Origin of the sequence: Collinsella aerofaciens, from assembly GCF_902501475.1 — a bacterium.
GTDB classification, from domain to species: domain Bacteria; phylum Actinomycetota; class Coriobacteriia; order Coriobacteriales; family Coriobacteriaceae; genus Collinsella; species Collinsella aerofaciens_AL.
Genome location: NZ_CABWIF010000009.1, coordinates 1 through 41,803 on the forward strand (window position 1 = coordinate 1; position 41,803 = coordinate 41,803).

General features: G+C 58.8%; 33 protein-coding genes and 1 rRNA gene. 5 read left to right on the top strand and 29 right to left on the bottom strand.

Annotation, left to right across the window (positions count from 1 at the left end; translation table 11 throughout):
- The first annotated feature begins 2 nt into the window (after positions 1-2).
- On the top strand, positions 3-89 hold the full coding sequence (locus GDJ93_RS02500) for an IS3 family transposase (RefSeq protein ID WP_226812388.1): 87 nt from the start codon (positions 3-5) through the stop codon (positions 87-89).
- 116 nt (positions 90-205) lie between these two features.
- Here the strand turns inward: GDJ93_RS02500 and GDJ93_RS02505 are convergent, their stop codons facing one another.
- From GDJ93_RS02505 to uvrA, 25 genes are all read right to left on the bottom strand, one after another.
- Positions 206-1,234 carry an ABC transporter ATP-binding protein gene (locus GDJ93_RS02505; protein ID WP_006236139.1) on the bottom strand — a complete coding sequence of 343 codons (1,029 nt, stop codon included), beginning with the start codon at positions 1,232-1,234 and terminating at the stop codon, positions 206-208.
- Entirely contained in the window at positions 1,235-2,326 is a 1,092-nt protein-coding gene (locus GDJ93_RS02510; protein WP_117564867.1) for an ABC transporter ATP-binding protein, read from the bottom strand.
- A gap of 2 nt (positions 2,327-2,328) precedes the next feature.
- The gene (locus tag GDJ93_RS02515) at positions 2,329-3,264 is read right to left on the bottom strand and encodes an ABC transporter permease (RefSeq protein ID WP_152067641.1); all 936 of its coding nucleotides are present in this window, start codon (positions 3,262-3,264) and stop codon (positions 2,329-2,331) included.
- A gap of 14 nt (positions 3,265-3,278) precedes the next feature.
- On the bottom strand, positions 3,279-4,316 hold the full coding sequence (locus tag GDJ93_RS02520; RefSeq protein WP_152067642.1) for an ABC transporter permease: 1,038 nt from the start codon (positions 4,314-4,316) through the stop codon (positions 3,279-3,281).
- A 156-nt stretch (positions 4,317-4,472) separates the two neighbouring features.
- A complete protein-coding gene (locus GDJ93_RS02525) occupies positions 4,473-6,149 on the bottom strand; it encodes a peptide ABC transporter substrate-binding protein (RefSeq protein WP_225093366.1) in 1,677 nt (558 codons plus the stop codon).
- Between the two features lie 295 nt (positions 6,150-6,444).
- Positions 6,445-6,699: a preprotein translocase subunit SecG gene (gene secG / locus GDJ93_RS02530; protein ID WP_006236144.1), complete on the bottom strand. Its 255-nt coding sequence runs from the start codon at positions 6,697-6,699 to the stop codon at positions 6,445-6,447.
- Positions 6,700-6,862: 163 nt separating this feature from the next.
- Positions 6,863-8,416: a 2,3-bisphosphoglycerate-independent phosphoglycerate mutase gene (gene gpmI, locus GDJ93_RS02535; protein ID WP_152067644.1), complete on the bottom strand. Its 1,554-nt coding sequence runs from the start codon at positions 8,414-8,416 to the stop codon at positions 6,863-6,865.
- A gap of 5 nt (positions 8,417-8,421) precedes the next feature.
- Complete coding sequence (tpiA, locus tag GDJ93_RS02540; protein ID WP_022094882.1) at positions 8,422-9,189, bottom strand: triose-phosphate isomerase; 768 nt, start codon at positions 9,187-9,189, stop codon at positions 8,422-8,424.
- A complete protein-coding gene (locus GDJ93_RS02545) occupies positions 9,182-10,372 on the bottom strand; it encodes a phosphoglycerate kinase (protein WP_006236149.1) in 1,191 nt (396 codons plus the stop codon). Before GDJ93_RS02545 ends, tpiA begins: the two co-directional genes overlap by 8 nt.
- Before the next feature lie 140 nt (positions 10,373-10,512).
- Positions 10,513-11,538 (bottom strand): type I glyceraldehyde-3-phosphate dehydrogenase, encoded by a 1,026-nt coding sequence (gene gap / locus GDJ93_RS02550; RefSeq protein ID WP_152067645.1) that lies wholly within the window; start codon positions 11,536-11,538, stop codon positions 10,513-10,515.
- A gap of 193 nt (positions 11,539-11,731) precedes the next feature.
- Positions 11,732-12,661, bottom strand: coding sequence for a DNA-binding protein WhiA (gene whiA / locus GDJ93_RS02555; protein ID WP_152067646.1), 930 nt, complete (start codon positions 12,659-12,661; stop codon positions 11,732-11,734).
- 6 nt (positions 12,662-12,667) lie between these two features.
- Positions 12,668-13,588: an RNase adapter RapZ gene (gene rapZ, locus GDJ93_RS02560; protein WP_022094878.1), complete on the bottom strand. Its 921-nt coding sequence runs from the start codon at positions 13,586-13,588 to the stop codon at positions 12,668-12,670.
- Positions 13,589-13,686: 98 nt separating this feature from the next.
- Positions 13,687-14,373, bottom strand: coding sequence for an N-acetylmannosamine-6-phosphate 2-epimerase (locus GDJ93_RS02565; RefSeq protein WP_022094877.1), 687 nt, complete (start codon positions 14,371-14,373; stop codon positions 13,687-13,689).
- Between the two features lie 140 nt (positions 14,374-14,513).
- Entirely contained in the window at positions 14,514-15,479 is a 966-nt protein-coding gene (locus GDJ93_RS02570; protein WP_152067647.1) for an ROK family protein, read from the bottom strand.
- Between the two features lie 172 nt (positions 15,480-15,651).
- Positions 15,652-16,572 (bottom strand): dihydrodipicolinate synthase family protein, encoded by a 921-nt coding sequence (locus tag GDJ93_RS02575; protein ID WP_117746686.1) that lies wholly within the window; start codon positions 16,570-16,572, stop codon positions 15,652-15,654.
- Positions 16,573-16,640: 68 nt separating this feature from the next.
- The gene (locus GDJ93_RS02580) at positions 16,641-17,492 is read right to left on the bottom strand and encodes an acetylxylan esterase (protein ID WP_152067648.1); all 852 of its coding nucleotides are present in this window, start codon (positions 17,490-17,492) and stop codon (positions 16,641-16,643) included.
- On the bottom strand, positions 17,485-18,462 hold the full coding sequence (locus tag GDJ93_RS02585) for an acetylxylan esterase (RefSeq protein ID WP_138339845.1): 978 nt from the start codon (positions 18,460-18,462) through the stop codon (positions 17,485-17,487). Before GDJ93_RS02585 ends, GDJ93_RS02580 begins: the two co-directional genes overlap by 8 nt.
- Positions 18,463-18,542: 80 nt before the next feature.
- Positions 18,543-19,370, bottom strand: a complete 828-nt coding sequence (locus tag GDJ93_RS02590; protein WP_152067649.1) for an ABC transporter ATP-binding protein — start codon at positions 19,368-19,370, stop codon at positions 18,543-18,545.
- Complete coding sequence (locus GDJ93_RS02595) at positions 19,371-21,386, bottom strand: dipeptide/oligopeptide/nickel ABC transporter permease/ATP-binding protein (RefSeq protein ID WP_152067650.1); 2,016 nt, start codon at positions 21,384-21,386, stop codon at positions 19,371-19,373.
- A gap of 3 nt (positions 21,387-21,389) precedes the next feature.
- Complete coding sequence (locus tag GDJ93_RS02600; RefSeq protein ID WP_035138896.1) at positions 21,390-22,346, bottom strand: ABC transporter permease; 957 nt, start codon at positions 22,344-22,346, stop codon at positions 21,390-21,392.
- A gap of 157 nt (positions 22,347-22,503) precedes the next feature.
- Complete coding sequence (locus tag GDJ93_RS02605) at positions 22,504-24,117, bottom strand: ABC transporter substrate-binding protein (protein WP_117647497.1); 1,614 nt, start codon at positions 24,115-24,117, stop codon at positions 22,504-22,506.
- 364 nt (positions 24,118-24,481) lie between these two features.
- Positions 24,482-26,422 (bottom strand): excinuclease ABC subunit UvrC, encoded by a 1,941-nt coding sequence (gene uvrC / locus GDJ93_RS02610; protein WP_306421708.1) that lies wholly within the window; start codon positions 26,420-26,422, stop codon positions 24,482-24,484.
- 6 nt (positions 26,423-26,428) lie between these two features.
- Complete coding sequence (gene murJ / locus GDJ93_RS02615) at positions 26,429-28,009, bottom strand: murein biosynthesis integral membrane protein MurJ (RefSeq protein WP_152067652.1); 1,581 nt, start codon at positions 28,007-28,009, stop codon at positions 26,429-26,431.
- Between the two features lie 105 nt (positions 28,010-28,114).
- On the bottom strand, positions 28,115-28,615 hold the full coding sequence (ybaK, locus tag GDJ93_RS02620) for a Cys-tRNA(Pro) deacylase (protein WP_152067653.1): 501 nt from the start codon (positions 28,613-28,615) through the stop codon (positions 28,115-28,117).
- 135 nt (positions 28,616-28,750) lie between these two features.
- On the bottom strand, positions 28,751-31,627 hold the full coding sequence (uvrA, locus tag GDJ93_RS02625; protein WP_152067654.1) for an excinuclease ABC subunit UvrA: 2,877 nt from the start codon (positions 31,625-31,627) through the stop codon (positions 28,751-28,753).
- A 193-nt stretch (positions 31,628-31,820) separates the two neighbouring features.
- On the opposite strand from uvrA, the gene GDJ93_RS02630 reads away from it, so the two are divergent.
- The 4 genes from GDJ93_RS02630 to GDJ93_RS02645 all read left to right on the top strand — a co-directional run bounded on the left by GDJ93_RS02630 (position 31,821) and on the right by GDJ93_RS02645 (position 37,943).
- Positions 31,821-33,974 carry an LTA synthase family protein gene (locus tag GDJ93_RS02630; RefSeq protein WP_152067655.1) on the top strand — a complete coding sequence of 718 codons (2,154 nt, stop codon included), beginning with the start codon at positions 31,821-31,823 and terminating at the stop codon, positions 33,972-33,974.
- A gap of 145 nt (positions 33,975-34,119) precedes the next feature.
- A complete protein-coding gene (locus GDJ93_RS02635; RefSeq protein ID WP_152067656.1) occupies positions 34,120-34,950 on the top strand; it encodes an Mrp/NBP35 family ATP-binding protein in 831 nt (276 codons plus the stop codon).
- Entirely contained in the window at positions 34,951-36,222 is a 1,272-nt protein-coding gene (locus GDJ93_RS02640) for an NAD(P)/FAD-dependent oxidoreductase (RefSeq protein WP_152067657.1), read from the top strand.
- Positions 36,223-36,302: 80 nt separating this feature from the next.
- Positions 36,303-37,943 carry an NAD(P)/FAD-dependent oxidoreductase gene (locus GDJ93_RS02645; protein ID WP_152067658.1) on the top strand — a complete coding sequence of 547 codons (1,641 nt, stop codon included), beginning with the start codon at positions 36,303-36,305 and terminating at the stop codon, positions 37,941-37,943.
- 65 nt (positions 37,944-38,008) lie between these two features.
- On the opposite strand, the gene uvrB is transcribed toward GDJ93_RS02645, so the two are convergent.
- From uvrB to rrf, 4 genes are all read right to left on the bottom strand, one after another.
- Positions 38,009-40,249, bottom strand: a complete 2,241-nt coding sequence (uvrB, locus tag GDJ93_RS02650) for an excinuclease ABC subunit UvrB (protein WP_152067659.1) — start codon at positions 40,247-40,249, stop codon at positions 38,009-38,011.
- Between the two features lie 51 nt (positions 40,250-40,300).
- Positions 40,301-40,882 carry a lytic transglycosylase domain-containing protein gene (locus GDJ93_RS02655; protein ID WP_152067660.1) on the bottom strand — a complete coding sequence of 194 codons (582 nt, stop codon included), beginning with the start codon at positions 40,880-40,882 and terminating at the stop codon, positions 40,301-40,303.
- Positions 40,875-41,516, bottom strand: a complete 642-nt coding sequence (gene coaE, locus GDJ93_RS02660; RefSeq protein WP_152067661.1) for a dephospho-CoA kinase — start codon at positions 41,514-41,516, stop codon at positions 40,875-40,877. Before coaE ends, GDJ93_RS02655 begins: the two co-directional genes overlap by 8 nt.
- 191 nt (positions 41,517-41,707) lie before the next feature.
- Positions 41,708-41,803: ribosomal RNA gene (rrf, locus tag GDJ93_RS02665) — 5S ribosomal RNA — on the bottom strand; the annotation flags it as partial.

The following is a 41,803-nucleotide window of genomic DNA, read 5'->3' on the forward strand; positions in this document are numbered from 1 at the left end:
TCGTGGTCCATTGGAACACGAGGAGGCGCCAGGTTAAACTGAAGGGACTGACCCCGGAGGAGTTCCGGAGACAGTCCCTTGCGGCGTAGTTCTTATTTAAGCCGTCCAAGTTTTGGGGTGCAGTTCAGTGCGCAGCGGGGGTTTCTTGCATGTCGAGGACGTTCTGAAAAATAACTTCAGGGCGGGCCCGAACGATAACAACCGACTACAGGTCGATGTGCGATTCCTTGATCGGGAACGGCTCCGCGAAGTGGCAGGCGCAGCAGTGACCCGGTGCGACTTCCTTAAACTCGGGAAGCTTCTCAGAGCAGATACCCTGCGCAATCGGGCAGCGGGTGTGGAAACGGCAACCGGTCGGCGGATCCAACGGTGACGGCGGATCGCCGGCGAGGATGATGCGCTTGCGCGTCTTCTGGATATCAGGATCGGGAACCGGCACGGCAGACAGCAGCGACTGCGTGTACGGATGGTGAGGCTCGCTATAGAGCGTCTTCCAGTCCGAAACCTCGACCATCTTACCCAGATACATAACGGCAACGCGATCGGAAATGTGCTGCACGACAGACAGGTCGTGAGCGATAAACAGATACGCGGTACCGAACTTGTCCTGGAGTTCCTTGAGCAGGTTCAGAACCTGGGCCTGAATGGACACATCCAAAGCGGAAACCGGCTCGTCGCAGATGATCAGCTTGGGCTTCAAAGCGAACGCGCGGGCGATGCCGACACGCTGACGCTGACCGCCGGAGAACTCATGAGGATAACGGTTGATGTGCTCGGGGTTCAGTCCGACAACGTCGAGAAGCTCGCGGACGCGCTCAATGCGCTCCTCCTTGGTGCCCACGCCGTGAATGGTCATGGGCTCGGAGACGATCTCACCGATGGTCATACGAGGGTTGAGCGAAGCATAAGGATCTTGGAAGATAAACTGCATCTCGCGACGCATGTCCTTGATCTCATGCTTGCTCATCTCGGCAACATCTTTACCCTGGAAGAACACCTTACCAGCCGTCGGCTTGGTCAAGCGCATGATGGTGCGGCCCGTCGTGGACTTACCGCAACCAGACTCGCCAACCAGACCGAAGGTCTCGCCAGGATAAATCTCAAAAGAGATGTCATTTACAGCAGAGACGACACGCTTGGAAAAACGCTTGGCGAACATGCCGGACTCTGCGGGGAACTCCTTAGAGAGGTGCTCGACCTTCAGCAGTGGAGTGCGCTCGTTATTGTCTGCCATTTACGCCTCGCCTCCCTTCTTGGAATCCTTGCGCGTACGGGACGTCTCAGGAGCGTTCTTGAGGAACTCGGGGTCACCGGAGTAGTGGCACGCAGAGTAGTGACCAGACTCGGTGACAACGCGCTCGGGGCGCTGCTTGCGGCACTTATCGGTCGCATAGGGGCAACGAGGCGAGAACACGCAGCCCTCGGGCAGGTTCATGAGCGAAGGCGGGTTGCCATGAATCGGCGTAAGCGGCTTCTTCTCATCGATGGCCTGCTCCGGGATGGAGCGGATAAGGCCCCAGGTGTAGGGGTGGCGGCTCTCGTAGAAGATTTCCTCAGCAGTACCGAACTCGACGGGACGGCCGGCGTACATAACCATGATCTTGTCGGCCATATCAGCAACGACGCCCAGGTCATGGGTGATCATGATGATGGCGTTGCCGTTCTTCTCCTGCATTTCCTGCATAAGCTCAATAATCTGAGCCTGGATGGTAACGTCCAAGGCAGTCGTGGGCTCGTCGGCAATCAGAATATCGGGATCGCAGGCAAGAGCCATAGCGATCATGACGCGCTGACGCATACCGCCAGAGAACTGGTGGGGATACTCATTGACGCGCTTCTCGGGCTCGGGAATGCCAACGAGGTCCAAAAGCTCGGTGGCGCGCTTGAGTGCCTCCTGCTTGGAGTAGCCACGGTGCAGACGAAGGCCCTCGCCCACCTGCTTGCCGATCTTATAGACCGGGTTCAAGGAGGTCATAGGATCCTGGAAGATCATCGCGATATCGTTACCGCGAATGTGCTGCATCTCTTCCTCGGTCATCTCGAGGATAGAACGACCGCGATAGCGAACGTCGCCGCCCTCGATCTTTCCCGGAGGCATCGAGATAAGACCCATGATGGTCATGGCGGTCACGGACTTACCGGAGCCGGACTCACCGACGACGCCCAGGGTCTCGCCGCGATCGAGCGTGTAGGAGACACCGTCGACAGCGCGAACGACGCCGTCCTCGGTATGGAAATACATCTTAAGGTCATCGACCTCGAGCAGATGCTGGCCCTCGGGAACCGGCTGGTCCTTCAGGTCCACATAGTTCTTGTTCTTCTTCATCCTTATGCGTCCTTCATCTTGACGTCGAGGGCGTCGCGCAGACCGTCACCCAGCAGGGTGAAGGCGAGCACCGTCGAAAGAATTGCCAGACCGGGCATGATCATCATCCAGGGAGCAGTCAGAAGATACTGCTGACCGTCCTGAATCATGGAGCCCCACGAAGGCGTAGGCGGAATAACGCCCATGCCGAGGAAGGACAGAGCGGACTCGGTCAGAATGGCGCCACCAATGTTCATGGTCGCGTAGACCACGATGGAGGCGACAGAGTTCGGGAAGATGTGACGCACAACGATACGAGCATCAGATGCACCCATCGCGCGCGCAGCGTCAACATAGTCGTTTTCCTTGACCGTCAAGATTGCAGAGCGGAAGACGCGCGCAATCGAAGGCCAGCCGAGAATGCCGATGGCAAAAAAGACGTTCTGAAGACCACGGCCGATAACGGCGATCATGGCGACAACGAAAAGCACGTACGGGAACGCCAGGAAAATATCCGCACAGCGCATGATGATCGTATCCCAGATGCCGCCGTAGAAACCGGCCAGAGCACCCATGACCAGACCAATCACCGTGGAGATCGCAGTGGCCATAATGCCGACGGACAGCGAAACACGTGCACCGTAGATAACGCGAACGAGAATGTCACGACCAAGGGCGTCGGTGCCAAACGGGTGCTCTGCACACGGAGCCATCAGCGACGTCTGGGCCATGGTGGTCGAGTCGGAAGCCGTCGGCGAACCGAGCCAGGGCTTAGCCCACAGATCTGCGGTCAGGGCAACCACAACGACGATGATGATCCAGCAGACACCGATAACGGCGAGCTTGTTCTTACGAAGACGCTTAAAAGCGTCGCCCCACAGCGTGCGGGACTTGGCGGGAGCAGATGCGGCCTTGGTGGCGGTAGCCTGCTCCTGAGACTGAGAATCAGTTTCCTGCATGAGACGTACCTCCCTTAGGCCTTATCCGACGGACCGCCAAGGCGGATGCGCGGGTCGAGGAATGCATAGCTAATGTCGACGAGCAGGTTGATCACCATGATGACGACGACGATGAGCGTAACGCCGCCCATAACGATGGGCCAGTCACGCATGCTAATGGCGCGATAGACCTCATAGCCGATACCGGGCCAGTTAAAGACCGTCTCGGTCAGGATGGCGCCCGAAAGCATGCCGCCAAAGTCGACACCAATATAGGTAACGACGGGGATAAGTGCATTCTTAAGCGCATGCTTGATGATGATCGCGCGATTGGAGAGACCCTTGGCTTTTGCCGTACGGATGTAATCCTGGTTCATGACGTCAAGCAGCTGCGAGCGCATAATGCGGGCAGCATAAGCGGTCGAAACCGAAGCCAGCGTAATGGTCGGAAGCACATAGTGCATCCAATCCTGATACTGAGAGCTGGCACCGCCGGCACCCGAGATCGGCATGGAGAATGCACCGCCCGTGGCGTCCTTGAGGATGACGCCAAAGAACAGCTGCAGCAACATACCGAGCCAGAAGGCCGGGACCGCAACGAGGATCGACGTGGTGAGCGTTACCAAAATATCCCAGAAGGAATAACGCTTTACCGCCGAAATGATACCCGCACCGATACCCATGATTGCCTCGAGCACGATGGCGCACGCGGCAAGTTTGACCGTATACGGATACTTCTGGGCAAAGATTTCCGTAACCGGCAGCTTGCGCTGATACGAATTGCCCAGATCGCCATGAAGCAGGCCGTTCATGTAATACAAGTAACGGTCCACGAGCGACGTTTGAACGGGGTCGCCGTTCTCGTCAAGGATCGCGTTGCCGTCCTCGTCCGTCTGGACCAGGTGATAGCGGACGCGAAGCTGAAGCTCCACCTCGGGGGACAGAGCCTTGTCTCCACCGATCAGCTTGATCGGATCTCCCGGCACGATATTCTGGAGGGCGAACAGAATCAGCGTAACGCCCAAAAACACCGGGATGAACTGAAGCACACGTTTAACGATGTACTTACCCATACCACTCCCCTATCTAGGGATTAACCTAAATGGGATGCCGATCGCCAGACCGGCATCCCAAAATTACCATCAGCCAGTTTACCCCAGGTTAGGGAGAACTGTATGTTTCCCATGAGGTCTACGTAAATACTTGACCCTCACGGAAGCTGCAAACTCTTAGGCGAGCTCAGCGGTACCCAGATCGGCGTGCTTCTGCGGATCGACATAGAGGTGCTTGATGCGATCGGAGCCGGCGATGGTGTGCGTGTAGAACATAATCGGGATGACCGGGCAGTCGGCAGCGACCATTGCGTCGGCCTCCTGCATCTTAGCGACGCGTTCCTCGTCGTCAACAATAGTACGAGCCTCGTCGACCTTGGCGTCGAACTCGGGGTTGTTGTAACCGGAGCGGTTGTCGCCACCGAGGGAGTCGGAGTGGAACAGCGGATACAGGAAGTTGTCCATGATCGGGTAGTCGGCAATCCAACCCAGACGACCGAACTGATAGTTAAAGTTCTGATACTGCTCGAGCAGGGCAGACCACTCAGGGGTATCGGAGACAGCGGTAACGCCAACCTTGGCGAGGTCGCCGATGATGGACTCCATGATCTCCTTGTGACCGCCGTCCTGGTTGTAGGACAGGGTCACGCTAATGCCACGATCCCCGTTAGCGCCAGCGGGAGCAACCTTGTCGAGGTACTCGTTAGCCTTGTCGACATCGTAGGCGCAGAACTCCCATGCGCCCTCCTTGTAGCCATCGATGCCCGGAGGAACAATGCCGTCGGCAGGAGTACGGGTACCCTTGAAGATGGTCTTGCAGATGGCCTCACGATTAATGGCCAGGGAGATGCCCCTACGCAGGTCGGCGTTGTTGAACGGCTCGGCCGTGGTGTTGCAGGTCAGATAGTACGTGGAAGGCTCGGCGCCGAGCAGCATGCGCTCGCCGTCACCCATGGTGTAGCCGTCCTTGGACACGCCGCGATCCTTCTTGGCGGCATCGATCTGAGCGACGGGAACGTCGCAGACATCGAGGTTACCGGCCTGGAACTCCTTGTAAGCGGTCTCCATGTCCTTGATGACCTGGAAGTGGATGCCATCGATCTTGGCCTTGTCGCCATAGTAATCGTCGAACTTCTTGACGTTGATCTCCTGGCCATCCTCCCACTTGCCGTCCATCATGAACGGGCCGTTACCGACCGGGGCAAGATAGAAGCTCTTGACATCGGACTCGGCGCACTCGGGAACCGGGGCCAGAGCCGGATGAGAGGCGACGAAGGGGAAGTCAGCGTAAGCGGAAGACAGCTTGACGACGAGGGTCTCATCGTCGGGGCACGTAACACCGCTGAGCTCAGTAGCGTTACCGGCAAGCAGGTCGTCATAACCCTCGACCATGGAAAGGTGATAGGAGACCTCGGAAGGGCCGTACTCGGTAGCGATGGCCGACTTGGTGTTGACCAGACGCTCCCAACCGAGCTTGAAGGACTTGGAGGTAACGTCGTCACCGTTGTGGAACTTGGCCTTCTTGATCTTGAAGGTAAACTCGGTGGCGTCGTCGTTGGACTCAAAGGACTCGCAAGCCAGCGGAACGATCTCGCCCTTCTCGGCGTCGTAAGAGGTCAGAGCGTCAAAGAGCTGATACTCGACCTGAGTGCCCTGGTCCTCCTGGACGTTGTAGGGGTCGATGCAGACCGGGTTGTTGATGTAGAAGTTCAGCGTCGAACCGGACTCAGAACCGGAAGCGTCGCCACCCTTCTTGCCGCATGCGGCAAGAAAAGCCATGGAGCTCGCAGCAAGGGTACCGCCAACGAAGGCGCGACGACCCATAACGGGCTGGTGGAACATAGAATCAGCCATGCCATCCTCCTTATGAGATAGGACAAAGAAATGTTCAGTCGGACACATGTCGAGACAATCCGATCCGAACCATCAAAACGCCGCCCGTCGCTATGGCTGGTTATGCACAACGGACCAACGTTTCGCAATACAGTAGCGCATTTTATGCACGATTTGGGGCTAATTCCGGTCAACGGTCAAGAATTTCTTTAGTTGGGCGAAGTATGTGGGGATATTTTGACTCTGTTACAAATTTGTAAACAAAAAGGGTCCCGCACTTGCGGAACCCTTTTCAATTATTTTATGCGGCTCGTGTTTAGTAGCCCACGATGCCTTGCGGGAAGAAGAACATGCACAACACGACGCACACGGCAAACACGACAGCCATGATGACGGTCAGGCGATCGAGGTTCTGCTCCATAACGCCTGTGGCAGAGCTGGAGTTATACAGCGAGCTAGCGATCATATCCGAAACGCCGGTGCCCTTACCGGAATGCATCAGGACGAGAATCGTCAGCGCCACGGCAGAGACAGCCCAAACGACAAACAGAAGAATCTGGAACGGACCCATAGATAAGCTCCTTAATAGAACAATTCAAACTCCAGTACTGTACCACAATCCCCCGCTCTCCCCTACCTGCCACTCGGGGACGGGGCAGATATGGCAGAAATACCAAAAAAGGGTTGCCCGAATATGGACAACCCCTTTTCAAAGAAACGCTTGGCGTTTTCTCTTAGGCCTCGGTGGCGAGCACGCGACCCGTCATCTCGGCGGAAGGCTCAATACCAGCCATGGTGAGCATGGTCGGAGCGATATCGGAAAGACGACCGTCCTCGATACCGGTGAGCTGTGCCTTCTCATCAACGATGATGAAGGGCACACGGTTGGTGGTGTGAGCCGTAAACGGATGCTTGGAACCGTCAGAAGCAACGTCAAACATGTGATCGGCGTTGCCGTGGTCGGCGGTAATCAGCGCAAAGCCGCCCTTGGCGAGAATCGCCGGGACAACCTTGGACAGGGCATCGTCAACAGCCTCGACGGCCTTAACGGCGGCGTCGAAGACACCGGTGTGACCAACCATGTCGCAGTTTGCGAAGTTCACGATGTAGAAATCAGCGCGATCCTCGTTGATGGCGGCGACAAGCTTCTCGGTAACCTCGGGAGCGCTCATCTCAGGCTGCAGATCGTAGGTAGCGACCTTGGGGGAAGCGACGAGCACGCGCTCCTCGCCCTCCTTGGGCTCCTCGATGCCGCCGTTGAGGAAGAACGTCACGTGGGCGTACTTCTCGGTCTCGGCGGTGTGCAGCTGCTTCAGGCCGTTGGCGGCGATAACGTCGGCCAGGACGTTCTCGGGGAACGTCTTGGGGAAGGCGACCTCGACGTCAAACGTCGGATCGTACTCGGTCATCGTCACAAAGTGCGAAAGCTTGATCTGCTCGCGCTCAAAGCCGTCGAACTCCTTGTCCGTGAACACGCGGGTCATCTGACGAGCGCGGTCGGGACGGAAGTTGAAGAAGATAGCCGCGTCGCCCTCGTGGATGCCCTCGTTGTGGGCAGCGAAGGGCTCGACGAACTCGTCGCCGCGCGGATCCTTCTCGTAGTAGGCCTTGATACCGGCAACGGGGTCGGTATCAGCATCGGACGCGTTGACCATGACGTCGTAGGCGCGCCGGATGCGCTCCCAACGATTATCGCGGTCCATGGCCCAATAACGGCCCGAGACGGTGGCAACGCGAGCGTCGCAACCGGTCTCCTCGGAGATCTTAGCCAGGAAGGCGCAGAACTCACTCATGTAACCGGCACCGGACTGCGGGTCAACGTCGCGGCCATCCATGAAGGCGTGGACGCGAACGGTCTTGACACCGTGCTCGGCAGCCATCTTGACCAGAGCCTCGACGTGGTTCATGTGAGAATGAACACCGCCAGGGCTCATAAGGCCCATGAGGTGAAGGGTCTTGCCCTCAGCCTTGACATCGTCCATAGCCTTGACGAAGACCTCGTTCTTGGCAATGGAGCCGTCCTTGATGGCATTGTTGATGCGCGAAAGCTCCTGGAACACGATGCGGCCGGCACCGATGTTGAGGTGGCCTACCTCGGAGTTGCCCATCTGACCGTCGGGAAGGCCCACGTCCTCGCCCGAAGCGCCGAGCGTGGTGTGAGGATACTTCTCGTACAGGCTATCAAGGAAGGGCGTCTTGGCAGCGGCGACGGCGTTCTCGCCATCGGCCGGAGCCAGGCCGCAGCCGTCCATGATGATCAGAAGTGCAGGAAGATGACGCTGTGCCATATGTCCTACTCGCCTGCCTTGACGACCATAGAGGCGAAGTCGGCAGCCTTGAGCGAAGCGCCGCCCACGAGGGCGCCGTCAACGTCGGGCTTGGCGACGAGCTCAGCGATGTTGCCGGGCTTGGCAGAGCCACCATAGAGAACGCGGATGCCGTTAGCGAGCTCCTCGCCGAACATCTCCTTGAGGGTCTCACGGATAGCGCCACAGACCTCCTGAGCGTCCTCGGCGGTAGCGGTCTTGCCGGTGCCAATGGCCCAGATGGGCTCGTAGGCGACGACGACCTGCTTGGGGCAGGTGATCTCAAGACCAGCAAGGCCAGCCTTGACCTGGTTCACGACGTGCTCGACATAGGTGCCAGCCTCGCGGACCTCGAGGGACTCGCCGCAGCAGAAGACGGGAACAAGACCGGCGGCAACGAGAGCCTTGGCCTTCTTGTTCTGGTCCTCGTCGGTCTCGTGGAAGTAGTCACGACGCTCGGAGTGGCCGATGATGCAGTAGGTGCAGCCAGCGGACTTGAGCATGTCGCAAGAGGACTCACCGGTGAAGGCACCCTTGGCCTCCCAGTACACGTTCTGTGCACCGAGGGCGATGGGGGCAGCCTGAATGCGGTCATGAACCGTGGTGATGTCGATGGTCGGAGGGCAGACGAGCACCTCGACGCCAGCCGGAACCTCGGGCAGAGCCTGAGCCAGCTCGTCGGCGAGCTTGGCGGCCTCGGCGACGTCGTTGTTCATCTTCCAGTTACCAGCGATAAGAAGGGTGCGATTAGGCATCGAGAAGCGCCTCCACTCCGGGCAGGGCCTTACCCTCGACGAGCTCCATGGAAGCGCCACCACCGGTGGAGATCCAGCTCATCTTGTCGGCCAGGTTAAACTTGTTGACAGCTGCGACAGAGTCGCCACCGCCGATGATCGAGGTGCAGTCGGCCTCGGCGACAGCCTCGGCGATAGCCTGGGTACCGTGAGCGAAGTTGTCAAACTCGAAGACACCCATGGGGCCGTTCCAGAACACGGTCTTAGCGCCCTTGACGGCCTCGGCGTAGAGCTCCTCGGTCTTGGGGCCGATGTCCATGCCCTCACGGTCGTCGGGGATAGCGTCGGAAGCGACAACCTCGGGGACAGCGTCCTCGCCAAAGTGATCGGCAACGCGGTTGTCGATGGGGAGCAGGATCTTGACGCCCTTCTCCTCGGCCTTCTTGAGCATCTCGCCGGCGCGCTCGACCCAGTCCTCTTCCTTGAGGGACTGACCGACGGACAGGCCCTGAGCCAAGAAGAAGGTGTAGGCCATACCGCCACCGATGATCAGGGTGTCAGCGGAGTCGATGAGGTGATCGAGAACGCCGATCTTGGAGGAAACCTTGGAACCGCCGACGATAGCGACGAAGGGGCGCTCGGGCTCGGCGAAGATGCCGGTCAGCGTGTCGACCTCCTTCTCGAGCAGGAAGCCGGCGACGGCAGGCAGGTAAGCGGCGGGGCCCACGACGGAACCCTGGGCGCGGTGAGCAGTGCCGAAGGCATCGAGAACGAAGACGTCACCATAGGAAGCGAGCTTCTTGGCGATCTCGGGATCGTTCTTCTTCTCACGCTTGTCGAAACGGACGTTCTCGAGAACGAGGACCTTGCCCGGCTCGACAGCGGCGACAGCCTCGGCAGCCTTCTCGCCATACGTGTCGGCAACAAAAGCAACGTCAAGGCCAGAGAGCTCAGCGAGCTTCTTGGCGACAGGCTCGAGGGAAAGCTCGGGCTGGAAGCCAGTGCCCTCAGGACGGCCGAGGTGGCTCATGAGGATGACGCGAGCGTTGTGCTCAACGAGGTAGTTGATGGTGGGCAGGGCAGCCTTGATACGGGTGGTGTCGCCAACGACGCCATCCTTGATAGGCACGTTGAAGTCAACGCGGACGAGAACGCGCTTGCCGTCGACATCGATGTCGCGGACGGTCTTCTTGGTAAAGGCCATGTTTGCTTCTACCTTTCGTACGTGTCTGCCTCCCATTACGGCAGACGATTTCTTATAAAAAGGGCGCGACCCTAGGGTGTAAGCCCTATGAGGCCGCGCCCTTCTTTAGACGCTCAACGAGCTATTCGCTAAAAGCTAAATTAAGCAACGAACTTCTCGAAGTACTTGATGGTGCGGACCATCTGAGAGGTGTAGGAGTTCTCGTTGTCGTACCAAGAGGTGACCTGAACGAGGGTCTGGCCGTTGCCGAGGTCGGAGGCCATGGTCTGCGTGGCGTCGAAGATGGAGCCGTGAGTCTCGCCGACGATGTCGCGGGAGACGATCTGGTCCTCGTTGTAGGCGAAGGTATCGGGGATGGTCTCGGCGTAGGCCTTCATGGCAGCGTTGACCTCGTCGACGGTGACCTTCTTATCAACGACGGCGTAGAGGTTGGTCAGCGAGCCGGTCGGCGTCGGGACGCGCTGGGCGGCACCGATGAGCTTGCCATTGAGCTCGGGGAGAACCAGGCCGATGGCCTTGGCAGCGCCCGTGGTGTTCGGGACGATGTTCTCGGAGCAGGCGCGGGAGCGACGGAAGTTGCCCTTGCGCTGCGGGCCGTCGAGCGGCATCTGGTCGCCGGTGAAGGCGTGGATGGTGGTCATGATGCCGGACACGATGGGAGCGAAGTCGTTCAGACCCTTGGCCATCGGGGCGAGGCAGTTGGTGGTGCAGGAAGCAGCGGAGATGATGTTGTCCTCAGCGGTCAGCGTCTCATGGTTGACGTTGTACACGATGGTGGGCAGATCGCTGCCGGCCGGAGCGGAGATGACGACCTTCTTGGCGCCAGCGTTGATGTGGGCCTGAGCCTTAGCCTTGCTGGTGTAGAAGCCGGTGCACTCGAGAACGACGTCGACGTCGAGGTCGCCCCAAGGCAGGTTGTTGGCGTCGGCCTCCTTGTAGATCTTGATCTCCTTGCCGTCAACGGTGATGGAATCCTCGCCAGCAACGACCTCGTGATCGCGAGCGTAGTTGCCCTGCGTGGAGTCGTACTTCAGCAGGTAAGCGAGCATATCGGGAGAGGTGAGGTCGTTGATAGCGACGATCTCGGAGCCCTCATGACCGAACATCTGACGGAAAGCCAGACGACCGATGCGACCGAAGCCGTTAATAGCAACCTTTACTGCCATTGTGTCTCCTTTCGTAAGGCCCCCGCGAGCTACAGCGCCCGCCGTTGAGGCCCACAAACTAACCACTCGCCTAATATACCTTTTTTTTGACTTGAATTTCACGAGAATGCTCGAAATTGAAAATCAAATTTACGTTAAAACGTTTTAAAGAATAAAATAGCAGCTAAATCCGTATATAAGTCGATACTTCAAACTACTTGTTTGCTTCAATGAGCTTTTCAAGCCTCAAAACGCGATGGTACAGGGCAGACTTCGACAAGGGAGGGTCAGCCATCTCGCCCAGATCGCGCAGCGACAGATCGGGATAGCGCTCGCGCAGGTCGCAAAAGACTGCCAGGGCGTCCGGAAGCGTGTCGCGCAAACCCCGCTGTTCGAGCTCATCGATCAACGCAAGCTGATGCTGGGCGGCACCCGCACTTCTGGTCTGATTGGCCAGTTCGGCATTCACGCGACGGTTTACGTCGTTCTTAACCAATTTGACCGCGCGCGCCTCCTCAATCTCGGCAACGCTGCGCTTGGCACCAATCAGCTTTAGGAGCTGCTCGATCTCCTCGGCGCTCTTAATGTAGACAGCAAAGGATCCGCGCCGCGCGTTAACGCGCGCATGGACCCCAATCTGCTCCAATAGATCGCAAAGTCCCTTGGCATATTGCTCGCCCTGCACCGCGATCTCCAAATGAAAGTCGCCGCGGGGATCGGCCACGAAACCGCCGGCGATGAGCGCGCCGCGGATGTAGGCAAGCCTGCAGCAGGGACGGGCAACGATGTGCCGGGGAACACCAGCGACGAGCCCTCCCCTGCGGTCGAGAATGCCCAGCAGCACCAGAGCCTTGTCCAGGTCGGGCTGATCGGGCAGGGTAATGAGATAGTTACGGACCTTATGCAAGACCGATTTACGAACGGTGAATTCCGTTTTGAGCTTAAGGATGCGATGCGTCAGCGTGATCATCGTGCGCGCGACGGCACCCGTCTCGGTCGCGACCGTCAAACGATACCGCCCGGAGCCGGCCAGCGAAAGTGTGCCGCTCACACGCGTCAGGGCGGCAAGCGTCGACAAATCGCAGTATTCACATTCGGGTTCGCAGCGCGCGAGCTCGTCACGCACCTCGGCGGTAAACGACATGCAGACCTATGCTTTCGTGTTGGCGCGCGACAGGTCGCGATGGGAAATGCTCACGTGATATTGGGCGCCTTCCAAATAACGTGCCGTGGCCTCGGCGATGGCAACGCTGCGGTGTTGACCGCCCGTGCAGCCGATGGCAATAGAAAGCTGTGGCTTGCCCTCCGCGATATAGCCGGGCATGACCGTATCGAGCAGTTGCGTCCAGGCCTTCCAGAACTCCTGGGTCTTGGGATGGTCCAGAACAAAGTCGGAGACTTTCTTATCGAGACCGGTCATGGTGCGCATCTCAGGATCGTAGAACGGATTGGGCAGGAAGCGAACGTCGATCATAATGTCCGCCTCGACGGGCATGCCGTGCTTAAAGCCAAACGAGAACACGTGAACGTCCATGAGCTGCTGGTCGGACAGCTCGGAGAACGCCATGCGCAATTTGTTGCGCAGGGCAGAGGTGCGCAGACGGCTCGTGTCGATGATCATATCGGCTCGATCGCGCACACCCTGCAGCTGCAGGCGCTCGCGCTGAATCGCATCGGCCGTAGTCTCCCCCGGCTTGGCAATGGGGTGGCGGCGGCGGTTTTCGCTATAACGACGGATCAGCACCTCGTCAGAGGCCTCGAGAAACACGATGTCACAGCTCATCTCGCGCTCCTCGAGCGCGGCAACGGCATCGAGCAGCTCATCGAACAAGCCCTGGCTGCGCAGGTCGCAGGTGACGGCAAGATGCCTGCCCACGCCCGTATTGATGCCGACGAGTTCGGCAAGCTGGGCGATCAGACGCGGAGGCAAGTTGTCGATGCAAAAATAGCCCATGTCCTCGAACACATGCATGGCCTGCGTTCGGCCCGATCCGGACATTCCGGTGATGATGACGATATCGGGGATGCGCTCCGAGCGCTCCGCCGCATCCATGGCATCTCCCTTTTGCATGTGTGCCTCCTAAAACAAGCGCGGGACCCGGCCAGCGGATCCCGCGCGATCAATTGCCTTTATTGAGTATACCGCCCCAAGCGGATACGAGGCCTGTCTTACGCCTCAAGCGCAGCCTTGAACCAACTTGTAATACTCGTGGGGTGCGTAATGGCAGTGCCGACGACAACTGCCCAGGCGCCCGCATCAATCGCGGCGCGGGCCTCCTCGGGCGTGTGCACGCGGCCCTCGCAGATGATGGGAAGGCCGGGAAACTCCTCGGTCGCCTGACGCAGGAGCGGCAGATCGGGACCGTCGGCCATGGTGCAGTCGATGGCGGCAACACCGTGAGAAAGCGTAGTGGATACCAGGTCAAAGCCCATATCAACCGCACGGCGAATATCCTCGATGGTGGCACAGTCGGCCATCAGGAGCACGCCCTCCTCGTGCAGCGGACGGAAGGTGTCCTCGACGGTCTTGCCATCGGGACGTGGGCGATCAGTGGCATCAATTGCCACGATATCGGCACCGGCGGCAACGCAGGCGCGAGCGTGGCGCAGCGTCGGCGTGATGTAGACGCCCTCGTGCCCATCCTTCCACAAGCCGATGACGGGGACCTCGCAGCGGCCCTTAATGGCGGCGATGTCGGCAAGGCCCTGGCAGCGAATGGCGGCGGCGCCGCCGAGCTCGCAAGCGCGAGACATTTGAGCCATGGTCTCGGGCGTACGAAGCGGCTCGCCCATATACGCCTGAACGCTCACGACGAGCTTGCCCTTCAGGGATTGAATCAAAGGATCAACGGTCATGTTCGACTCAACCTTTCTCAAAACAGCCTTCTGAGACACCGCACCTTGACGTTCAAACCGTCGCTCGCGTACCGAAGTACGCTTCGCTCCTCTTTCACGTCAATCTGCGGCACCTCAGAAGGCGCACTTGGTAGTTATGTTTACTTCAACGACGCAAGAAGGTGTTCGGCGGCACCGATAAGCGGCGCGTCGCCCTCCAGAGAACCGATGAGGATCGGCGTGTCCTGAAGCGGATCGAGCGCCTGGCTGGAATAGCCCTCGTGCACCGAATCCTTCCACGTCTGCGAACGCCAATCGGGACCTTGGTGAATTACGCCGCCCGAAAGCACGATGACCTCGGGATCCAGGATGTTAGCGAGCGAGCCCAAGCTGGCACCCAGCGCAAAGCCGGCGTCATGGATGACCTCGGTCGCCTTTGCGTCGCCAGCACGGCACAGGTCGTTCACGTCGCGACCGACCGAAGGACGGCTGGGGTCGACGCGACCGAAGCGCTCGTCGTACATACGGCCAATCGAGGTGCCCGAGGCTACCGACTCAAGATGGCCAGAACGCCCGCAGGCGCAGGGAATGCCGGCGGCAGCCGAACACTCGATGTGGCCCATATGGCCGGCAGCACCATGGAAGCCCTGCATCACGCGGCCGTTCTCGACATATGCGCCGCCGATGCCCGTACCGATGCCCAGACACAAGACGGAGAACTTGCCCTTGCCGACGCCCCAGTGGGCCTCGCCCAGAGCATGAGCCTGCACGTCGCCCACCACGGCAACGGGGAGACCAAGGTCCTCGCGCAGGCGCGGCCCCAACTGAACGCCGGACCAGCCGGGCATGATCTCGTTGGCATACGCGATGGCGCCCGTCTTGGGATCGACGACGCCTGCGGCACCGATACCGACACCGAGAACCTCGACATCGGGATTCGCCTCAAGAGCGGCCTTGATGGACGCCTCGATACGCTGGAAGACGGCCTCGCCGCCCTCCTGGGCCTCAGTAGGAACCTCGGCCTCAAATACGGAATGGGGCACGCTGCCGTCAGCCGGGTACTCCATAATGGCGGTCGCGATCTTAGTTCCGCCGATGTCGACAGAGCAGACGTACTTGTTCTCCATGTCGTTCTCCTTAGGAGATAAAAACAACTACAGGAAATGCGCCGTCAGGCTAGCCGCCACAGCGCGGTAAAGGTTTTCCAGGTGCCCGAGGTTGGGGTGAAAGTGGTCGGGCGTTGACCTAATGGGTCACGCCCGACCACTTGAGCCCCAAGATCGGGTGCCTGGGGAAGCTTTACAGGAGACCGTTGTCCTGGAGGACCTTCTTAATCGCCTCGACGTTCTCGCCGGTCATGGCCTTCACCGGGCGCGGCATGGTCGGGCTGTCGAAGATGCCCATGAGGTTCATAGCGGTCTTGAAGGCGCCGACACCACCGGCATAGCCCTGGACGCCCGAGGTGACATCCCAAATGTGGGAGATCTCGTTGAGGCGATCCTGCTCGGCCTTGACGGTAGCCCAGTCGCCGGCCTGAGCGGCCTTCCACTGACGCACGTAGCCCTCGGGCTCAACGTTGGCGAGACCCGGGACGGAACCGTCGGCGCCACCGAGGTAGGCACCGTCAACGACAACCTCGTGACCGGTGAGGATGCTCATCGGATGGCCGTTCTTCTCGTTCTCCTGAACGAGGTAGCGGAACGAGATGTCATCACCCGAGGAATCCTTGACGCCGGCCAGGACGCCCTCGGCGCCGAGCTTGGCAAGGAGCTTCCAGGGGAGCTTGGTGTGGACGCACACGGGGATGTCATAGGCAAAGATGGGCAGGTCGAGCTCCTCGTGCAGGATGCGGAAGTGCTCCTCAACCTCGGTCATGCCCTGCAGGGCATAGAACGGGCAGGTGGCGACAAGCGCATCGGCGCCCAGCTCCTGAGCGACCTTGCCGTGCTCGATCATGCGCTCGGTCTCGGTGTCGATGATGCCGACCAGAACGGGAACACGGTGGTCGACGATACGAACGGCCTCAGCGATAATCTGGCGACGGCGCTCGTCGGTGGAGAAGACGACCTCGCCCGAGGATCCCAAGAAGAACAGGCCATCGACGCCGGCATCGATCATGCGGTTGATGCTGCGCTCAAAGGAGACAACATCGAGCTGGTGGTCTTCGGTATCGGGAACAACGACGGGAGGGATAACGCCGGTGAATTTCTGAGTTGCCACAAGAATCTCCTTAGTTGTCTGGCGGGCAGCCCTATGCCGCCCACTCTTGTTGGCAGTGTCCAGGCCGTCTAGGCCAAAGAACACGGGTAGAACGTTTGGTTAAAGAAGTCGACGACTTCGTTTTCGAACGCATTGATGCGCTCGTGAGCGTATTTTGCATAGATGATATGCCTCCGGTCACACTCAAGACCGTTGAATACGGCAAACTGATCCTTGGGATCGCTCACGGTATCCATAAGCGATGTGCCCATGAGCACCGATCCGCGCACCCGAGACGACAGCGCCTCGAGGCCGCCAGGAAGCGGATTGGCAACCGCCGTGCAGGCGAGGCCCCGCTCGTCCAGAGCAGAAACCGCCAGCGCGACTCCGCCGCCAAGACCCTCGCCCCATGCAAAGATGCGGTCGGGGTCCATGCCATCAAGATTGCGCGCCACCTTCGCCAGCGCGCAACCCCAACGGACGCGCTCGACAAAAGTGGGCGAAGAAATCCCCCGCTGCAGGTCGTCCGCACCAGCAACATCGTCATCCAGCGCGAGGACGGCATACCCCATGGCGGCAAATCTCGTCATGTGATGCCAGCCGCGCACAGGCCGATCGATGTCGTGGAACATCAGACACAACGGCACGCGCTCAGATACTCGGGCACGACCGACAGGCTCGATCAAACGAGCGTGAATCGCATCGTCACCGAGCTCAAAGGAGACCTCCGAGTAACGGGCGCAGGGGTTAACAAAGTCAATCGCCGTAATGGCCAGGCCTTGAATCTCAAGATTCGAAGCGCATGTCTCTAAATCAGAAACATCTGCTTGGACATCACCGCGCCAGTCCCGATATTCTGCAAGCCTTGACGAAACCGTTCCAGGAATTCCCACGAGCCCGGGGACAATCAGCTCGTCAACATTGCTCTCGCACTTAGACATGAGCCTCCCCTCCCTTGCAGAAAAACGGAATGATCAGATCATCAAAATCCTGAATCTCCTCGTGGCCAAAGCCTTCAAAGAACTCATGACGCTTTTCGCAGGTCAGGTTGTTATAGACCGCAAACTGCGTCGCTGGCGGACAGACGATATCGGCTGTGCCGGTGCCAAACAGCACGGGGCATTTGACCATAGGGGCAAAGTTCTTGGAATCGAAGTACGCCAGCTTGGCATAGGCTTCGTCAATACGAGTCGAGTCCTCGTCAAACCAGCGAGACCAATAGCGCAGGCCCTCGTAGGCAATGTCGTCGGCATCCAAATCCCAGACCAGGCGGAAATCTGACAGGAAGGGATAGAGGATGGCGGCGCGATTGATAAGCTCGCTGTTAAGCGCACAGGTCGCAATGCCCAAACCGCCGCCCTGCGACGCGCCGTTCACAAACACACGCGCAAGATCGATGCCCTCGAGCTCGCGAACGATGCGGCACAGGATTCGAATATCTTGGTGTAAGCGGACATAGTAGAGGTTGGCAGGGTCGCCGTCGATACCGGCGACGATATGCCCGGCAACCGTTGTGCCCTCAAATCCACCAATGTCCTCGGAGGGACCTCCTTGGCCGGGGCAGTCGAGGGCGATGAGTGCCATGCCCATGCCCGCAAACGACGCCTGCTCAAACCAGCTGCGGCTTGCACCCGGATACCCATGGAACTGAAGTACCAATGGCACGGGCTCGTCCGAGACGGGTTTAAGGTACTTGGCATGCAGGCGCGCGCCACACATGCCGGTATACCAGAGGTCGAAAAGCTGGCAAGTCGCGGCATCGGCGACCGATGCCGTCTCGATCGCATAGTCAAGCCCGACGGCGTCGGCCTCGGCCATGCGATCCTTCCAAAAGAGATCGAAATCTGATGGACGGGGCATGGCGCCTCGATATTCACCAAATTGATGTTGTAGCTCCTGAGCACTTGGCATGGCTCGTGAACCCAACCTTTCGAAATCGCAACGGAGGTGCGCCCGGCAAGGGAACCGGGCGCACGGGAGGGAAAGCGAGGCTACTCGCCGAGCTTGGGATGCAGCAGCGACGGCGCAGCGCCGAGCAGCATCTTGGTGTAGGGGTCCTGGGGGTGCTGGAAGACCTGCTTGGCCTCGCCCTGCTCGACGATCCTGCCGCCATTCATAACGATGATGTCGTCAGAGATATAGCGGACCGTCTGGATGTCATGGCTGATGAACACCATGGCCAGGCCGAGTTCCTTCTTAAGGTCGGTCAGCAGGTTCAGGATCTGCGCGCGGACCGAAACGTCCAGAGCCGAGGTGGGCTCGTCGGCGATGATGGCATCGGGGTTCAGCGACAGGGCACGGGCAATTGCGACGCGCTGGCGCTGGCCGCCCGAAAGCTGGCCGGGAAGAACCTCGGCAGCGGAGCTGGGCAGACCGGTGAGCTCCAAGAGTTCCTTGACGCGCTTCTCCTGCTCGGCCTCGGTACCCAGGTTGTGGACGCGCATGGGGTCGAGCAGCTGCTCGCGAACGACCATGCGGGGGTTGAGCGCCGTGGCCGGGTTCTGGAACACGACCGAGATGACGCGACCCATGTGGCGACGGTCCTCGGCGGTACGTTTGGTAACGTCCTTGCCCTTAAAGTAGACCTTGCCGCTCGTGGGGGCCTGCAGGCCGCACATGACGTTGGCGGTGGTGGACTTACCGCAACCGGACTCGCCGACGATGCCGATCGTCTGACCGGGCATGAGCTTAATCGTTACACCCTGGACGGCGTGAACCAGGTTGGGGTGCAGAATCGAGCCGGTACGGGTCCTAAAGGTGACGTGGACGTCATCAAGGAAGATGATCGGATCGACGCCGTTGACTGCGGTCTCGCTCATCTACATCACCTCCGCGTGAGGGGTCAAACCATTTGCCTTGAGCACCTCGTCGGGGAGCTCGGAATAGAAGTGCTCGGTGCCGGGCACGCGCTTGAAGACCGGACGGGTGTCCAGGCCAATACGCGGATGGCTCGAGCGGGGCGCGAAGCGATCGCCCTTGGGGAAATCGCGCGGACTCGGAACGGCGCCGGGCACCTGGTGCAGGCGGCCCGAACCGCTCTCGATGGACAGAACGGAACCCAGAAGACCGCGGGTGTACTCGTGGATCGGGTTAGTGAGCAGCTCCTTGGTGGGCGCCTGCTCGATAACCTGGCCAGCGTACATAACCGTGATGTTGTGGGCGACCTCGGCGACCAGCGCCAGGTCGTGCGAAACGAAGATCATGGCAAAGCCGAGCTTGGCCTGAAGATCGTTGAGCAGCTTGATAACCTGCTTCTGAACGGTAACGTCCAGAGCGGTCGTGGGCTCGTCGCAGATGACCAGCTTGGGGTCGCGGGTAAGGGCCATAGCGATCAGGACACGCTGACGCTGGCCGCCGGAAAGCTCGTGCGGATAGCTCTCGAGCGTGCGCTTGGGATCGAGGCCGACGAGCTCCAGGAGCTCCTCGGCGCTGCGGGTTCCGCCGCGCTTGGTGAGCTGCTTCATCTGGGCAGAGATGAGCATGGAGGGGTTGAGCGAGGACAGGGCGTCCTGATAGACCATAGCGATATCGGTACCGCGCAGGCCGAACCACTCCTTCTTGCTCATCTTGAGCAGGTCACGGCCCTCCCAAAGAACCTCGCCGGAAAGATGCTCGTCATCGTCGGTCAGGCCCATGATGGCCAGCGTGGTGATGGACTTACCGCAACCGGACTCGCCCACCAGGCCCATAGTCTGACCAGGACGAACGTCAAAGTTGACATGGTCGACGACGTTGATATCACCGTGATGCTCAAACTGGATGCAGAAGTCACGGACCGAGAGAATCGGCTCAACGGACTCGTCGGGCACGTGGCGATCGTCACGCTTGAGCTCGACATCGCGCAGGGCGCCAAGGCGAGCGGAGAGGGACTGGGCCTGCTCCTTGTAGGCGCGAACGGGGTCGGAGAACAGCAGGTCGGCCTCGCGACGCTTGGAGGAATCGGTAGGATCCAGGGCAGCGGAGGGAGCAGCGGCCATGGCGTCGGTAATGCCCTCGGAGAGGATGTTGAGCGCCAGGCAGGTGATCATGATGGCCAGGCCCGGGAACAGCGCCTGCCACCAACGGCCGGCGAGCACGCCGCCGCGGGCGTCGGCGAGGATGTTGCCCCAGGTAGCGGTGGGCTCCTGGATACCAGCGCCGATGAAAGTCAGCGAGGCCTCGAAGATGATGGCGTCGGCGACCAGGGTAACGGTGAAGACCATGATCGGGGCGATGCAGTTACGCAGAACATGCTTGATCAAAATCCACGGAGCCTTGGCGCCGGAAACGATGACCGCGCGGACATAGTCCTCGCCGTACTCGGACACGATGTTGGCGCGTACGATACGGGCAATCTGCGGAGTGTACATAAAGCCGATGGCGAAGATGATCGACGGCACGGAGTTGCCCAGGATGGAGACGAAGACGGCCGCGAGGGCGATGCCCGGGATGGACATGATGATGTCCAAGATACGCATGATCGTCTCGGAGACGGCCTTGCGCGAAACCGCTGCAAGGGCACCCACGACCGAGCCGCAGACCAGAGCCATGGCAGTGGCGCCAAAGCCGATAATCAGCGAGTAACGACCACCGTAGAGCATACGCGACAGAATGTCGCGACCCTTATCGTCGGTACCGAAGATAAATCCGTTGCCGGGAGCCTGGCGAGCCGTAAAGATCTCGACCGGGCTATAGGGGGCAAGAAGGGGCGCCAGAATCGCAGTCAGGGCGACCAGCACCAGCACGACGGCGGCAATCTTAGAAGACAGCGTCATCTTCTTCCAGCCACCGAGCTTGAGCCCCTTGGAGGCAGCCTTCTCGAGCTGCTCGGTTTGCTTCTCTCGAATCTTTACCATAATCTACACCGTCCTGATGCGCGGGTTGATGAGCAGGTAGAGCATGTCAACCACGATGTTGATGATGATGAAGGCGAGAGCAACGACGATGACGACGCCCTGAACCAGGTTCGCCTCGTTGCCCTGAACGCCCTGCAGAATCGCGGTGCCCATGCCGGGGAGGTTGAAGATAACCTCGATGACGACGGCGCCGCCCATGAGGTAACCGATCTTAAGACCGAGGGTGGTGACCGGGGTGATCAGCGCATTGCGAAGAACGTTGATGCCGACGACGACCTTCTCGGGAACGCCGGCGCCGCGAGCCATACGGACATAATCCTTGTCGAGCTCCTCGACCATGGCGGTACGCACGATACGAGTCATCTGGCCCGTCAGCGGAAATGCCAAGGCGATAGCGGGCATGATCATACGTCCCAGATAGCCAACCGGATTCGTGGTGAAGTGAGGCAGAGCACCCGATGCCGGGAGCACCTTAAGGTAGGAAGAGAACAGCAGGATCAACAGAACGGCAAGCCAGAACGACGGGGTTGCCAAGCCGGCGATGGAAAAGACGCGGATCACTTGGTCCGGCCATTTGTCGCGATACAGTGCCGCGATGACGCCGAGCAAAAACGAAACGACCGCACCGATGGCAAGACCGATAAAGGTCAGCTGCATCGTGACGGGCAGGGCCGTGGAGATGCGCTTGGCAACGGAGTTGCGAGCAGCACCATAGGTGCCCATGTCGCCATGGATCAAATCGCCCATATAGCGCACGTAGCGCACGGGCCAGGGGTCGTCCAGACCATACTTCTCATGGTACTCGGCAACCGCCTCGGGCGAGGCACCGTCACCCAACGCCGTGTAGGCGGGGTCGGTCTTGGAGAACGACATAAGGAAGAACACCAGGACGGTGACGCCCAATGCCATGATCGGCAGCGCCACAAGACGCCTTCCAATCAAACGTAGCAAGTTGTTCACGTTCTCTCCCCTTTCTTTTGTCGGTAGGACCAACTGGTATATGAGTACGGATACTCATTACAAGACCCGAGCGACATCGTTGCCGCCCGGGTCTTTGTTTCAACTATGAGGATACGGTCCCAATGACCGACATCCTGCATACAGACTCAAGCGAGTCTTACGCCTTGACGGTCGCAACGCCCCTGAAGGACATGCTCGTCGTGCCGATGCCCTTGAAGCCATCGAGGGCCTCGCCGTTGGGCGCAGTGGACGGATCGTCCCAGGAAGCGGAGACGGTCTTGACGTGGACAACGGGGTACAGAACGGCGTTGTCGGCAATGATGTCGAAGCACTCGTTCCACTTCTTCTGCTGCTCGTCGCCCTCGGCGGCAAGAGCCTCGTCCATGAGACTGTGGAGCTTCTGCCACTCAGCGGACTCCTTCCACGGGCAACGGGTCTGCATCCAGACGTTGTCGCCGTACCACCAGTTGAGCAGCAGGTCGGGGTCGGCGCCGAAGCAGGAAGGATCGCCAGGGGCAAGGAGGATATCGTAGGCCTCGCCGCCGTCGATGGCAGCGTAGGTGGCCGGCGAGGTATCGGTCTGGATGGTCACATCGAAGCCGAGAGCGTCGAGGTCGTTCTTGACCTGGGCGGCCATGCCCTTAATCTGCTCGTTGTCGGTGGTGCGCAGGGTGATGGCACCCGGGGTGATGCCAGACTCCTCGATGAGCTTCTTAGCCTTCTTGGCGTCGGTCTTGTACACCGTGGAAGCCTCATGATAGTTGGTGAAGCTCTTGGGCAGGTAGCAGCTGGCAGCGGTGGCAAGGCCGGCGAAGGTGTTGCTGACCATCTTCTCGGTGTCGAGCGCATACATGACAGCCTGACGGACCTTGACGTTGTTCCAAGGCTCCTTGGCGACGTTGAACATGATGAAGCGGGTGCCGAAACCCTGAACGTTATCGATCTTGCAGCCGGCGCTCTCAAGCTGGTCGACGGCGTCAGCGGTAACGAGCTCCATAACGAGCGTGGAGCCCTCCTGCTGAGCGGTAACGCGAGCGGTGGGGTCGGTCAGGATGCTGTACTGGATCTTCTTATCCTCGGCAGCATACTCACCGTTGTACTCAGGATTGGGAACCAGGGTAATCTCGGTATCGGAGATAGAGTCGTACATCCAGGGGCCGGAGCCGATCGGCTGCTTGGCGCGATCCTCCTCGGTCTGAGTGGCCGGGGTAACGCGGACGATGGCCAGACGATCCTTGAGCAGGGAGAAGTTGGGGACCTTGGTCTTGACCGTCACGGTGCTGGCGTCCTTGGCCTCGATGGACTCGAAGGGCTGGAAGAACGGAGCATAGGTAGCGGAAGCGGCGCAAGCGGTGTAGGAGGCAACGACATCGTCAGCGGTGACCTCGGTGCCATCGGAGAACTTGGCGCCCTTGCGGATGGTGACCTCGAAAGTGGTGTCGTCCACGGACTTAGGATCGTCGGTGGCGAGCTCGTTGAAGGTGCTGTAGTCGTGGTAATCGATGCCGTAGAGGCCCTCGACGACGTGCCAGTTAGCACCCAGGCCCACAGCGGAGCCGGTGCTGGCGGGATCGAAGCTGGACGGAGCGTAAGCGGAACCAGCGGTGATCACGCCGCCGCCACGGTTGGCGGAATCGGTGGAACCGGAAGCGGAACCCTCGTCGCTAGAGCTGCCACCGCAGCCGGTGAGACCAAGCCCTGCGACAGCAGCGACGCTGCCGGTGAGGCCGAGGAACGAACGCCTGGACATACCCTTGTTGATGATGGCCATGTCTTCTCCTATCAATAGAGAATCTTACTCGGGAGCACCTAGACTTGCCCCCGCGCAACTTGCGGACGATATATACCTTACCTACCGACGAACCCAACTGAGGTGCCGCGCTCGGCGACCGATACATACATACGCTTGAACGGTATTTACTACCGTTCACCGAATTCGTTGACAAACGATTCGTCAGACAGTATGTATCGGCGAGGTGAGATATCAGTCTTCGTCAACCCGCAGGATAGCAGGGTTTACGCTTGGGTTAGTCAAACGTTTTAGCGTTAATAAAACCCGAAACCAGCAGGCAATCATGGCGAAATAAATGGTTGAAAATCGCGCAATCATGTATATCAGCTGTTTAGGCTCGTGTTTAGCTATCGGAATGGCCAGCTGCCGCCTCGGCGCGCTCGGCATTCCATGCAACGAGCGCCTCGTGGACCGCCTTGGCAACATCGGCAGGTATGCCGCGAACTTCCGCGATCTCTTGCTCGCTCGCCGCGCGCAAACGCTTCATCGAGCCAAAATGGCGCATAAGGGCACGTTTTCTGGTGGGTCCCACGCCCGGAACGTCATCGAGTACCGAAACCGTCATGGCCTTGTCGCGCAACTCGCGGTGGAACGTGATGGCAAATCGGTGGGACTCATCGCGTACCTGTTTAATTAGATAGAGCGACGCGGACCCGGTCGGCAGCACGACGGGAGTCTCGTCCCAAGGCACAAAAACTTCCTCATCGGCCTTTGCCAAGCCACAAACTGGTATATCGAGCCCAAGAGCCTCAAGTTGCTTGATCGCAGCGGTCAATTGCGGCTTACCGCCATCGACAACGAGCAAATCGGGGCGCGATCCAAAGCGCTCGTCGGCCATGCGCTCGGGAGCGTAGCGTCGTCCCAAAACCTCGGACATCGACACGAAGTCGTTTGCCTCGTCCAATTCGGCCTGAATTTTAAAACGACGGTACTGGCTCTTGTCGGCGCGCCCGTTGGTAAACACCACCATCGAGGCGACGGTAAAGGTTCCGTGCAGCGTCGAGATATCGAAGCACTCGATACGCATCGGCGGCGCCGGCAGCGCCAGCGCGCTTTCGAGCTCCAGGAGCGCTTGATTGGTGCGGTCGTCAGCGTACCCCGTTCGCATCATGTAGCGCATGAGGGCATGGCGCGCATTTTTGGATGCCATATCGAGCAAACGGTGCTTTTCGCCACGCTGCGGCCTATGGAGATGGCAGGAACGCTCGCGCTTGCCTGCAAGCCACTCCCCCAGCGCCTCCGCATCCTCAAGCTCGACAGAGAGGTTTATCTCAGCTGGAATATCAGCCGTCTCGTCGTAATAGCGCTTAAGAAAGCCCGACTGGAGCTCTTCCTCGTCAACATCAAGACCCTTGTCGAGAATGAACTCGCAGGTGCGAACTGTTCGGCCCTCACGCACGACAAAGACGCAAGCGGCAGAGATGGTCTCCTCGCGATAGAAACCGATGACATCGATATCGACACTGGAGGGAAAAACGACTTGCTGACGGTCGTCCAGACCCCTGATGACCTCCAAACGACGCTTGACGCGTGCCGCGCGCTCAAAATCGAGTGCCTCGGCGGCATCCGCCATCTCGGAAGTCAGCTCGTCGACGACATCCTTGCGATGGCCCGACAAAAAGCGCTCGACACGCTTGACGTTCTTGGCATAGTCTGCCGGGGGAATCGCGCCGACACACGCACCCGGCCCGCGCCCGACATGGTAGTCGAAGCAGGGACGCCCGTTTTGTGCGCAAATCATATTGACGATGTCTTCCTCGCCCTTGTGGGACTCGATGATACGACGACAACGACGCCACTCCGCACAGGATGCAGAGCAGATGGGGATAACCTTGCGCAGCGTATCTATCGTCTCACGTGCCGCACGGCTATCGGTATAGGGTCCAAAATAGCGCGTTCCCGGCTTATGACGCTCACGCGTGTATTTGATAGCGGGATACAGGTCGCCCTTTGTAATGGCGATAAAGGGGTAGCTCTTGTCATCCTTGAGGTCGACGTTAAAGTACGGATGGTACTGGCCGATCAGGTTGCGCTCGAGTACAAGCGCCTCATGCTCGGTTTCGACAACGATGTAGTCAAAGCTCGCAACCAATTGCATCATGAGCGGTATTTTTTGGCGCTCATCCTGCAGCGTCACGTACTGGCGCATACGGGAACGCAGGTTTTTCGCCTTGCCAACGTAGATGACATCGCCCTTGGCATCCTTCCAAAGGTAGCATCCGGGCTGCGTGGGAACGCGCGAAACCTGCTCGGCGAGTGTTGGAATGTTGTCGTGACCGGCCACACGCACCTACTTGCGACGAAGCAGCGCCGAGACCTCGGGCATCTTAAGGACGACGGCAAGGCCAAAGGTAACAGCAAGCGAGACGGCACCGGCAACGCAAACGTAGCCAAGAGTAATCAGAATCGAGCCGCCAAGTGCGCCGACAAAGTGCTCAAGCGCCCACATGACGCCGGCGCCTGCGGCAGCACCCAGGCCACCGAGCAAAAGGCCAAAGAAACCGCCATGCAGGATAGATTTGACCTGAAGACCACGCAGACGACGACGCAGCCACCACAGCGAACAACCGACCAAGATCACGTAGTCGACGACATACGAAAGCGCGATTGCCGGCATACCGAAGCCCAGCACAACGCCAAACAGCAGAACCGAGCCAGCCTGGCCGATGGCGGAATACAGGCAATAGCGGCTATAGGGCTTCATGTCGAGCAAAGCAGAGAAGCTCTTCTGCATCAATACGACCACGCCGTAGAGCGGCAGCGAGAACGCCAGGTAGACAAGGAACTCGGACACCAGCGCCACGCCGGACTCATCAAACTTGCCGGCACAGTAAATCATGTTGAGCGGACGCGCGAAGACAATCAGGTACAGCGCGAACGGAATCAGGAAGAACAGCATCTGGGCGACGCCACGCGAAATGCCCGTGCGAACGCTGTCGTAATCCTTCTCCTGTGCGTCGTGAGAGAGCTCGGTATAGAGCGCCGTCGAAAGCGAGGCGGCAATCAGCGCGTAGGGAAGCGTGTACCACAGGCGCGCATAGGCGATGACGGAAGGGCCAGTCTCGGGCTGGACCACCAGCGCGGCAGCGTTGGTGATAGAAGTCGAGACAAACATGCACACCGTGGCGAGCAGCGTCGGGATACCGAGCGCAATCGTCTGACGCAGCGCGGGGTCCTTAAAGTCGATATGGATATGGGGATGCACGCCGTGCTTGCCAAGCGCGGGGATCTGACATGCCATCTGAACAAAGACACCGAGGGTCGTACCGGCCGCAATCAAGATGATGCCGGCACGTTCACCAAACTGTGCGGACACGGGCGCAAAACCCATAAAGCTCGCAATGACGATCACATTGTTGAGGACCGGGGCAAACGTCGACCAGAAGTAGTCGCGGTGTGCGTTGAGAACGCCCGAAAACACCGAGCCCAAACCATAAAACAGAATCTGGATGGCAAAGAAACGGAACATGAACGCAGCGGTATCCATGCTGCCGCCGTCACCCGAAAGGAACGATTGCGTCCAGATAAAGCCCGGGGCGAACACGGTCCCCAGCAACGAAATGCCACCCAGCACCAAAAGCAGAATGCCAAGCAGGTTGCCCACGTACTCGTTCGAGGCCTCGCGACCCTGCTCACGCCTCACGCCCATGTACACGGGCAAAAACGCCGTCACGAGCATGCCGCCCATCACGAGTTCGTAGAGCATATTGGGCAGGTTGTTGGCGACCTGATAGGAGGACGAGAGTAGCGACATGCCGATAGCGGCCGCCATTGCCCACGTGCGGATAAAACCGGTAACGCGAGACACGATGGTCAGGATGGTCATAAGCCCAGCGGAACGACCAACCGTGGAGTAGTCCGACGAGCCCATGTCGTCAGTGTCATCTCGCGACGAAGAAACTTCGGATGAGGGTGTCTGAGGCGCAGATTCTTTTGCAAAATGAGCTCCGCGCTTCAATTCTTCCTGCGGCATCGCTCAGTCCTCTCTCGTAATCGCGGCAACCGTCGCCCCGCAAAATGCAATTAAATCATCGGGTGCAAGCTCGAGCTGATAACCACGCTTGCCTCCCGAAATAAAAATGGTATCCCAAAGGACACACGTCTCATCAATGAGCGTCCGGTAGCGTTTTTTCATACCGACCGGGCTGCAGCCGCCGCGAACGTAGCCAGTCGCCGCAAGCAAATCCTTCACATGCATCATGACCAAGGACTTCTCCCCCGCGGCACGCGCGGCGGACTTTAGATCGAGCTCGTCGGCAACAGGGATGCAGCACACGACATAGTCGTTGGACGGTGTCACGCAGACCAAAGTCTTAAATCCTTGACCGGGCTCCTCGCCAAGCTGCTCCGAAATCGCGACCCCCAGGCCCACCGACTCATCACCATCGTCTTCGTACGTATGTAGAACATAGGAAATGCCGGCACTTTCCAGCTCGCGCATCGCATTGGTTTTTGGCGTCTTTACAGCCTTTGCCATGACATATCCTTTCCCTCGCATTCGGACGCAAGGATTAAGTATATGTCCAATTCGACTGCATACGTCACATCGGCACAGCAAGCGCCATCGAATCACAAGGAGTCGATGGCGCCCATAAACTGAATCGCCTATTTATTAAGCATCAAGTTGAGCCCGACGCTCCCGGTCACGCCTGAGCAACGGCGCCAAAAACTTGCCCGTATAACTCTGCGGACAGTCCGCAACCTGCTCCGGTGTGCCCGAAACCACGACGGTTCCGCCGCCGTTACCGCCCTCGGGACCCATATCGATCAGGCGGTCGGCAACCTTGATGACATCAAGGTTGTGCTCAATCACCAGCACCGTGTTGCCCGCATCGACCAAGCGCTGCAGCACATCGAGCAGCTGGCGGACGTCCTCAAAATGAAGGCCGGTCGTCGGCTCGTCCAAAATATAGAACGTCTTGCCCGTCTGGCGTCGATGAAGCTCCTTGGCGAGCTTCACACGCTGCGCCTCGCCGCCCGAAAGCGTCGTGGCGGGCTGGCCCAGGCTCACGTAGCCTAAGCCTACATCGTACAGCGTCTGGAGCTTGCGCTTAATCTGCGGGATATTCCCAAAGAAGGCCAACGCCTCGGTGACGCTCATGTCGAGCACGTCCGAGATGGTCTTGCCACGGTAGGTGACCTCGAGTGTCTCGCGGTTGTAGCGTTTACCGCCGCAAACTTCGCAGGGAACGTAGATATCGGGAAGGAAGTGCATCTCGATCTTGATCTGTCCGTCGCCCTTGCACGCCTCACAGCGCCCGCCACTCACATTAAAGGAGAAACGACCCGGCGAGTAGCCGCGCGCCTTCGACTCCGGCGTACTCGCAAACAGCGCGCGAAGATCATCCCACAGGCCGATATAGGTAGCAGGGTTGGAACGCGGCGTGCGGCCAATCGGCGACTGGTCGATATCGATAACCTTATCGATGCACTCGATGCCCTCGATTTTCTTATACGGACCCACAGGGCGCGTCGAGCGGTGAATGGCATTCGTAAGGGCAGGCGCAATGGTGTCGGTAACCAGGGAGCTCTTGCCCGATCCCGACACGCCGGTAACAACCGTAAGCGTACCAAACTCGATCTTGGCAGTAACGTTTTTGAGGTTGTTGGCTCGAGCGCCCGTAATTTTAAGGCAGCCGCGACCGGGCTTGCGCCGTTCATCAGGCACCCGAATCATTCGTTTGCCGGTCAGATAAGCGCCCGTCATCGACTCAGGACACGCCATGATATCGGCAGGCGTTCCCGCCGCGACTACGTGTCCGCCGTTGACGCCGGCGCCGGGCCCCATGTCGATCACGTAGTCGGCGGCACGGATTGTATCCTCGTCGTGTTCGACGACGATAACGGTATTGCCGATATCGCGCAGGCGCTCGAGCGTCTTGATCAGGCGCTCGTTGTCACGCTGATGAAGACCGATCGAGGGCTCGTCCAGAATATAGAGCACGCCCATGAGACCCGCGCCGATCTGCGTTGCCAGTCGAATACGCTGTGCCTCGCCACCGGAAAGCGTCGCCGAGGCACGATCGAGTGTCAGATAGTCGAGTCCAACATCGACCAGAAAACGCAAGCGCTCCAGGATTTCCTTGACGATACGGCCGCCGATAAACTGTTGGCGCTCGGTGAGTTCCAGGCCCTCAAAAAACTCGAGCGACTCGCGGCACGACAGGCAGCAAACCTCATAAATGGACTTGCCGCCCACGGTGACGGCGAGCATCTCGGGGCGCAGGCGAGCGCCATGGCAGCTCGAGCACGACTCCTCGCGAATGTACTTCTCCAAGCGCGCCTTGGTGTTCTCGTTCGTCGTCTCGGTATAGCGTTCGTACAGGATGTTGCGAACGCCCGAAAACTTGGTATCCCACTGGCTGCGACGTCCGTCGAGCTTTTGGTAGTCGACCGAGATCTTCGTATCGCCCAGGCCATCCAAGAATGCACGACGCACGCGAGGGGGCAAGTCCTCCCACGGCGTATCGGCGCTCACCTTAAAGTGTTTGCAGACCGCAGCAAAAATCTGCGGATAGTAGTTCGAATTGCCAAACAGGCTACCAAAGACTCCGTCGGCAATGGACTTCGAGGGATCTTCAATCAGCGCCTCGGCATCAACGGTTTTCTTAAAGCCCAGGCCGTCGCACTCAGGACATGCGCCATAGGGAGCGTTGAACGAAAAATCACGCGGCTGAAGATCGTCAATGGAATGTCCATGCTCCGGGCACGCCAAGGCCAACGAATACTCCAGAAGCTCGCCCTCGGTCCCCTCGGGAGCATCACGATCGGGCAGTATGTACACGTTTACATTGCCGTGAGCCAGCGCGGTCGCCTGCTCAACAGACTCGGCGATACGGCCCAGAGAATTCTCACGGATCACGATGCGATCGACCACGACCTCGATATCGTGCTTGAACTTTTTGTCGAGATCGATCGGGTCGTCGAGCGAGCGCACTTCGCCGTCAACGCGCACGCGGCTAAAGCCCTCGGCGCGAAGGTCCTCGAACAGTTTGGTGTACTCGCCTTTTCGCCCGCGCACCACCGGTGCCAGCACAAACGCGCGGCGGCCCTCCCCCGCCGCCAAGACCTTGTCGGCAACCTGGTCGGTCGTCTGGCGCTCAATGACGCGGCCGCATTCGGGACAGTGCGGGGTGCCCACACGAGCGAACAGCAGGCGCAGATAGTCATAAATCTCGGTTACGGTGCCAACCGTCGAGCGAGGGTTTTTAGACGTCGTCTTTTGGTCGATCGACACCGCCGGCGAAAGGCCGTCGATTGAATCCAAGTCGGGTTTGTCCATCTGGCCCAAGAACTGGCGCGCATAGCTCGAAAGGCTCTCGACGTATCGACGCTGGCCCTCGGCATAGATAGTGTCAAATGCAAGCGAACTCTTGCCCGAGCCAGAAAGACCGGTAATGACCACGAGTTGGTCACGCGGAATGGAAACATCGATATCACGGAGGTTGTGCTCACGAGCGCCGCGAATAACGATAGAAGAATCAGACATGGAAGCTCCTTGCCTCCTATTGCATCGAATCATACTGCCGATGAGTTTAGCGCACTCGACGCGCACAGATGTTCGTAATACAAGATTCGCAGACCTTTAGCTTTGCGTATCGGGTACTTTGTTTCTCGAAATACCGTGGAAAGGTTACAGTAATCTAATACTGAACTTAATTTGCCGTAACAGAGGAACGTCCATGACCGAAGATATCCCCCTTGAAATCACTTCGAGCGACATGGCCAATCTGCCCATATTCATCGCCATCCTTATCGTGGCCACCGTCGTCGTGCGCGTGTATTTTTCAATCAAACACAATGAAAAGCCGCCCATTGCCCGCGTCTTTTGGTGCGCGACGCTCCTCATCCCGCTCGGCATGGTAGCTGCATGGATTACGAATCAATTGCTCGTAAATGAGGACAGTTCCCTATGGGTCCTTTCTTATTCGGCGCTCGGTGCTGCCGCCGTCATACTTCTTGTCGAGCCCTTGGTTTCGGGACTTATCGACCAAACCGATCTTGCGACGGGAACAGTTGCCTGTATTTGCCGTGACATCCTTGTCATCGCCGCTGTTTCAGCGCTCTCGTTCGTTTCACTCGAAATTGCCTGCAACGAAACGTTCTATCGCATTCCCGCCAACTCATTCGGGTTTTCCGTCGGGCTGCTCGCGACGGTTCTGCTCTCCCTTTATTTGCTGGGACAGCGTCATGGAGGCGTCATGGTCCTCGTGCCCTTCGTCTGTTGCATCCTTGGCATTGCCGAGCACTTCGTCATTACGTTTAAAGGCGAAGCCATCCTGCCAAGCGATATCTTGGCCCTTGGCACCGCAATGGAGGTGAGCGAGGGATACGAGTTTACCTTTACCGCCGGAATCGTAACCTCTCTCGCCCTGCTGGAGATTTCTCTGGGGCTTCTTTCGCTTATCCGACCGCGAAAGCTCCGTACGTCCACCCATGTCTTCCCCGCAATCGCCGCTAACCTCTGCGCTTTTCTGCTAGTGACCGTTGTGGGGCTCTCGGGCTTTTCCAGCATCGACTTGGAGCAGGCGCTGGATTTTGGATTTGACCGTTGGCAGCCCATCACCACATATACGTCTCAGGGTTTTATCACTTCGTTCACCGAAATGGTCAACGAGTTGCCCATTGAGAAGCCCGAAGACTATACGCCCGATGAGGCGCAGAGCATCGAGCAGGAGCTCGCCGCCGCCTACGACAGCACGTATGGCTCGAGCGAGCAGCGCGCGGCTGCCGTTGCCCAGTTCAATGAAATCAAGCCGACGATTGTTGCCGTCATGAACGAGAGTTTTAGCGACCTTTCGTGCTTTGAGCAGCTCCAGGCGGCCGGGTACACCGGCCCCGCATTCTACAACTCGCTTCCCGACACACTTGTTCGCGGCACCATGCTCGCTTCGGTCGCCGGTGGCGGAACGGCGAACTCCGAATTCGAATTTTTGACCGGAGCGACAACGGCCTTTGTCGGATTAGGCAAAATCCCCTATCAGCTGTATCAGATGAATGGCGTCAACAGTCTGGCAAAGGACCTTAAGGAGCTTGGGTATACCGCTACCGCTATGCACCCGCAAAACCCCGTCAACTACCATCGAGATAAAATCTATCAGCAGCTGGGCTTTGGAGACTTTCTTTCAATCGGCGATTTCGAAGGTGCACCCTGTTACCATGCCGGCGTATGCGACTACGCCACCTACGACAAGATACTCGACCTGCTTAGAACCGACGAAGCCCCGCAGTTCATCTTTGACGTCACGATGCAAAATCACGGCGGCTACGACTATGGCACCGTTCCCGCCGAGGAGCTGACAAACTATTGGGTCGAGGGAGCCAGCGAGGGTGCCAATAGCGCGCTCAACACCTATCTTACCTGCATCAACGCATCCGACCGGGACCTCGAGTACTTTATCAACGAGCTCCGCAATATCGGCAGACCGGTTGTCCTTGTCTTTTTTGGCGACCATCAGCCGAGCGCCGCAACGACTCTCAACGACGAGCTGTACCCTCAGGAAGATACGGCAAGCCACGCTTTCCGTATCTATCAGTCGACATATTTCGTCTGGGCTAACTATGAAATCGCCGGCAATACCGAGCTCAACGTCTACGACACCGTCGGGGCAAACGAGATTGCAGCCATTACCCTTAATAAGATCGGCGCCCCGCTCACCGACTATCAAAAGGCTCTGCTTGCAACAAGGTCAGATGTGCCCACCATCAATGTCGCCGGCTACCTTGGTGCCGACGGGCTGCGCTACGACTTGGAATCTGAAGACAGCCCATACGCCTCGACGATCGACAAGCTGCAGCGCATGCAATACCTCGAGTTCGCCAGCAAAGTTCAGTAAGCCCGCCCATTCGCTTGGACCCATCGTATTGCAAGCACGCTCGGCCCAAATGCATCGTAAATGGCTCCCGCTCGCAAACGAGGGTACAATGACGCTCGTGTCACATCACGGGGCCCCGGCCCCAACATATACAAAGGAGTCATACATGGGTTGCGAGCACGCACAGGCCGCCGGCGGACAAACATCGCCGTCGCAATTTGAGGAGAACACGCTGTCCGAGGTCAAACGCGTCATCGCCGTACTTTCCGGCAAGGGCGGTGTCGGCAAGTCGTTTGTCACCGGTGCCATCGCCACCGAGCTTGCCCGTCACGGCCACAAGGTCGGCGTCCTCGATGCCGACATCACCGGTCCCTCTATCCCCAAGATGTTCGGTATGAGCGGACGCCACGTCCATGCCCTTGGTAACCTTATGCTGCCCGAAATCTCCGAGCACGGCGTCAAGGTCATGAGCTCCAACCTTCTGCTCCAAAACGAGACCGACCCCGTCCTTTGGCGCGGTCCGGTCATCGCAGGCGCCATTAGGCAGTTCTGGAGCGAGACCTCGTGGGGCCCCATCGACTACCTGCTGGTCGACATGCCTCCGGGAACAGGCGACGTCGCGCTCACCGTCTTCCAGTCGCTGCCCGTCGACGGCATCGTCATCGTCACGAGCCCGCAGGATCTGGTCTCGATGATCGTCGCCAAGGCGGTCAACATGGCCGAGAAGATGAACGTCCCCATTCTGGGCATCGTCGAGAACATGAGCTATATCGAGTGCCCCGACTGCGGCAAGAAGATCGAGGTCTTTGGCAAGAGCAAGCTCCCCGAGGTCGCAGAGCGCTATAACCTCGACATCTTGGGCCAGCTTCCCATTAATCCGGCACTCGCCGAGGCCTGCGATAAGGGCAAGGTCGAGACCGCACTGCCCGATGGCATGTTGCCCAAGGCAGTCTCTGCCGTCGAGGCCATTACCCCGCACGAGACCGACGAGGCCTAAGTGAACACGAGCGCCTTCTATGACGTCCTGGTAATCGGCGGCGGGGCTTCAGGCCTCGCCGCCGCCATTACGGCCGCACGCGCTGGCAAAAGCGTCTGCATCGTTGAGCGCGATGTCGCCTGCGGCCTTAAGCTCCTTGCGACCGGTAACGGCCGCTGCAACCTCTCCAACGAATCGATTGATCCTCAGCGGTATAACCACCCCGTATTCGTCGAATCTGTCATGGGCCCCCAACCCGAACAAGAGCTTATGGGTTTCTTCTCCTCGCTGGGCATCATGACAACCTCCGAGGAAGGCCGGCTGTACCCGCGCTCCCTTCGCGCAGAATCGGTGCGCGACGCGCTTCTCAACGTTTGCGACCGCCTAGGTATCACCTTAATCTGCGGAGCCAACGTTGCCTCGGCGCACAAAGCTTCCGAAGGCTGGACACTCCAAATAGACCGTCCAGCGCGGGCGCTCAAGGCAAAAAAGCACGACGACCGAAAATCGGAGCTCCGCTCGCTTCGGAAAGCGCTCGCCGATGTCCCTCGCAAGAACGAGGCCCTGCAGGCACATGCCGTAATTATCGCCACGGGCGGCAACCCCACCGGTATCGCCGATACGTTTCGCCTCCCCCTCACTTCGCTGCGCCCCATCCTCTGCCCCGTATCGGCAACGGTCGTCGGCGATCGGGCGGCACTCAAGACGTTGGATGGCCTGCGCGTCCGCGCCCGCTTGACGCTCGCCCGCAATCATAATGAGCTCTGGCACGAAGACGGTGAAGTCCTGTTTCGAACCTTCGGTATCTCGGGCGTCGCTGTCTTCAACCTCTCCCGTCGTATCCAGCACGGCGATACGATCCTGCTCGACGTTTTCCCCGACCTCTCCAAAGACGAGCTGCTCGATATGCTCAACCGGCGCGTTGAGCTGCTCGGCGGCTTTTCGCCCCGCGATCCCCGTTGGCTCGATGGCATGCTCGCCCCGCAACTCTCCCGCGTCGTCTGCACGGCGTTCGAGCAGTGCCATCCAGGCTCCAACGATGTCATCCACCTGGTCTCGATCCTCAAGCACTTTAAGTTGCTCGTTGAGGGAACAGCCGAGGAGCGCTCGGCGCAAGTCACGCGTGGTGGCGTATCTGTCGAGAGCATCTCAACACCCAGTCTACGCGCGCGCAGCGCTGTCGACGCCCCGCTTTACGTCTGCGGCGAAGCGCTCGACATCGACGCCGATTGCGGAGGCTTTAACCTTGCGTGGGCCTGGCTCTCGGGCATTCGCGCTGCAAGCAGTCTGTAGCCGCGCAGTCTATAATCAAAAACGCATTCGGGCCGTCTGGGATACCGGACGGCCTCTTTCTTGCCTCTAAGGAGACCTCGATGATCGAAATCACCCAAGTCAACGCGTCGCTCGATGAAGCCGGCGATGAAAATGCCTGCCTCATTGTTGGCAAGCGAGTCGCCAAGCGCGTCCTACGTTGCAAGGACTCCGAGATCAAGTCCATCGAGCTCCATCGCAAGTCAATCGACGCTCGCAAAAAACGAGACGTCCATTTTATCCTGAGCTTTCGTGTTGAGCTGACCAGTCCCCACCTCGAGCGAGAAGCGGTCGACAGCGTTTCCGAGCGTGACCGCTCGCGCGTACGCGCGATAAAAGACGATGGGTCTTCATTCCCCACCCCCGTCTCCGACGCACCTCAAGAACGCCCTGTCGTTGTCGGCGCCGGATGCGCTGGCCTTTTCGCCGCGCTAACGCTCGCCGAAGCAGGTCTTAAGCCCTTGCTCATCGAGCGCGGCGACCCGGCATTTCGCCGCTCGCATGCGATCGACCTCTTTCTAAAGGAGCGCATCCTCGACCCCGAGAGTAATATCCAGTTTGGTCTGGGCGGCGCGGGGACCTTCTCGGACGGCAAGCTCAATACGGGAACAAAAAATCCCGCCCATCGCCTTATCCTCGAAACCTTCGTCGAGGCGGGTGCGCCCCGCGATATTCTGTGGGATGCCAAGCCGCACATTGGCTCCGACATCCTTCCCACGGTTGTCACCGCTATATCCCAGCGCATCGAGCAGCTCGGAGGTGTCGTCCGTTATCGAACAAAGCTCGTCGACATTCACATCGACGCGTCTGGCGCCATTACCGGTATTGATGTCCAATCGTCCCAAGACGCCGCTTGCGAGCCAATCGAGACAAAGCACCTCATCCTCGCCTGCGGGCATTCTGCTCGCGATATTTTTGAGCTCCTTAAGGACCACAACGTGGCCCTCGCACAAAAGACCTTTGCCATGGGCGTTCGCATCGAGCATCCGCAGCGCGACATCGATCGAGCCCAATATGGAGCCTCGGCGGGACATCCAGCGCTCGGGGCGGCCCCTTACAAACTTGTTGCCCATCTTCCCAACGGCCGCAGCGTGTTCTCGTTTTGCATGTGCCCCGGCGGACAGGTTGTCGCCGCCTCTTCCGAGCAGGGCCACCTGTGCGTCAACGGCGCTAGCCTCAATGCCCGCGACGGACGCAACGCAAATGCCGCCTTGCTCGTTAACGTCACGCCTGAGGACCTTCCCAACGATGACCCGCTCGCCGGCATCGAGCTCCAGCGTGCCTGCGAGGCGGCCGCCTATCGCCTGGGCGGTTCCAACTGGAACGCACCGGCACAACTCGTCGGAGATTTCCTCGCAGGACGCGCCAGCAAGGCGCCCGGAAAGGTAAAGCCCACCTATCCGCTCGGTGTGACCTGGACGGCAATTGACGAAGCCCTGCCGCAGCATATCGTCGAGTCGCTCCGCCTGGGACTTCCCCTACTCGGAAAAAAGCTACGAGGCTACGACCGTCCCGATGCCGTTCTTACCGGCGTGGAGACTCGTTCGAGCTCACCTGTCACTGTCACCCGAGACCGAACGTGCCATGCCGTGTCGACCCCGGGCCTCTACCCTTGTGGTGAGGGAGCTGGATATGCCGGCGGCATCATGAGCGCGGCCACCGACGGCATCCGTTGTGCTGAAGCCCTGATCGCAGACCTCTAACGCACGAATTCCAGCGCGCAAAAGACATAGGCCCCGAGCTCCACAGGGAACTCGGGGCCTGTTCGCTATTTCCTAAACCGTGCACCCTGGCGTTTTCTGCCCGATGCGAACGTGGAACCCTTGCGGGCCTGCGAACGTAAGCGCTCGATCGTCTCGTCCTCAGACGCACCCTCGAGCATCGCCCGAATCTGAACGACGGCATCGCGCAGGCGCGCCGCCTCCTCAAAGTCCATGGCGGCAGAAGCGTTACGCATATCCTCTTCCATGGTTTCGACAATCCGCACAAGCTCGTCATGCGGCAGTTCTTCCAACTGCTCCGCAAGTGTCTGCTCGGGCGCCACCGTTTCCGGCACGCCGCCCTCGCCCGACTCATCGGGCGTATAGAATGCACCATGGCCAAGAGAGTCGCCCTTCGAGCGTCCCTTGGAACCCACGGTTTTTTCGGCCTCGGCAATAAAACTTGAGATGTCGTTGATGGCCTTGCGCACCGTCTTGGGCACGATGCCATGCTCTTCGTTATATGCCATCTGAATCTCGCGACGGCGCTGCGTCTCTTCGATGGCCTCTTTCATCGAATCGGTCACAACGTCCGCATACATGATGACTTCGCCATCGGCGTTACGGGCCGCGCGGCCAATCGTCTGAATCAGCGAACGGCGGTTGCGCAAGAAGCCTTCCTTATCGGCATCGAGAATTGCCACCAGTGAGACCTCGGGGAGATCCAAACCCTCGCGAAGCAGGTTGATGCCAACGAGGACATCGATCTTGCCCTCGCGCAGCGTTCGCAGGATCTCGACACGGTCCATTGTCGCCGTATCAGAGTGCATGTAATTGACCTTAATGCCCGCGTCGAGCAGATGGTCGGTCAGGTCCTCGGCCATGCGCTTGGTCAACGTGGTCACCAGCACGCGCTCCTTGCGGGCAACGCGCTCGCGAATCTCGTCCTCAAGATCGTCAATCTGCCCACGAACCGGACGCACATCGATCTTGGGATCGAGCAGACCGGTCGGACGAATAATCTGCTCAACGTCGTTCTGGCTAACCCGCAGCTCGTAATCGCCCGGCGTGGCCGAAACATAGATAAACTGGGGTATCCTTGCCTCAAACTCATCGAAACGAAGCGGGCGGTTATCGAGCGCCGAGGGCAGGCGAAAACCGTGTTCCACCAGCGTCACCTTACGCGAGCGGTCACCTTCGTGCATGCCGCGAATCTGCGGCACCGTCACATGGCTCTCATCGATGATGCAGAGCATATCCTTGGGAAAGTAATCGATTAGGGTAAACGGCGGCTCACCCGGCTTGCGACCGTCCAGATGACGCGAGTAGTTCTCGATGCCGTTGCAAAAGCCCATCGTCTCGAGCATCTCAAGATCATAATCGGTGCGCTGCTGCAGACGCTGCGCCTCGAGCAACTTGTCGGTCGCCTTGAGCTCCGCCACGCGCTTCTCGCACTCTTCGCTGATCGATTTCAGAGCCGCCTTGACCTTCGGCTTCTCGGTCACGTAGTGCGATGCCGGCCATACGGGGATGGCCTCGTACTCACGAAGCATCTCACCGGTGACCTCATCGATCTCGGCAATCAGCTCGACCTCGTCGCCAAAGAACTCAAACCGCAACGGATGCTCGGCATAAGGCGGATACACGTCGACAACATCGCCGCGCACGCGGAACGTGCCGCGTGCCAGGTCACAGTCATTGCGATCATATTGAATGTCGATAAGTGCATGGATAAAGTCATCGCGCTCGAGCGGCACCTTCTTGTCGACGTTTGGAGCCAGACCCGCATAGTCCTCAGGAGAGCCAATGCCATAGATACACGAGACCGATGCGACAACGATCACATCGCGTCGAGAGAGCAGCGATGCGGTCGCCTGATGTCGCAGCATCTCGACCTCTTCGTTAATCGAGGAGTCTTTCTCGATATATGTATCGCTTTGCGGCACATACGCCTCGGGCTGATAGTAGTCGTAGTACGAGACGAAGTAGACCACAGCGTTGTTGGGAAAGAACTCTTTGAGCTCGCTCGCAAGCTGAGCGGCGAGCGTTTTATTCGGAGCCATGACCAGCGTCGGCTTTCCCAGGGCCTCAATAGTCTTTGCCATCGTGAAGGTCTTGCCCGAACCAGTCACGCCCAGCAAAACCTGATAGCGGTCTCCGTCCCTCACGCCCTGCACAAGCGACTCAATGGCCTTAGGCTGGGAACCGGCAGGCTCATAGGGAGACACGACCTTAAACGGCACGTCAGAGCCTTCAACGCCAAAGCGCTTAAGTTCACCACCAACGCGTTCTACTTCAAATTCCGCCATGGATACTCCTAACTCATATATCTGCAGTATACGCAGGCGGCAGGCATAGTCCTATACGAACCGATCGGGATAGAGGGTCTTGTAGCGAACCCAGGCATTATTGACACGAATCAGATACGCCTGCGTCTCGGGAAAGGTGATTGCATTATGAAGCGACGTACTCTGCTGCGCCCATCCGTCGACATTGCCCATGCCGGCGTTATAGGCGGCAATGGCACTGTCAGTCGACCCGTTAAAATACGCTAGAAGATACGAGAGATACGCACAGCCAAACTCGATATTCGTAGCCGGATCGTTAAGGTTGTCGGCCGAATACTCGCCACCGTCGACAAGGCCCTTGGCGATCATATCCTGGGCAGTCTCGGGCATCAGCTGCATCAATCCCTGAGCACCCTGATTCGACTCGGCCTCGGGATCCCAATTCGATTCAGACTTAATGACAGCGCACACCAGATACGGATCCAGATTATGCGAAATACTGGATTGCTTTACATACGCCTCGTAGTCAATCGGATACAGCGGCTTAAAGAAAGCGGTAGGAGCATACGAGTAAACGAATGAGATAAGGCCGAAGGCAAAAACGGCAGCCAGCGGTATAAGGCGATACCACGTAAGGAAACGTGTCTTAGGCATCGGCCTCCTCCTTATCCACTACATCCCCGAACCCATGGCGCGAAAGCCATGCGTCCAGTTGTTCAAAGAGCGAGTTATCGTCTGCTGCATTGTCAATCACCGTTGTAGCGAGATTGCACAGCGCAGACTCTTCGAGCTGGCAAGCAGAACGGGCATCGAAATCAGAAGGCTCCATGCCACGTTGAATAGCGCGCTCGCGACGAACTGACAAAGGGGCGCTGATGACCAAAATTTCATCAGCCAAGCCAAATGCATCCTCAAAACCAGTCGGAGCAGAAACCTCGACCACCGCAAAGGGATAACGGGGAGATGAAACAGTACAACAAACCGGATCGAGAATCCTAAGCGAAAGCTGTTCAATCAGAATGGGATGCACGATGTCATTGAGCCGTGCGACCGAATCAGGAGAAGCGAAAACTCGAGAAGCGAGGATGCTGCGGCGAATGCCGCCTTCCTCATCCAAAATGTCCCAACCGAATTCATCCGCGAGAGTATTGACGATATCAGAGCCCGGCACATACAGCGATTTTGCAAGCTCATCCAGATCGATAAGCATAGCGCCACGAGATTCGAAATAGCGGCAGGCAGTCGACTTACCCGAAGCAATATTGCCCAAGACAAATACGGTAAACATCAAGCCCTCCCTAACGCCAATGCGAGTAATTATCGCTCAAATACACTAGAAGAACTCAAAATACAGCCAAACAGTAAGAGCGAATACGGGGGAGCTAGGTCCCAAAGTACAACGTGTATATAACGCAAAAAGGGGGAGGCCGCGAGGCCTCCCCCTTCTCAGTTCAAGCGTACGGCTCGGTGCCGTCCACCGGTCAGCGGCGCCCTGGCCTCCCACGGGCTGACCCCGCAGTACTCTCGGCGCGATGGGGCTTAGCTTCCGGGTTCGGAACGGGACCGGGCGTGCCC

Coding starts and splice junctions, on each gene's coding strand:
- GDJ93_RS02505 (WP_006236139.1), bottom strand. CDS start 1,234: ATGGCAGACAATAACGAGCGCACTCCACTGCTGAAGGTCGAGCACCTC.
- GDJ93_RS02510 (WP_117564867.1), bottom strand. CDS start 2,326: ATGAAGAAGAACAAGAACTATGTGGACCTGAAGGACCAGCCGGTTCCC.
- GDJ93_RS02515 (WP_152067641.1), bottom strand. CDS start 3,264: ATGCAGGAAACTGATTCTCAGTCTCAGGAGCAGGCTACCGCCACCAAG.
- GDJ93_RS02520 (WP_152067642.1), bottom strand. CDS start 4,316: ATGGGTAAGTACATCGTTAAACGTGTGCTTCAGTTCATCCCGGTGTTT.
- GDJ93_RS02525 (WP_225093366.1), bottom strand. CDS start 6,149: ATGGCTGATTCTATGTTCCACCAGCCCGTTATGGGTCGTCGCGCCTTC.
- secG (WP_006236144.1), bottom strand. CDS start 6,699: ATGGGTCCGTTCCAGATTCTTCTGTTTGTCGTTTGGGCTGTCTCTGCC.
- gpmI (WP_152067644.1), bottom strand. CDS start 8,416: ATGGCACAGCGTCATCTTCCTGCACTTCTGATCATCATGGACGGCTGC.
- tpiA (WP_022094882.1), bottom strand. CDS start 9,189: ATGCCTAATCGCACCCTTCTTATCGCTGGTAACTGGAAGATGAACAAC.
- GDJ93_RS02545 (WP_006236149.1), bottom strand. CDS start 10,372: ATGGCCTTTACCAAGAAGACCGTCCGCGACATCGATGTCGACGGCAAG.
- gap (WP_152067645.1), bottom strand. CDS start 11,538: ATGGCAGTAAAGGTTGCTATTAACGGCTTCGGTCGCATCGGTCGTCTG.
- whiA (WP_152067646.1), bottom strand. CDS start 12,661: ATGTCGTTTACCGCCGAGGTGCGTGACGAGCTCGCGCGCTGCGAACCC.
- rapZ (WP_022094878.1), bottom strand. CDS start 13,588: ATGCAAAAGGGAGATGCCATGGATGCGGCGGAGCGCTCGGAGCGCATC.
- GDJ93_RS02565 (WP_022094877.1), bottom strand. CDS start 14,373: ATGACCGTTGATCCTTTGATTCAATCCCTGAAGGGCAAGCTCGTCGTG.
- GDJ93_RS02570 (WP_152067647.1), bottom strand. CDS start 15,479: ATGGAGAACAAGTACGTCTGCTCTGTCGACATCGGCGGAACTAAGATC.
- GDJ93_RS02580 (WP_152067648.1), bottom strand. CDS start 17,492: ATGTCTAAGTGCGAGAGCAATGTTGACGAGCTGATTGTCCCCGGGCTC.
- GDJ93_RS02585 (WP_138339845.1), bottom strand. CDS start 18,462: ATGCCAAGTGCTCAGGAGCTACAACATCAATTTGGTGAATATCGAGGC.
- GDJ93_RS02590 (WP_152067649.1), bottom strand. CDS start 19,370: ATGAGCGAGACCGCAGTCAACGGCGTCGATCCGATCATCTTCCTTGAT.
- GDJ93_RS02595 (WP_152067650.1), bottom strand. CDS start 21,386: ATGGTAAAGATTCGAGAGAAGCAAACCGAGCAGCTCGAGAAGGCTGCC.
- GDJ93_RS02605 (WP_117647497.1), bottom strand. CDS start 24,117: ATGGCCATCATCAACAAGGGTATGTCCAGGCGTTCGTTCCTCGGCCTC.
- murJ (WP_152067652.1), bottom strand. CDS start 28,009: ATGGGCTCGTCGGACTACTCCACGGTTGGTCGTTCCGCTGGGCTTATG.
- ybaK (WP_152067653.1), bottom strand. CDS start 28,615: ATGGCAAAGGCTGTAAAGACGCCAAAAACCAATGCGATGCGCGAGCTG.
- uvrA (WP_152067654.1), bottom strand. CDS start 31,627: ATGTCTGATTCTTCTATCGTTATTCGCGGCGCTCGTGAGCACAACCTC.
- GDJ93_RS02630 (WP_152067655.1), top strand. CDS start 31,821: ATGACCGAAGATATCCCCCTTGAAATCACTTCGAGCGACATGGCCAAT.
- GDJ93_RS02635 (WP_152067656.1), top strand. CDS start 34,120: ATGGGTTGCGAGCACGCACAGGCCGCCGGCGGACAAACATCGCCGTCG.
- GDJ93_RS02645 (WP_152067658.1), top strand. CDS start 36,303: ATGATCGAAATCACCCAAGTCAACGCGTCGCTCGATGAAGCCGGCGAT.
- uvrB (WP_152067659.1), bottom strand. CDS start 40,249: ATGGCGGAATTTGAAGTAGAACGCGTTGGTGGTGAACTTAAGCGCTTT.
- GDJ93_RS02655 (WP_152067660.1), bottom strand. CDS start 40,882: ATGCCTAAGACACGTTTCCTTACGTGGTATCGCCTTATACCGCTGGCT.
- coaE (WP_152067661.1), bottom strand. CDS start 41,516: ATGTTTACCGTATTTGTCTTGGGCAATATTGCTTCGGGTAAGTCGACT.